Origin of the sequence: Pseudomonas fluorescens, assembly GCF_000802965.1 — a bacterium.
Lineage (GTDB): Bacteria > Pseudomonadota > Gammaproteobacteria > Pseudomonadales > Pseudomonadaceae > Aquipseudomonas > Aquipseudomonas fluorescens_A.
Genome location: NZ_JSAK01000003.1, coordinates 57,471 through 101,935 on the forward strand (window position 1 = coordinate 57,471; position 44,465 = coordinate 101,935).

A 44,465-nucleotide genomic window follows, 5' to 3' on the forward strand; every position below is an offset into this window, starting at 1 on the left:
CAGCTGCAGTTTGCCCTCGGCCACCAATTGCAGGGCGGTGACGGCGGTGAAGGTCTTGGTGCAGGAGAACAGGTTGGCGATGGTGTCGCTGTGCCAGGCCTCGGCGCCATCCTTGTCGGCGGTGCCGGACCACAGGTCGACGACGGTTTCGCCGCCGATCTGGATGCACAACGCCGCGCCGCGTTCCTGAGGATCGTCGAACAGCGCCGCGAACGCTTCACGCACTGCCTCGAACTTAAGCTCGTAATGACCCTGAATCTGCACCCGCAACTCCCCGGAAAAACGTTCTGTAAAGTGGGCCGCATTGTTCCAGCCCCTGAGAGTTTTGGGAACAGGGGCGGGCTGGGCGGTCAATTCAAGATCAGGATGAAAATCAAAAGATCGCAGCCTGCGGCAGCTCCTACAAAGTGTTCACATTTCCCCTGTAGGAGCTGCCGAAGGCTGCGATCTTGGCGGCCTCAAAAATTAGTGACCCTTGCCGGAGTGCCCACCAGCGCCCTTCCCCGGACCTTTGCCGGCTTGGGCTTCGCGTCCGCCCTCAGCGTCATGGCTCGCTTTGTCGACCTCGGCGGCGGCCTTCTCGGCCTCTTTGCCCAATTGATCGACCGTTGCCAAATTGCTCTTGCGCACGCTGTCGACAAAGCCCTGAAACGGCAGATCGGTAATACCCACCAGACCAAAGTGACCGTTTTCGCCATCCAGCAGGCGCCCGGTGACGGGCTGGTCGAGGTACTGGAACCAGTGCACGCCGACTATCGACGGTTCGCTCAGCGCCTGTTTCAGGAAGTTGGCGTAGGCCGGCCCACGGTCTTCTTCCTTCGCCAGTTGCGTCACGCCGCCCCAGAACGGGCCGCGATCGGTCGAGCCGAAATTGAATTCGGTGATCAGCACCGGTTTGTCGAGGCTGCGCAGTTTGGCGAAGTCGTAACCATCCTGCGGTTGCAGGGTATACATGTTGAAGCTCAGCACGTCGCAATACTGGGCGCAGGAATCGACCGCTTCCGGGGTGCTGATGGCAAAGCGGCCACCGAGCAACAGCTGGTTCGGCGCGTGCCACTTGAGTGAATCGGAAATGGTCTTGAAGTAGGTGTCCGCAAAGACCTTCTGGAAATATTTGAAGTCGGCCTCGATTTCCGGGTGTTCGGCGCTTGGCAGCGGCGGCACGAAACCGGGATCTTCCATCAATTCCCACGCAGGCAAATCAATACCCCATGCCTTGGAAAGCCCCGCCTGATTGCGGTACTTGTCGCGCAATTGCTTGAGGAATGCGCGTTTGGCCGGCACGTCAGTGGTCATTTTCAAGGTGCCGTAGGCCAGCGCGTAACGGGCTTTCGGATCATCGCCGGGACCGGCCCACGCCAGTTCGTTGTCGGCGAAGTAACCGATCAGCCAGGGATCATCGCGATGGTCGCGGGCGGCGATGGCCACAGCACGTTCGGTCGCCATGGCGAAACGCGGGTCAAATGGATCGGGCATGCCGCCCCACCAGTCGCTGCCGGTGCTGATGCTGGCGTAATCGCCGACGATCGACAGCGGTAAGGTATACGGCACGCGTTCAGCGTCACCCAGTGCCGACGCGCTCCAGTTGCCGAGGGTGTTGAAACCCCAGGCTTGCAGGCGATCGAGGGTGTGACGGGGCCAGCGCTGCTCATCAAACGTCGCTTTGCAGGGTTCGGCAGGTGTTGGCTCGGCAGCTTTCGCCACCGTCGCATCGGCGGCACCAGCCTTGGCGGCTTCGGCGACACCGGATTCAGGCGAAGATGGCGCGACGGGTTGCTCGGCGGCCTTCTCCGCCGTCGCCTCTACCGCATCGGCCTTGGCCGCTTCAGCAACGCCGGCCTTGGTGTCGCTGCCTAAAGAACAAGGATCGCCATACAGACGCTGCAGATTGGCGCCATAGAAGTCATACCACTTCCCGGCATTGAAGCCCCGGCCCTGATCGACGCCGTTGCCACCGCGGTTATCGCCTTCACCGAAGTGACTGGCCAGCGGTTCCTCAGCCTTGGGCAGGGATTCGAACATCCATTCGCGACCGGCGATGTAGGTCTGGTTGACGTCCGCCGTGACGGTGTTGACCCCCAGCGAATAGAACGGATGCCCTTGCGGCGTTACCAGATACCAACGACCGTCACGCTTCTCGGTGCGGAAAAAGCCGCTGGCCTTGAACGTTGGCCCCTTGGTCGAACCGCCAAACTTATCGAGGGAGGCCTTTTCGCGCTCGGCCAGCCAGGTTTTCAGTTGTTGCTGTTCCTTGGCCGCGGCGCTTTTGAGTTGTTCGTCGCTGCTGACCTTCTCCGGCCATTTCGCCCGGGACGATTGGCCATAAGCATCGACCAACCCGCCGTACACGGCCTGGGTCACGGCCTCGGCATCCTGCACGCCGAAGCGCTCCAGCAGAATACTCTGGGCCACTTTCGGTTGATCCATCGAAATGCTCACCGACACCACTTGGCCGCGATCCAGTTCACCGACACTGCTGGCCAGCAAAATGCGCTGGCCGTCCACCGTCATCGGCATTGGTGGGCCGGCCTTCATGCCCTGGCTCAGCGACGACGTCGGTTGCAATGGCACCAACAGGGTTTGCGCCGGGCCGGCCGGCAGATCGACGCGGCTGACCAATGTCTTGCCGTCGTTGCTCTGGATGGTCACGTACAAGGTCACGGCCCAGTTCATGGCGCTTTGCACCCGTAGGCTCATGGCACCCGACTGCGACCAGTTCCACGCCCCGGTCTGCGGGGTCAGGCGCAGGGTGGGCCGGGCTACCGGGTTGAACGTCACCCGGCGCAGCACTTCACCTTCGGCGGTTTGCTCGGCGTTGGATTGCGGCAGGCTGGCGTCCTGGGTCGCCACCTGAACCACGTCGGCAGGGCGCACAAAGTTGAACAGCGTCTGCTGGCCCGCGGGAGCGGCCAGCAAGGGCGTTGCGAACAACAGGGCAAAAACAGCAGGCAGCGAACGGCGAATCATGAGAACGAAATTCTCCCTAACGACCTCGGTGGGCCAATGGAAAAGCGATGACAGAGAGATAGACAACGCGGCGGGCAAAACTGCCCACCGGTGTTTCAGGAAATTTCACGACGGAAAGGAGGCAACGCATTGAGGATCGCTTTGCCATAGCGCTGGGTCACCAGACGCCGATCAAGCAGAGTGATGGTGCCGCGGTCTTCTTCGGTGCGCAGCAGACGACCGCAGGCCTGGACCAGTTTCAGCGAGGCGTCCGGCACCGAGATTTCCATGAACGGATTACCGCCACGGGCCTCGATCCATTCGGCCAGCGCCGCCTCGACCGGATCGTCCGGCACCGAGAACGGAATCTTCGCGATGACCACGTGCTCGCAATAAGCACCGGGCAAGTCGACGCCCTCGGCAAAACTCGCCAGACCGAACAGCACGCTGGAATCCCCGCCATCGACCCGTGCCTTGTGCTTGTTCAGGGTTTCCTGTTTCGACAGGTTGCCTTGAATGAACACTTGCTTGCGCCAGTCGCGATCCAGACCGTCGAACACGTCCTGCATCTGTTTACGCGAAGAGAACAGCACCAACGTGCCGCGCGAGCCTTCGACCAGGTCCGGCAGATCGCGGATGATCGCGGCGGTGTGCGCGGCTGCATCGCGGGGATCGGCGTTGAGGTTCGGCACCCGCAGCACGCCGGCGTCGGCGTGATGGAACGGGCTCGGGACCACGGCGGTCACGGCTTTCTTCGGCAGGCCGGCACGCATGCGGAAACGGTCGAAGGTGCCGAGGGCAGTCAAGGTTGCCGAGGTGACGAGCGCACCGTAGGCCACGTTCCACAGATTGCGCCGGAGCATTTCGGCCGCGAGGATCGGGCTGGCGTTGACCTCGATGTCGAACAGCGAGCCGCTTTCGGCCAGGGTCAGCCAGCGTGCCATCGGCGGGTTGTCTTCCGGGTCTTCAGCGGTGAACGCGACCCACAGCTCCCAGTTGCCCGAAGAGCGGGACAACAGGCTGCCGAACAACGGGTACCACTCTTCGGCCTGATTACTGGCGATGCCAATGTTGACCTCGCCGTCCATGCCTTCCTTGAGCAATTCAGTAAGACGCGTGAACAGGTCGGTCAGGCGGGCGAAGCCTTTTTTCAGTTCAATGCCCATCTCGCGCATGTGCTCGGGAATTACCCCGCCGACGAAACGGTGACGCGGTCGCTCGCGACCTTCAACGTCTTCGCCGGGTTTGAAATCGGCGGCCTGCTCGCAAGCGGTGAACATGAATTGTTGCTGGGTCTTGATCTCCCGCGCCAGCTCCGGCACCTGCTCGATCAACTTGCCCAGATCGCCCGGCAACGGGTGCTGGGCGAGCAATTTGGTAAGGTTCTTGGCGGTGGTTTCCAGCCAGTCGGCGGTGGAACGCAGCCGCGTGTAATGGGCGAAGTGGCCGATGGCCTTGTCCGGCAGGTGATGGCCTTCGTCGAATACATAGATGGTGTCGCGCGGATCGGGCAGCACCGCGCCGCCGCCCAACGCCAGGTCAGCCAGGACCATGTCGTGGTTGGTGACGATCACGTCGACCTTGCCCATGCCTTCACGGGCCTTGTAGAAGGCGCACTGGCCGAAGTTCGGGCAATGACGGTTGGTGCACTGGCTGTGATCGGTGGTCAGGCGCGCCCAGTCGGCGTCTTCGAGTGCGGTGGACCAGCTATCGCGGTCGCCGTCCCATTTATTGCCGGCGAGCTTTTCGATCATGCTGGTGAACAGTTTCTGGCTGGCCTCATCGACTTCGATCTTGAAGCCTTCTTCCTCGAACAACTGCGCCGTGGCGGTTTGTGCGTGACCTTCCTGGAGCAACATGTCGAGCTTGGACAGGCACATGTAGCGCCCGCGGCCCTTGGCCAGGGCGAAACTGAAATTCAGCCCGCTGTTGCGCATCAGGTCGGGCAAGTCCTTGTAGACGATCTGCTCTTGCAGGGCGACGGTGGCCGTGGCGATCACCAGGCGTTTGCCAGCGGCTTTCGCCGTCGGGATCGCCGCGAGGCTGTAGGCCACGGTCTTGCCGGTACCGGTGCCGGCTTCCACCGCGACAATCGCGGGGTCGCCACTGCGCCGGCCTTCGTCGTCGGTGTCGATGTCACCGAGGACCTTGGCAATTTCGGCGATCATCAGACGTTGGCCGTAGCGCGGCTTGAGGCTCTTGGCTTCGAGAAAACGCGAATAGGCGCCCTGGATCGTGGTTTTGAGTTCGGTGCTGATCATGGATTGTCGGGCGCAAAAAACGCTGGATAAATTTTCAGTGGTTCGGTTCGGCGGCTATCATACCCCGCTAATTAATCCCGCGCAGAACGGAGTACCCGAATGACCGCTTTTAGCCTCGTTTATAGCTTGCATGTCCTCGCCGCACTGGTGTGGGTGGGCGGCATGTTTTTCGCCTGGATGGTCTTGCGCCCCGCGGCGATAAAGGCGCTGGAAGGCCCTGCCCGGTTAAAGCTGTGGGTAGAAGTGTTTCAAGGTTTTTTTCGCTGGGTCTGGGTGGCGGTGCTGCTGTTGCCGATCAGCGGAGTCGGCATGATCCATCTGCAATACGCCGGGTTTGAAACCGCGCCGCGTTATGTGCAGGTGATGATGGGGTTGTATGTGGTGATGACTGCGTTGTTCATCCGGATCCAGGCGCTGATGTTGCCGGAGCTGCGCACGGCGGTAACGGCCGAGGATTGGCCAGCGGGAGCTGCGGTGCTGGGAAGGATTCGTCGGTTGGTGGGGATTAATTTGATTGTGGGGTTGGTGCTGGTGGCGATTGCGGCGGCACGACCAATATTTTGAAGTGACACTGCCCTTGTGGCGAGGGAGCTTGCTCCCGCTGGACTGCGCAGCAGGCCCATCTTTTGGGGCCGCTTCGCGACCCAGCGGGAGCAAGCTCCCTCGCCACAGGTTGTTGATTGTTTTTACAACCGCTGTACTGTCACAGAGCCCGCCGCTCCGGCAACTCCCGGTTGCCCGTCGACACCCGGTTTGCCGCTCTTGCCGCCGTCGGCCTTGTAGACCAGACAGCCCTTGGCTTTGCCACCCGCCCCCGGCTTGCCGCCCGGACCAGCCACGCCACCGGCACCGCCGGCTACCTGAACCTTGATTTGGTCTGCCGGGAAATCGTGTGGCACGGTCAATCGCACCAACGCGCCCGGCGCGCCTGGTTGTCCGTCACTGCCATCGCTGCCATCGGCACCGCGACCCGCCTGGCCCCAGGCGCAACCTGGTGCCTGGCCGTTGGCCCCGTCGAGGCCGACAAACCCCGGCGCACCTGCACCACCGCGAGCGTCCACCATCAATTGCGGTGCCTTCAGCGTCTTGATCTGCAAATTCAGATTTCGCCCGGCACGGGCAGCCTTCTGGTACGTGCCTGGCGCACCTCGCGCGGTGATCTGGCTGCCCTCGGACAAGTCCGCACGACTGACCTTCAGCTCCAGCGGCTGCTCGCTGGGCACAATGGCGATCCGCGCATCACGGCCCAGGTGCAGTTCGCTGACAGTGACTTCGGTCACGTTGGAGGGGATCAGCAGCGTGCCGTAATCGGCCACTTCCAGGCGTTCCAGCTGCAACGTGCTGGCGGTATTGGGCAAGCGCATCAGCGAGTTGGTTTCAACGCTGACCACTTGGGCGCAGGCCAATGGGCTGATAAGTGCAGCGAGCAGACAGAGTTTACGCATGGGAAGCCTTAGATGCGGTCGGAGCCGGAATGGTTTGCAGGTGGAAAACGCCGAAAACGAGGACTTTCAAGCGATCTAGCCAAGGGTGGGCGCGGCCCCTGAGGCTGCGGTAGCAGAACACCGCCTCCAACAGATGAAGACCAGCCAGCAGGCCGCCTGCCAGATTGACCAACAGGTGCAGCGGATGGATGAAAGGCATGAGCTGATTGACCAGCACCACCAACCAGAACACCAGGGTCAACAGCCTCCCCAGCCCCCATATCACCTTCATACGCGCCCCCGATGAGAATTATTCTTTGGGCGCACAGTAACGGCTTCCGCGCGGGATTAGCCAGAGGGCAACCGAAAATTCTTCATGAAGATCGCCGAATGGCCGCCGGATCGATGCAAATATCGACCCGACAGCTCTATTTCGCGGATCAACGATTGATGTGCAATTCCACGCGACGATTTTTCGCCCGCCCTGCATCGGTTTCGTTATCGGCAACCGGCTCACTTTCACCCTTGCCTTCGCTGGTGACTTTGCTCGGCGCAACGTGCTGGCTCAGCAAGTATTCGGCGACGCTGCTGGCACGTCGTTCCGACAGCCCCTGGTTGTAAGCATCCGATCCGACGCTGTCGGTATGACCGACCACCTTGATGCTCACGACGCTGGCGTCCAGCAGTTTGCCCATGACCGCATCCAGTTGACTCTGCATGGCGGGGGTCAACTCGGATTTATTGAAGGCAAACAGCACATCGTCGGCATCGCTCAGGGTGATGACTTCGGCTTGCACGGGTTCAGGTTCCACGCTGGCCGGATATTGCGGCAGCGGGCAACCGTGGTGTTCGACAGGGGTGTTGGCAGGTGTGTCAGGGCAGCGATCACGACGGTCGAATACGCCATCGTCATCTTCATCACCATCCTGGGCATAGCAGATCAAACCACCGGATAAAATACCGAGCGCCGCTCCACCAGCCGCCCAACCGGCACTTTCGATAGCGCCCAGGCCGCCGCCGACCAGTCCGCCGATGAGGCTGCAGATAGGCCAGGTACGTTGATTGAGGGGGGCAGTGCCATCGCTGTGAGTAGCGCAGCCGGTCAACAGGCTGCCAAGCAGCAGAACCGGCAAGACGGTCCGTGTGAGTTTGGTCATGTTGAAAACTCCTGTGTCACCGGCCCATACCGGTCACACAGGAGTAAAGACCCGCATCCGCGACTGCACAAGCCGCGGATGCGAGGGACCTAGCGGTTGATTTTGATTTCCGTGCGACGGTTTTGCGCACGACCATCAGCCGTTGAGTTGTCTGCAACCGGCTGGCTTTCACCCGCACCGGACACCGACACGAAGCTGCTGCGTGGCACACCACTTTCGATCAGATATTCCACCACCGAGTGGGCGCGTTGATCCGACAGTTTCTGGTTGTAGGCATCACTGCCGACGCTGTCGGTGTGACCGGTTACGGTCAACCGGGCACTGGCGGCTTCCTGTTTCAGGCGAGTCGCAATGGTGTTGAGCTTGTCTTTATCGGCAGCTGTCAGCTTGGCCGAGTCGAACTGGAAGTTGACATCGCGGATGACGATGACTTCTTCCTTGACCACTACGGCTTCTTCAACCACTGGAGCAGGTGGAGGGCAACCATCGGCATCGACCCTCACGCCTTTAGGTGTACCCGGGCACTTGTCGCGGCTATCCAGCACGCCATCGCCGTCTTCGTCGCCATCACCGTGAACCCAGCAATAGGCTGCTGCCGTAGCACCGACCACCAGCGCGCCATAGCCTGCCCATGAGGAACTCTCGGTCGCACCGAGACCCGCACCTACGACACCACCGACCGCCGCACAGGTCGGCCAGTCGGTTTTCTGCAAACCTGCGCAACCAGTCAACACACTGGTTAGCAGAACCAGGGGTAATGCTGTCCGAACTATGCTCATCTAGTTTTCTCCTGAAGGATCGGCTTAGAACCGATTCACGGAGTAAAGACCGGACTTTTAATCTCCGCCAGCAATAGGCCATTGCAGTTTTATCCGACGTTCACGACTGATCGTCATTTTTACGGTAAACCCGCTCTAGGCTCGAACTGGCGGGCAGGCTAGTCTTGGCAGATCTGATTGAGGATCTTCGATGATTGCAGGTATTTCTTCGCGCACGCCGCAACAGGCGCTCGCCGCTTTGCTGGACCGTTACGCCCCGTCGCGCCTGTTGCTGATCGGCGCCAGCGAATTCCCCGCGCTTGAAGCATTCAAGCTCGCGCACCCGGACAGCGAGGTGGCGCATGCGGCACCCGGGCCATTGCCCGCCGAACTGGCGGCGCGCCGGTTTGACCTGGCGCTGGTGCTCGATTGCCTCGAACATCTGCCCAAGCGCGACGGTCTGAATTTGCTGGGCGGCATTCGCAACCTCAATGCCAGCCGCATCGCGGTGCTGGCAGACCTGCCGGCCAGCGGTTGGCAGGAAACCGATTTTTTCTCCCTGGCCCTGCAAGCCAGCGAACGCTTCCAGCGCGACGAACAAGTGCTGACCCTGTTTACCTATGATCTGCTTGACTACAAACAAGTACCCGACTGGCTCAATTCACGTTTCTGGGCCAATCCGGAAAATTTCGGGAAATACTGGTGGTAACGCAATGAGTACATCCATTTGCCCTTGCGGCAGCGGCACCCTGCTCGACGCCTGCTGCGGTCATTACCATGCCGGCCATCCGGCGCCTTGTGCCGAAGCCTTGATGCGCTCGCGCTACAGCGCCTATGTGCTGGGCCTGATCGATTATCTGGTGGCCACTACCCTGCCCGCACAGCAACCAGGCCTGGATCGGCAATCGATCAGCGACTGGAGCGCGCAAAGCACCTGGCTGGGGCTTGAGGTTGAAAGCTCCGAAGTCCTCGGCGGGCAACCAGAGCACGCCTTCGTGACCTTCACCGCTCGCTGGCACGATGGCAGCGGCGAACACAGTCATCGCGAGCGCTCGTCGTTCGTGCAGAACGCCGGCCATTGGTACTTCATCGACCCGACAGTGCCACTCGACATCGGTCGCAACGACCCCTGCCCTTGCGACAGCGGGCAGAAATTCAAGAAGTGTTGTTCGGGGTATTTCGGTAGTTGAAACAAGATCAAAAGATCGCAGCCTGCGGCAGCTCCTGCATTGGATTGGCGTACACCCTGTTGGAGCTGCCGAAGGCTGCGATCTTTTAACGTCTAGACTGTGGTTCAAGGAGAACCACGACCATGACCACCAGGCGAATCGCACTCTATCTGCTCACCGCGACCCTGTTCCTGGGGCTCGGCGGCTGTGCGTCGTGGTTCAGCAGCGATGAACCTGACCCCGAGGTGCATCTGATCAGGGTGGAAGTGGTGCGGGCCAAGCTGATGGAGCAGCGGTTCGTCCTGCACTTTCGCATCGACAACCCCAACGACAGCGAGCTGACCGTGCGTGGTCTGGAGTATCGCATCCACTTGGGCGACATCCTCCTGGCCGAAGGCGAGCACGAACACTGGATTACCGTGGACCCCAAAGGCAGCCGCCACTACAAGGTGCCGATCCGCACCAACCTGTGGTCCAAGGTCAAAGGCTTGGTGAAACAGCTGAAAAACGCTGAGCAGTCCATTCCCTATCGTCTGGAAGGTGAACTGGAAACCGGTTTATTCATCGCCCACTACGTGCACCTGACGCGTAATGGCGTGATAATCCCCGCCGATCTAATTCCGGAGTAACCCCGATGACCCAGCAACCCCATGTCCATGGCCCAGACTGCAACCACGATCACGACCATCATGATCACGACCATGGCCATGTCCACGGCCCGAACTGCGGCCACGCTCACCAGGAACCGGTGCGCAACGCCCTGAAAGACGTTGGTCGCAACGATCCTTGCCCCTGCGGCAACGGCAAGAAATTCAAGAAGTGCCACGGCGCTTGATGCTTCGAGCGAAGATTTTCTTCGTCTGTTGAATCGCCATCGCGAGCAGGCTCACTCCCACACTGGATTTGTGCACGACGCCAGTCCCTGTAGGAGCGAGCCTGCTCGCGAAGAGGCCCGCAAAGTCACCATCAATTCAGAATCTGCGCGGTACTGACAACCGTCGCATACTCCCCATGCAAATTCCCCAACGACATCCCGTGCACCTCCTCGGCTGAGCGCGCATTGCCAAAAAAATCGGCCTTGTCGAAGGTAAAGCACGCATCCTCCGCAACCCACGTATCAAAACCCAGATTGCCCGCCGTTCGCGCCGTGGCCTCCACCGAGTTGTGGGTCGCCACGCCAACGATGATCAACTGCCCAATCCCCGCCTCGCGCAAACGCGCTTCAAGCCCTGTTGCACAAAACGCGTCCGGCACCTGTTTCTGAATCAGTAGCTCGCCTGCCAACGGCTGAAACCGCTCCTGAATCTCCACACCCGATTGCAGCGGCCAGAACACTGAATCTTCCGAGCGCGACAAATGCTGCACGTGGATGACCGGCCGCTCGGTGCGTCGCCAATGTGCCAACAATTCGAGCATGCGCTCCTCGGCCTGAGGGTTATTGCGCCGACCCAGCCTGGGATGAAGGATGCCTTTTTGTTGATCGATGATGATCAGTGCCGCGTTTGCCTTTAGCTCCATGCCGACGTTTCTCCGGGATGATCAGATTGAAGATCAAAAGATCGCAGCCTTCGGCAGCGCCTACAAGGCGGCAATTACCAGACAAATCCTGAAATAACCTTGCGCCCCGCTTGCGCGGCCACTGCCTGCTCACTAACGTAGCGGCTTTATTGCGTCTCTACCCCCGCAGGAGCTTTGCCATGGCCTCGCCAGCCCTTACTCATTTTCTACCCCGGTTCGGCGTTGCCGCAGCATTCGCGGGGGTTTTGAGCCTGACCGGTTGCCAGAGCTTCAATACCCAGGACACTGTTCCGCCGGCGATCGGCGTACAGCCGCTCAAGGGCTTGGCGCAAAACGTTTCGGTGCGCCGCAATGCCATGGGCATGCCGCTGATCGAAAGCAGTACCTTCCACGACGCGCTGTTCACCCTCGGCTACGTGCACGCCAGCGACCGAATCACGCAAATGGTCACCCTGCGCTTGCTGGCCCAGGGCCGTTTGGCGGAGATGCAGGGTTCAGACTTGCTGGACGCCGACCGCTACATGCGTGCGGTCAACCTGAAGAAAAGCGCAGGTGAGCTGTACAAGGCGTCTTCGCCGCGCCTCAAGCGCTTCTTCGAAGTCTATGCCCGTGGGGTCAACGCTTACCTGTTCCGCTATCGCGACAAACTGCCGGCCGACCTCGCCGCCACGGGTTACAAGCCTGAATACTGGAAGCCGGAAGATTCGGCGCTGATTTTCTGCCTGCTGAACTTCAGCCAGTCGGCCAACCTGCCCGAAGAAATTTCCTCGCTGGTGCTGGCCCAATCGGTCACCACCGACAAACTGCCATGGCTGACGCCTTCCGCCCCCGACGAAAAACTGCCGTTGGCCGAAAGCGAAAAGCTCCAGGGCATCCAGCTCAACGGGCAGATCCCGGGGCTGGCGGACATCAGCAAAGCCACCAGCCAGTTGTCTGACCTGAATCTGCTCGGCGCCACGTCATCGAACAACTGGGCCATCGCCCCGCAACGCAGCCGCAGCGGCAAAAGCCTGCTGGCCAGCGACGCCCATGGCCCGATGGGCGTGCCGTCGCTGTTCAGCTACGTGCAGATTCGCGCACCGAAGTATCAGGCGTCCGGCGTGACCATTGCCGGGTTGCCGATGGTGCTCGGCGGGTTCAACGGCAAAGTGGCGTGGAGCATGACCACGGTCATGGGCGACAACCAGGATGTGTTCCTGGAAAAAATCAAACGCCAAGGCAACGGCCTGGCGTACGAAGTCGGCGGCAAATGGCAAGCGGCAACCGTGCGCAACGAAACCTATTTCGTCAAAGGCCAACGGCCGATTCGCGAAGCGGTGTACGAAACCCGCCACGGCCCGCTGCTCAACAGCGCCCAGAGCCTGGCACAGGGCAGTGGCTACGGTTTGGCCTTGCAGACGCCGAACTTCACCGACGATAAAACCCTGGACGCGTTTTTCGACTTGTCCCGTGCGCAAAACGTCGAGCGGGCTTCGGACGCCAGCCGTGAGATCCGCGCCATCGCCCTGAACCTGGTGTTCGCCGACGCGAGCAACATCGGCTGGCAAGTCACCGGCCGTTTCCCGAACCGCCGCGAAGGTGAAGGCCTGTTGCCCTCGCCGGGTTGGGACGGTCGTTACGACTGGGACGGTTACGCCGATCCGATGCTGCACCCGTACGACCAAGACCCGGCCCAAGGCTGGCTCGGCACGGCCAACCAGCGGGTCATTCCCCATGGCTACGGCATGCAGTTGTCCAATTCCTGGTCGGCACCGGAGCGTGGCGAACGCTTGGCGGAACTGGCCAGCGTGGGCAAGCATGACACCCGCAGCGTGATCGCCATGCAGTACGACCAGACCACCACCTTCGCCGCCAAACTGAAAAAAATGTTCGAGGCACCGGGCATGGCCCAGCCGCTGAAACAGGCCATTCAGGCTTTGCCGGGGGCAGATCAAGGCAAGGCTCGCGAGGCGTTGACCCGCTTGATGGCGTTCGACGGCAAACTCAGCCCGAGCTCTGCCGACGCGGCGATCTACGAGCTGTTCCTGCAGGAAAGCACCCAGCAGATCTTCCTCGATGAACTGGGCCCGGAAAGCAGCCCGGCGTGGAAAGCCTTTATCGCCAACGGCAAGTTGTCCTACGCCGCGCAGGCCGATCACTTGCTGGGGCGTGAGGACAGTCCGTTCTGGGATGACACGCGCACCGCGCAGAAAGAAGACAAACCGGCGATCCTCGCCCGCAGCCTCGCCGCAGCGATCAGTGCTGGCGACAGTCAGTTGGGCGGCGACCACAAGGCTTGGCAGTGGGGCAAATTGCACCGCTATGAATGGAAGAACAGCAGTGGCCAGACCGTTCGCGGTCCGCTGGCGGCTGGTGGCGATCACACCACGCTCAACACCGCTGCCTTCGCTTGGGGCCAGAACTTCAACACCACGCTGGCACCGGCCATGCGCTTTATCGTCGACTTCGGCCAGGCCGAACCGTTGATGGGCCAGAACGCCACCGGCCAGTCCGGCAACCCGGCCAGTCCGAACTATCTGAACAGCATCGACGCGTGGCTGAAAGGCCAATACATGAGCCTGCCGATGCAGCCGCAGAACTACGACAAGGTGTACGGCACCAAGCGCTTGACGCTGACACCGGGGAAATAAGGGCAAGATCAAAAGATCGCAGCCTTCGGCAGCTCCTACAGGGGATCGCGTACACCCTGTAGGAGCTGCCGAAGGCTGCGATCTTTTGCCTTTTAATTTGATAGAACTTCTCGCCCTGCGCCCACCTCATAGCTAACAAGTCCCTCCATTCCGGCAACGACATGGATCTTGTTATCGCACGTCCCGAAGGCTTGTACTGCCCCGCCGGCGATTTCTACATCGATCCGTGGCGGCCGGTCGAGCGCTCGGTCATCACCCACGCCCACGGCGACCATGCCCGCACCGGCAATGAACACTATCTGGCGGCGGCTCCCGGTGAAGGGATTCTGCGTGCGCGACTGGGCCAGGACATCGATTTGCAAACCCTGGCCTATGGCGAGCGGTTGCTACATCACGGCGTCACCCTGAGTTTTCACCCTGCCGGTCACGTACTCGGCTCGGCCCAGGTGCGCCTCGAATATGGCGGTGAAGTCTGGGTCGCTTCCGGTGACTACAAAATCGAACCCGACGGCACCTGCGCCCCGTTCGAACCGGTGCGCTGCCACACCTTCATCACCGAATCGACCTTCGGCCTGCCGATCTATCGCTGGCAACCGCAAGCAGAGGTGTTTGCCGAGATCAATCAGTGGTGGCAAGCCAACGCCGCCGAGGACAAGGCCAGCGTGTTGTTCTGCTATTCCTTCGGCAAGGCCCAACGCATTCTCCACGGCATCGACGCCAGCCTCGGCCCGATTCTGGCGCATGGCGCGGTTGAGCCGCTCAATCGCGTCTATCGCGAAAGCGGCATATACCTGCCGCCAACCATCTATGCCGGGGAAGTACAAAAAAGCGACCCGATGATGCGCAAAGCCCTGGTCATCGCCCCACCTTCGGCCAGCGGCAGTACCTGGATGCGTCGCTTTGGCGACTACAGCGACGGCTTCGCCAGCGGCTGGATGCGCCTGCGCGGTACGCGGCGGCGTCGCGGTGTAGATCGCGGCTTTGTACTTTCCGACCACGCCGATTGGCCGGGCCTGCTCTGGGCCATTGAACAGACCGGCGCCGAACGGGTGATGGTTACCCACGGTTCTGTCGCCGTACTGGTGCGTCACCTGCGCGAGCAAGGCCTCGATGCCCAGGGCTTTACCACCGAATACGGAGACGATGAAGAAGAGCCCTCACCCACCGCACCCGAGAGGGTCGAGGCGCAGCCATGAAAGCCTTCGCCGAGTTGTACGCCGAGCTCGACGCCACGACCTCAAGCAACGCCAAACTGGCGGCGATGCAACACTACTTCGCTCAGGCTGCCCCCGAAGACGCGGCGTGGGCGGTGTACTTTTTGTCCGGCGGACGCCCCAGGCAACTGGTGCCGGTCCGTGTCCTGCGAGAACTGGCGGTAGCGTATTCCGGGCTGTCGACATGGCTGTTCGAAGAAAGTTATCAGGCGGTGGGCGACCTGGCGGAAACCATTTCACTGGTACTGCCGGAATCGGTGCATAGCTCCAACGATGGGCTGGCGGTGTGGATTGAAGACAAGCTACTGCCATTGCGTGGCGAATCCCCCGACGCGCTCGCCGAACGACTGCCCGAACTCTGGCAGCAACTGGACCGCTCGAGCCTGATGTTGTGCATCAAGTTGATCACCGGCAGTTTCCGCGTCGGTGTTTCCAAGTTGCTGGTGACCCGCGCCTTGGCATCGATGGCTCATCTCGACAGCAAACGCGTGGCCCAGCGGTTGGTGGGTTATACCGATTTGTCCAATCGCCCGAGCGCGGCCAGCTACCTGAAACTGATCGCCGCCGAATCTGCCGACGAGCATGACCAGCGCGGAGGTCAGCCCTATCCGTTTTTCCTCGCCCACGCGCTGTCGCAACCAGTGGAGCAGTTTGAAGCGCTACTTGGGCCCGCCAGTGATTGGCAAGTCGAGTGGAAGTGGGATGGCATCCGCGCCCAAGTGGTCAAGCGTGACGGGAGGCTGTGGATCTGGTCGCGGGGTGAAGAACTGGTCACCGAACGTTTTCCCGAATTCGAAAGCCTCGTTCATTGCCTGCCTGACGGCACAGTGATCGACGGGGAAATTGTCGTGTGGAAGACAGCACAACCCGCTACCGAAGATGCCTTCAACCCGCAATCGCCAACGTCACCCTCAGTGCAACCATTCGCCCTGCTCCAGCAGCGGATTGGCCGCAAAACCTTGAGCAAGAAAATTCTCAGCGATGTCCCCGTGGTCGTTCTCGCTTACGACTTGCTGGAATGGCAAGGCGAAGACTGGCGCGACCAGCAGCAAGCCCGGCGTCGCGCGCAACTGGAACAGGTCATCGCCCACGCCAGCAATCCGGTATTACTCGCCTCGCCATTGCTGACCGGTAAAGATTGGTTTGACCTCGCCCGGCAACGGGAAGCGTCTCGCAGCCTCGGCGTCGAAGGCATGATGCTCAAGGCGCGGGAAGCGCTATACGGCGTCGGCCGTACCAAGGACATCGGAGTGTGGTGGAAATGGAAAGTCGACCCGTTCAGCGTCGACGCGGTGCTTATTTACGCGCAACGCGGGCATGGCCGCCGGGCCAGTCTCTACAGCGACTACACCTTCGCCGTCTGGGACGGTCCACCGGATGCCAACGAACGCGCACTGGTGCCGTTCGCCAAGGCTTACTCGGGGCTGACTGATGAAGAAATGCGCCAGGTCGACAACATCGTGCGTAGAACCACCGTGGAAAAATTCGGCCCGGTGATCAGTGTGAAACCCAGCCTGGTGTTTGAGTTGGGCTTTGAGGGGATTGCCCTGTCCAAGCGGCACAAAAGCGGGATTGCGGTGCGGTTTCCGCGAATGTTGCGCTGGCGGCAGGATAAAACCGTCGAAGAGGCCGACCACCTCGGCACCTTGCAGGATTTACTCAGCTAACCACCCCCCCACCTGTGGCGAGGGAGCTTGCTCCCGCTGGGCTGTGAAGCGGCCCCAAACCCTGTCCACCCAATACTTCAGTCGAACCCGTTGAATCGCGATGACGACTGCTGCGCAGCCGAGCGGGAGCAAGCTCCCTCGCCACAATGATTCATGTCTGTTCGAACCGAAACAGTGCAGGCTTCCCACGCCGCCCATTTTCGTGCACTAATCCCCTCCGGCAATTTCCCGAGCGCCTTTTAAACGCTTGTTCGCCACTCTGGTTCGGAAATTGCTACTTTCATTAGGTCTTACGCTTACCAGTAACAATAATTCTGCGCCACAAGCGCTCATATTGGTTCTTAGGGATTGAATAATGAAAAAAGCATTGCTGACCCTTTCTGCACTGGCATTGTGCGTAGCTGCTGGCTCTGCGCTGGCAAAGGAATACAAGGAATTGCGTTTTGGTGTTGACCCTTCCTACGCACCGTTTGAGTCGAAAGCGGCCGACGGCAACCTGGTGGGCTTCGACATCGATCTGGGGAACGCAATCTGTGCCGAGCTGAAGGTCAAGTGCAAATGGGTCGAAAGCGATTTCGACGGCATGATTCCAGGCCTGAAGGCCAATAAATTCGACGGTGTGATCTCCTCGATGACCGTCACCCCGGCCCGCGAAAAAGTCATCGACTTCTCCAGCGAGCTGTTCTCCGGCCCAACCGCTTACGTATCGAAGAAAGGTTCTGGCATCACCGCTGACGTCGCTTCGCTGAAGGGCAAAACCGTCGGCTATGAGCAAGGCACCATCCAGGAAGCCTATGCCAAAGCCGTTCTCGACAAGGCTGGCGTGAAAACCCAGGCCTATCAGAACCAGGACCAGGTGTATTCCGACCTGACTTCCGGTCGTCTCGACGCCGGCATCCAGGACATGCTGCAAGCTGAGCTGGGCTTCCTGAAGTCGCCAAACGGTGCAGGTTACGAAATCAGCCAGCCAGTCGACAGCGAACTGCTGCCAGCCAAAACTGCGGTCGGTATTAAGAAAGGTAACACCGAGCTGAAAGCACTTTTGGATAAAGGTATCAAAGCGTTACACGATGATGGCACCTACGCCACCATCCAGAAGAAACACTTTGGCGATCTGAATCTGTACAGCGGCAAATAATGCCCGGCGCCCATCTTGCGATGGGCGCTTTTTTCTTCCGATCAGGTTGCTGATTTATGTTCGAAAACCTCCTGCAAAATCTGGGGCTCTCAGCCTTCAGCCTCAAGGGCTTCGGTCCTTTGCTGATGGAAGGCACCTGGATGACCATCAAATTATCGGCGATGTCGCTGCTGGTGGCCGTATTGCTCGGCCTGCTCGGCGCCAGTGCCAAACTGTCTAAAGTCAAACTGCTGCGCCTGGTTGCCCAGTGCTACACCACGCTGATTCGCGGGGTGCCGGACCTGGTGCTGATGCTGCTGATCTTCTACAGCCTGCAAACCTGGCTGACGTCGTTCACCGACTACATGGAATGGGAATACATCGAGATCAACCCGTTCAGCGCCGGGGTCCTGACCCTGGGCTTTATTTACGGCGCCTACTTCACCGAGACGTTCCGCGGCGCCATCCTTGCCGTGCCTCGCGGTCAGGTCGAAGCGGCCACCGCCTACGGCCTCAAGCGTGGCCAGCGTTTTCGTATCGTGGTGTTCCCGCAAATGATGCGCTACGCCCTGCCGGGTATCGGCAATAACTGGATGGTGATGCTCAAGGCCACCGCGCTGGTGTCCATCATCGGTCTCGCCGATCTGGTCAAGGCCGCGCAGGACGCCGGTAAAAGCAGCTATCAACTGTTCTACTTCCTGGTGCTCGCTGCGCTGATCTATCTGCTGATCACCAGCGCCTCCAACTTCATTCTGCGCTGGCTCGAACGCCGCTACGCCGCCGGTACCCGGGAGGCCGTACGATGATCGAACTCCTGCAGGAATACTGGAGAGCCTTCCTCTACACCGACGGCCAAAACATCACCGGCCTGGCCATGACCCTGTGGCTGCTCAGTGCGTCGATCTTCATCGGTTTCATCGTCTCGATCCCGCTGTCCATCGCCCGGGTTTCGCCGCACTTCTACATTCGTTGGCCGGTGCAGTTTTACACCTACCTGTTCCGCGGCACGCCGCTCTACATCCAGTTGCTGATCTGCTACACCGGGATCTACAGCCTGGCCGCCGTGCGCGAGCAACCGCTGCTCGACAGCTTCTTCCGCGATGCGATGAACTGCACCATCCTCGCTTTTGCCCTGAACACCTGCGCCTACACCACGGAGATCTTCGCCGGGGCGATTCGCAGCATGAACCACGGCGAAGTCGAAGCCGCCAAGGCTTACGGTCTGACAGGCTGGAAATTGTATGCCTACGTGATCATGCCTTCGGCCCTGCGTCGCTCGTTGCCGTATTACAGCAACGAAGTGATCCTGATGCTGCACTCGACCACCGTGGCGTTCACCGCGACCATCCCGGACATCCTGAAAGTCGCCCGGGACGCCAACTCGGCGACCTTCCTGACCTTCCAGTCGTTCGGCATCGCCGCGCTGATCTACCTGACCGTCACCTTTGCGCTGGTCGGCCTGTTCCGCCTCGCCGAACGTCGATGGCTGGCCTTCCTCGGGCCGACTCACTAAGACCCGCTTCGGGATACAAGAAAAATGCGCCACCAGATTCATGACCTGCTGGCCCCGCTGCCGGGGACCGCACGACAGATTCACAGTTTTCACTTCGGGCCGACATCGGCGCCAACCGTTACAAGCGCCCGGGGCAAGATCTACATCCAGTCGTCCCTGCATGCCGATGAAATGCCCGGCATGTTGGTGGCCTGGCACCTCAAGCAGCGTCTGGCGGAGCTTGAAGCCGCCGGCCGCCTGCGCAGCGAAATCGTGCTGGTGCCAGTCGCCAACCCGGTCGGACTGGAACAAGTGTTGATGGATGTTCCGCTAGGCCGTTACGAGCTGGAAAGCGGGCAGAACTTCAATCGCTGGTTCGTCGATTTGAGCGAAGAGGTCGGCAACGAAATCGAAGGCCAGCTCGGTGATGATCCGCAGCGCAACCTCGAACTGATCCGCAACAGCCTGCGCAACGCCCTCGCCCGGCAGACCGCCAGCACCCAGTTGCAATCCCAGCGCCTGACCCTGCAACGGCTGGCCTGCGATGCCGACATGGTGCTGGACCTGCATTGCGATTTCGAAGCCGTCGCGCACCTGTACACCACGCCTGACGCCTGGCCGCAGGTCGAGCCGCTGGCCCGTTACATCGGTGCAGAAGCCAGCCTGCTGGCCACCGATTCCGGCGGTCAGTCGTTCGACGAATGCTTCACCCTGCTCTGGTGGCAATTGAAAGAACGCTTCGGCGAGCAATTCGACATTGCGCCGGGCAGTTTTTCGGTCACCGTCGAGCTGCGCGGCCAGGGCGACGTCAATCACCCACTGGCCAGCCTCGACAGCCAGGCGCTGATTGATTACCTGATTCACTTCGGCGCCATTGCCGGCGAACCAGTGCCCCTGCCCGAACTGCCCTACCCGGCCACGCCGCTGGCGGGTGTCGAGCCGGTGGCCACGCCGGTCGGTGGTTTGCTGGTGTTCACCGCACTGCCGGGGGAATACCTGGAAGCCGGGCAGCTTGTCGCCGAAATCATCGATCCGATCTCTGACCGTGTCACGCCTGTCCACTGCACCGCCGCCGGGTTGATGTACGCCCGTTCGCTGCGCCGCATGGCCACGGCCGGCATGGTGATCGCCCACGTCGCGGGCGCCGAAGCCTATCGCAGCGGCTACCTACTTTCGCCTTGAGGATGCATGCTCCATGTACAAACTGACCATTGAAGGCCTGCATAAAAGCTATGGCGATCATGAGGTGCTCAAAGGCGTTTCGCTCAAGGCCAACACCGGCGACGTCATCAGCCTGATCGGCGCCAGCGGCTCGGGCAAAAGTACTTTTTTGCGCTGCATCAACTTTCTCGAACAACCCAACGACGGGGCGATGAGCCTCGACGGCCAGGCGATCCGCATGGTCAAGGATCACCACGGCATGCACGTCGCCGATCCCGATGAACTGCAGCGGATCCGCACCCGCCTGGCCATGGTGTTCCAGCACTTCAACCTGTGGAGCCACATGACCGTGCTGGAAAACATAACCATGGCCCCGCGTCGGGTGCTGGGTTGCAGCAAGCAGGAAGCCGAAGACCGCGCGAGACGCTACCTCGACAAGGTTGGCCTGCCGGCACGTGTCGCCGATCAGTACCCGGCGTTCCTCTCCGGCGGTCAGCAACAGCGCGTCGCCATTGCCCGCGCGTTGGCCATGGAACCGGAAGTCATGCTGTTCGACGAACCGACCTCGGCGCTGGACCCGGAACTGGTAGGCGAAGTGCTCAAAGTGATCCAGGGCCTGGCTGAAGAAGGCCGGACCATGATCATGGTGACCCACGAAATGAGCTTCGCCCGCAAGGTGTCGAGCCAGGTGTTGTTTCTGCATCAGGGCCTGGTGGAAGAAGAAGGCGCGCCGGAAGACGTGCTGGGCAATCCGAAGAGCGAGCGGTTGAAGCAGTTCCTCAGCGGCAACTTGAAGTAACTGTTCGTTGTTAAACGGGAGCCAGGCTGACTGGTTCCCGTCACTCAACGCGCTTCGTACTCCAGCCTGAAGCTACCGTTCTCCACCTCCAGACCATCGGCATCCAGTCCGCTGAAGCGTCCGGAAAACTGGGCATCTCCGCCAACGGTCAACTCGAGTCTGCCGCGATAAAGTTCCGCTTCAGAGGTGCCTGTCACATGGATAACCATAGGCGACCTTTCGCCCAGCCCCAGGCTAAAGCTGCCACTCTCGAGTTCCATCGGTAAATAGACGTAAAACTCCTTGCCCTGACCATTGTTCGCCTCGATAAAGTGGACGCCCGGCAGGTCGTAGTAGTTGAGACCCTCGGTCACACGAAACTCCAAAGTGCCCTCAGTCGTGATCACATCGGCACTCAAGTGCCCCGTTCTATTTGTACTCATCTGAATTCCTTTTCATATTCATTGATAACTGCGCGGCGATAAAAACACGCCTGACCTGCCGATGGGTTTCAACGGCAAACACAGTTATTTCCGGATATGAGAATCCTCGGCGATGAGCTTTTGTAGGAGCTGCCGAAGGCTGCGATCTTTTGATTTTGCTTCTACAAATCAAGATCAAAAGATCGCAGCCTGCGGCAGCTCCTACAGAACCGCGTTAAACCTTTGGTAGTGCGTCGTGGTCACTGAAGGAAGACTTTCAGAGCGCACACCGCCGGCATGGGAACCACCTCCGACTTCGCCAAACGCTGGTTCAGCGCTCGCGCCTGGAAGCCGTTCACCTTTCAGAAACAGGTGTGGGCCGCAGTAAAACAAGGGCAGTCCGGGTTGCTACACGCCAGCACCGGCGCCGGCAAAACCTACGCAGTCTGGTTCGGCGCGCTCAATCGCTTTGCCCGCTCTTCACCACCCATTGAAACGCCCCGCAAACGCAAACCCGTCGCCGATCCCCTGACTGTGTTGTGGATAACGCCTATGCGCGCCTTGGCCGCCGACACGGCCCGCGCACTGGAAGCGCCGTTACAGGATTTGCAGATTCCGTGGAGCATCGGTCTGCGCACCGGCGACACCAGCAGCAGCGAGCGGGCGCGTCAAAGCCGCCGGCTGCCGACCACGCTGATCACTACGCCGGAAAGCCTGACCTTGATGCTGGCCCGTGCCGACGCACAAAGCGCCCTCTCGACATTGCGCATGGTGGTGGTTGATGAATGGCATGAATTACTCGGCAACAAACGTGGTGTGCAATTGCAATTGGCGCTTGCTCGCTTGCGTCGCTGGCATCCCGAATTGATCGTTTGGGGCGTTTCCGCGACGCTGGGTAATCAGTCCCACGCCGAACAGGTCTTGATCCCACAGGGTGGCGGCGCAAGCGTTCAGGGCCAAACCAACAAGGAGCTGCGGGTCGATACGTTGCTTGCGCCTACCATCGAACGCTTTCCATGGGCTGGCCACATCGGACTGAAGATGTTGCCGCAAGTGGTTTCCGAGATTGAGTCCTGCGCCAGCAGCCTGGTTTTTACCAACACCCGTGCCCAATCGGAGATCTGGTACCAGGCCCTGCTTGACGCCCGCCCGGACTGGGCCGGCTTGATCGCGCTGCATCACAGTTCGTTGTCCCGCGACACCCGCGACTGGGTCGAACGCGCGCTCAAGGAAGGTCAACTCAAAGCAGTGGTCTGCACCTCCAGCCTGGATCTGGGCGTGGACTTTCTGCCGGTGGAACGGGTGCTGCAAATCGGCTCGGCTAAAGGCGTGGCGCGGCTGATGCAGCGCGCGGGTCGCTCCGGTCATGCACCGGGGCGAGTTTCGCGAGTCACGCTGGTGCCGACCCACAGTCTTGAATTGATCGAGGCCGCAGCGGCGCAGGATGCGGTGGCGCAACGTCGCATCGAACCCCGCGAGTCTCCCCACAAGCCACTGGACGTGCTGGTGCAACACTTGGTCAGCATGGCGTTGGGCGGCGGATTTCTGCCCGATGACTTGTACGAAGAAGTGCGCGGCGCCTGGGCGTATCGCGACCTGAGCCCGGCGGAATGGGTTTGGGCGTTGGCTTTCGTACGCCATGGCGGGCTTTCTCTGACAGCCTATCCGGATTACCGGCGTGTCGAACCCGATGAATCGGGCGTGTGGCGGGTACCGGATGCGCGCTTGGCTCGTCGGCATCGCATGAGCATCGGCACTATCGTCAGCGACGCGAGCCTCCAGTTGAAGTTCTGGAGCAAGGGCGGCGGGGGCAAGCAACTCGGCAGTGTCGAAGAAGGCTTCATCGCGCGCCTTAAGCCGGGCGATGGTTTCCTGTTCGCAGGGCGCTTGCTGGAGTTGGTGCGGGTGGAAAACATGACCGCCTACGTCAAACGCAGCACCGTGAAAAAAGCGGCGGTGCCACGCTGGAATGGCGGGCGCATGCCGCTGTCCAACGAGTTGGCCAATGCTGTGGTTGTGCGCTTCAGTGCGGCGGCGCAAGGCGAATTCATCGGTCCGGAAATGCGGGCGTTGCGCCCGCTGCTGGAGCTGCAACAAAAGTGGTCCGGCCTGCCAACCGAAAAAAGTCTGCTGGCCGAAACGCTGAAATCCCGCGAAGGCTGGCACCTTTTCCTCTATCCCTTTGCCGGGCGTCAGGTACATCTTGGGTTGGCGAGCCTGCTGGCGTGGCGAGTCAGTCAACGGCAGTCGCTGACCTTTTCTATCGCAGTCAATGATTACGGACTGGAACTGCTGAGCGCGACGCCTGTGGATTGGCACGTACAGCTCAATCCTGAACTGTTTGATTCGCAGCAGCTGTTGGTTGACGTGCTCGCCAGCCTGAATGCCGGTGAGCTGGCGCTACGCCGCTTTCGCGAGATCGCACGAATCGCCGGGCTGGTTTTCACCGGGTACCCGGGCGCGCCGAAAAGCACGCGTCAGGTTCAAGCGTCGAGCGGTTTGTTTTTTGAAGTGTTCAAACAGTACGACGCCCAGAATCTGCTGCTGGCCCAGGCCGGGGAAGAAGTCCTACGAGAGGAATTGGATATTCATCGTCTGGAGCAGACCCTGGAGCGGATCAATCGACTGCAACTCGATCTGCACACGATCAAGCGTCCTACGCCACTCGGATTTCCCTTGCTGGTGGAACGCATGCGCGAAAGCATGAGTTCGGAAAAGCTCGCGGATCGAATCAGGCGAATGGTCGACGATCTGGAGAAAACGGCCGAAACAAGGAAAGCCAGATGACCACGTCTTATCCGGTTCGACTGACAGGAGAAGAGCTTTGGTTATTGCCGGAAAAAGCCATCTACTGGCCGGCACAACAAGCGCTGCTGATCGCCGACGTGCATTTCGGCAAGGCCGCCGCTTATCGCAGTTTGGGCCAGCCAGTACCACAAGGTACGACCGCTGAAAATATTGCCGTGCTGGACGCAATACTGGGAGCCCTGCCCTGTCGCCAGCTGATATTTCTCGGTGACTTTCTCCACGGGCCCGGTTCCCATGCGGTTGCTACGCTGAAGGCTTTGGCCGAATGGCGAACGCGGCACAGCGAGTTGCCGATGACGCTGATCCGCGGCAACCACGATAAGCGCGCCGGTGATCCGCCCGCTTCACTGAACATTCGCGTAGTGCCTGAACCATTGCTACTCGGGCCCTTCGCCCTGCAACACGAACCCGATCTGCATCCGAGCCGGCATGTACTCGCCGGTCATGTGCATCCGGTCTATCGGCTGAACGGTCGAGGCCGGCAAAGTCTACGCCTGCCGTGCTTCAGACTCGGGAAAGAGATCAGTCTGTTACCCGCCTTCGGCGCATTTACCGGGGGATATCAAGTCCATCACGACGATGACTGTAGGATCTTTGTCATTGGTGACAACGAAATATGGCCAGTCAGCTGAAGTCTTCAAGGACATCAGCTGACTGACCATTCAATTTCTACGCAGGTCATCAAGCCACAGGCGCAGGTGGCGGCTCATCCGGCAGAGTGGGTTCACCGGGCTCGGTGGGTTGTTCGTTGGGGGTATCGGGATCAGGTTGACCGGGGATACCCCCAGCCATGCTGATCGGCGGATGTGCCAACAAGGACCAGGCCAGGACGCCAACCTGATTGGGCTCGAGCCTTGCCAGTTCGGCACTTATTCGCGGGTCGATCTTCATAAAGCACTCCTGAGCGATGGCCCGATCCGCCTTGCGCGAATCGGAGCAGTACACTCCATAGAGTGTACGCTCGCTCAAGAATTCCCACGGTTTGTCAGACGGCTGACTCAGGTCCGCGGCAGGGTCACGCCACGCTGGCCCTGATACTTGCCACCGCGGTCCTTGTAGGAGACTTCACACTCTTCGTCGGACTCAAGGAACAACATCTGCGCCACGCCTTCGTTGGCGTAGATCTTGGCCGGCAAATTAGTGGTGTTGGAGAATTCCAGGGTCACGTGCCCTTCCCACTCAGGCTCGAGCGGCGTCACGTTGACGATGATGCCGCAGCGCGCGTAGGTGCTTTTCCCCAGGCAAATGGTCAATACGTTACGCGGAATGCGGAAGTATTCGACGGTGCTGGCCAGGGCGAAGGAGTTCGGCGGAATGATGCAAACATCGCTGTGGATATCGACGAAGCTGCCCGCATCAAAGTTTTTCGGGTCGACGATCGCCGAGTTGATGTTGGTGAACACCTTGAAATGATTGGTGCAACGCACATCGTAGCCGTAGCTCGACACGCCGTAGGAGATCACACGGCTATCGTCGCTGCCGCGCACCTGGCGCTCGACGAAAGGCTCGATCATGCCGTGTTCCTGCGCCATGCGGCGAATCCACTTGTCCGATTTGATGCTCATGGCGGGTGTCCTGAATAGCGAGGTCGAAAAATTCTGTCCGGCATCTTACCGGGCGCGCCGCCGGGTTCAAAGTCCGCACTGCAATTCTCGCCGAACAGGCTGGAATTACACGCGATGGCGACGAACCGTCACACCGTCGATCCTTAAAATAGAGAAACCTTCGCAAGAGGCATTGGCACGTTCCGGAAAAAGGGTTAAGGTGGCGTCACTGTGCTGCTTGTGTCACTGAGAATCTCTACACGATATGTTGAATTTCGATCCAACCATCTACAAGAATTTTTCCTGCTCTTTGCACTCAGTCTCGGCCAGGGTTCTTCCTGCGTCGCAGTTATCTTTGTTCAAGGAGTTACACCATGTCTAATCGCCAAACCGGTACCGTTAAGTGGTTCAACGATGAAAAAGGCTTCGGCTTCATCACCCCACAATCCGGTGACGACCTGTTCGTTCACTTCAAAGCTATCCAATCCGACGGCTTCAAAAGCCTGAAAGAAGGCCAACAGGTTTCTTTCATCGCTACCCGCGGTCAGAAAGGCATGCAAGCTGAAGAAGTTCAAGTTATCTAACTTGTACTCGCTTTAGTAAAAAGCCCCGCCCTCAAAAGCGGGGCTTTTTTGTGCCTGCAGGTTTTTCGCAGGCGCAAAAAAGATCGCAGCCTTCGGGAGCTCCTACAGGACGTATGCCAATCCATGTAAGAGCTGCCGAAGACTGCGATCTTTCAGGCGTTACCAGGTCACGCCAAACCCAGCGGTGTACCGGGTCTTGTCCAGATCAGCATCGCTGGTCCCGTCGATAATGTCTCGCTCGGCCTTGAGGTTCAGCGACGCCCAGTCCGTCACCTTGTAACGCAATCCCATCTCGGCATCCAGCGCATATTCCGCCACGCCCGACAACGGTTTGCCCACCTCGCCATTGGTGAAGAATTCCACCTTCTTGCCGATCAGGTAGCGGTTGTAATCCCACTTCATCGCCACGGAATAGAAATTTTCCTTACTGCCATCGGCGAATTCATAATCCGTGCGGTTGACCAGTGAACCGAGCGAGAACGCACCCAGCTCATCATCCCAGAATTGATAACCCGGACCGGTACCGACCGTGCGCTGACGAGAAAGGTCTTCGACCTTGTCGCGCTTGTAGACCAGGCGACCCTGCCAGAACCATTTTTCCGTCAGGAAGCGGTCGAGGGAGTACTCGGCCCGCCAGTTGTCCGTTGTGACATCCTTGTCCTGATACTCGCGGTTGTACTCGCCTTCTGCGATGTGCCGCCAGCGACCATGACGCGCCGTGGTCTTGAAGTCGATGTCGTAGTCGTCGGTATCTTTGTCCGCCCGCTGATAATCCAGCGCCGCGTCGATGTTGCCCTTCCACACCAGATCCTCGACCACCGGTTTAGGCTTGAGGATTTGCTGGACACTCGCCAGCTCAACAGTCTTTGGCGCTTCACCGTTTTCCAGGGTTACCTTGCCGTCTTCCGCCGCATGCAAGGACTTGGCCTTCTCGCCGGTGTAGGCGTCTTGCTTGACCAGCAACTCCTGATCGCTTTCGAGGGTCTTGACCTGTTTCCAGTCGATCGGCACCGCACCGGCGTACTCGGTCTGGACCAACAGCTTGCCACCGTCGAACAGGATGATCTTGCCACTCAGCTTGTCACCGTTCTTCAACCAGACGGTGTCGGCGAGCAAAGGAGTGGAGGCACTGATGACAGCGAGGCACAGCAGGGTTCTGGACAACATAAGCAAATACAGGCTCAAGTTCGCGAAAAAAAGTCGGCATTATCCGTAGGAATAAGACCCTAGCAAGGACTGACACGACTATTTCTATTGAGTTCATTTCTCAACTGGCCATCCAGGATTTACTCTACAAGCGCAAAAGCGATTTTCATCAGGAACCCCGGACGTGACCGACCCAACCACCGAACCCGACAGCGCCGCACAAATCCGACGCACGGCGCTGTACTCGACGCTCGCGCAAGTGCCCGAGGGCAAAGTGGTGAGTTACGGTCAATTGGCCGAGCTGGCCGGGCTGGGACGTGCCGCCCGCTGGGTCGGACGCACCCTGAGTCAACTGCCTCCAGACAGCAAATTACCCTGGCACCGGGTACTCGGTGCTGGCGGACGAATAAGCTTGCCGGTGGGCAGCGCGTCCGGCGACGAACAACGCTCGCGTTTGCGCATGGAGGGCATCAGTATCCTGAATAATCGTGTTGATATTCAGCGCCATGGCTGGCGTCCGGTAGAGCACAGCGGTTAGAGTGCGCGCTTTGTTTCCGTATTTCTTGAGGCAGACTCCAGCCCATGCCCCGTAAAACCTGGCGCGCCGCGCTCGCCGCTTATGCCAGCCCTTCGACGCTTGTACTGTTGCTGCTTGGTTTCGCCGCCGGCCTGCCCTACATGCTGGTGTTCTCGACACTCTCAGTCTGGCTGCGTGAAGCCGGTGTGGCCCGCGAAACGATCGGCTACGCAAGCCTGATCGGTCTGGCCTATGCCTTCAAATGGGTCTGGTCGCCGCTACTCGACCAATGGCGCCTGCCCTTGCTCGGCAAGCTCGGTCGACGACGTTCATGGCTTGTCCTGTCCCAGGCCCTGGTGATTCTCGGCCTGATCGGCATGGGTTTCTGTGACCCGCAAAAGCATTTGTCCTGGTTGATCGCTATCGCGGTCGTCGTCGCCTTCGCCTCGGCAACGCAAGATATTGCGGTCGATGCCTATCGCCTGGAAATTGCCGAAGACAGCCGCCAGGCTGCCCTGGCCGCCAGTTACATGTCCGGCTATCGGATCGCCGCGCTGCTGGCGACGGCCGGCGCGCTGTTCTTCGCTGAAGGCTTCGGCTCCACCGGTTTCAACTACCAGCATTCCGCCTGGGCCGGCACTTACCTGCTCTTCGGCGCGCTGATGGTCCCGGCGTTGCTGACTTCCCTGTTCATGCGCGAACCGCCGGTGCCACTGCGTACGCAACTGCAGGCCGGGCGCTACAGTTTCGCGCATCAACTGGCCTCGGTCTTCGTCCTGATCGTACTGCTGGTTTCTGTGCCGGCCATGTTCACCCAGCTCTACAACACCGATTTCGCCAGCGTGCTGTTCGAAGGTGAGAGCCTGCTCGACCTGCTACTCGAAGACCGCGCGTTCCTGCGGGCGATCCTCTACACCACACTCACCGCCTTGTGCCTCTCGGCCATGGGTCGCCGTGGCCTCGCGCCGGTGCTGACACCGGTCAACGACTTCATTCTGCGTTACCGCTGGCAAGCGCTGCTTCTGCTTGGCTTGATCGCCACCTATCGGATGTCCGATACGGTCATGGGCGTGATGGCGAACGTGTTCTATATCGACATGGGCTTCACCAAGGATCAGATTGCCAGCGTCAGCAAGATCTTCGGCTTGATCATGACCCTGGTGGGCGCCGGCATGGGCGGCTTGCTGATCGTGCGCTTTGGCATCTTGCCGATCCTGTTTATTGGCGGCGCCGCATCGGCGGGCACCAATATCTTGTTCCTGATGCTCGCCGACATGGGCGCGAACCTGAACATGCTGATCGTGACCATCTCACTGGACAACTTCAGTTCCGGCTTGGCAACCTCGGCGTTTGTCGCCTACTTGTCCAGCCTGACCAACCTCAAATTCTCCGCCACCCAATACGCGCTCCTCAGCTCGATCATGCTCCTGCTGCCACGCCTGATCGGCGGCTACTCGGGTGTCATGGTGGAGAAATTCGGTTACCACAATTTCTTCCTGATCACCGCCCTGCTGGGCGTTCCGACGCTGTTATTGATCGCCCTGCATTGGTTCCAGGAGAACCGCCGCGCAGGTCCGACACCCACGCAGGAACCGGCCCCGACCCAGGTCGTGGAAGAGTCGTAGGAAGCATCTGTAGGAAACATTGCAGAGGGCGGTCAGATTCCCGCCCTCCTGCCACACCGCCGACCGCACGCCTGTACGCCAGCAGATCTCGCCCGTACAATGCTCCGTCATTTCTCGTCATCAGCAATCGATAACGGCCAACCATGCGCACCAGTCAATTTTTGCTCGCCACACAGAAAGAAACGCCTTCCGACGCGGTCGTGATCAGCCATCAGCTGATGCTGCGCGCCGGCATGATCCGCAAACTCGCCTCGGGCCTGTACACCTGGCTGCCGATGGGCTTGCGAGTGATGCGCAAGGTCGAAGCCGTCGTTCGTGAAGAAATGAACGCCGCCGGCTCTCTTGAAGTGTTGATGCCGAGCACTCAACCGGCTGAACTGTGGCAGGAATCCGGTCGCTGGGAAGAGTACGGCCCTGAACTGCTGCGCTTCAAGGATCGCCATGGTCGCGACTTCTGCGCCGGCCCGACCCACGAAGAAGTCATCACCGATCTGATGCGCAACGAGTTGAGCAGCTACAAGCAGCTGCCGATCAACCTGTACCAGATCCAGACCAAATTCCGTGACGAAATCCGCCCACGCTTCGGTTTGATGCGCGGCCGCGAATTCATCATGAAAGACGCCTATTCGTTCCACGCTGACCAGCCTTCGCTGCAGGTTACCTACGATCGGATGCACCAGGCGTACTGCAACGTGTTCACCCGTCTGGGCCTGAAATTCCGCCCTGTTGAGGCCGACAACGGCTCCATCGGTGGCGCCGGCTCCCACGAATTCCACGTATTGGCCGAATCCGGCGAAGACGACATCGTCTTCAGCAACGGCTCTGATTACGCGGCGAACATCGAGAAGGCCGAGGCCGTGCCACGGGAGACTTCCCGTCCCGCTGCGAGCGAAGAGTTGCGCCTGGTCGACACTCCAGACACCAAGACCATTGCCGCGCTGGTGGAAAAATTCAATCTGCCGATTGAGAAGACCATCAAGACCCTGATCGTGCATGCCGAGGAAGAAGGCAAGCTGATTGCCCTGATCATCCGTGGCGACCACGAACTCAACGAGATCAAGGCTGCGAACCAGCCAGGCGTGGCCAGTCCACTGGTCATGGCCAGCGATGCCGAGCTGCGTGACGCCATTGGCGCCGGCGCCGGCTCCCTCGGCCCGTTGAACCTGCCGCTGCCAATCATCATCGACCGTTCCGTCGAATTGATGAGCGACTTCGGCATCGGCGCCAACATCGACGACAAGCATTACTTCGGCGTGAACTGGGAACGCGATCTGCCGGTTCCGACCGTGGCTGACCTGCGCAACGTGGTTTCTGGCGACCCAAGCCCGGACGGCAAAGGCACCCTGGAAATCAAGCGCGGCATCGAAGTCGGGCACATCTTCCAGCTGGGCAACAAGTACAGCAAAGCGATGAAGTGCGAAGTGCTGGGCGAGAACGGCAAGCCGGTCACCCTGGAAATGGGCTGCTACGGCATCGGCGTTTCCCGCGTGGTTGCAGCGGCCATCGAACAGAACAACGACGAAAAAGGCATCATCTGGAGCGACACCCTGGCGCCATTCCAAGTCGCCCTGGTGCCGTTGCGCTACGAGACCGAGCAGGTTCGCGAAGCCACCGACAAGCTCTATGCAGAACTGACTGCGGCCGGCTTCGAAGTGCTGTTGGACGATCGCGACAAGAAAACCAGCCCAGGCATCAAGTTCGCGGACATGGAGCTGATCGGCATTCCTCACCGGATCGTGGTCAGTGACCGCGGCCTCGCCGAAGGCAACCTGGAATACAAGAGCCGTACCGAGGCCGAGCCGCAAGCGCTGCCGGTCGCTGACGTACTGTCTTTCCTGCAGGCCCGTATCCGCCGCTGAAACCAGATAGAGACGTCATGTTCAAGCGAAACACCTTAGGCCTCGGTGGTGCCGCCCTGTGCGGCGCCCTGCTGGTCAGCGGCTGTGCCAATCACATGTCACAACGCAGCGAGCACGAGGAACGTGTCGAGCGCAAATTGCTCGATCACAGCCTGCAGATCGATGTCGGCGAGCCCAAGGTGCTTGAGCTGCCGCAACGGCGGGTGAAAATTCACGAGCAGAAGACTTTCGAAGTCACCGAGTTCGAAGTCACCCGCCATTACGATCGCTACACGCCCTACCAACCCTGGCGGGAGGTCTACGAGATCCCGTTGGGCGCGGTGGCGGTGGTCGGCGGTGTCGGCGCGAACGTGGTCAACGTGTTTGCCCTCGGCAACCTTCCGGATACCGTGACCAAGGACTGGTTCAGCTACGGTTTTGCCGGGCTCAACCCGTTCATGAACGTGCAGTCCAACGGTCGTGCGCAGCAGAACCTGGCGGGTATCGACGAAGTTCAGCTCGATAAACGCACGGAGTATTCGAGCCTGCCGTGGAGCGAGCGCCCGGTCGAGGTCAAGGCCGGCAAGGAAACGTTCGAGTTGAGCACCGACAAAAACGGCGTGTTGCGCCTGAATCTGCTGGACAGCCCGTTCGCCGAACATGACCTCAATCACTTGGGCAAGCTGCAGATCAGTGTCGCCGATGCCAAGGACGATGTGCACACCGACTCTACCCTGGCGCTGAGCAACACCCTGCGTGGCAAACTGCTCGAAGCCCATGGTCTGATTTACGACGACCTTGAAGACGACGAAGTGAGCCAGTGGGTACACCGGGTCAAACGCCTGTCGGAATTGGGTCTGGAAGAAGAAGCCAGTGAATTGGAACAAAGCCTGATCGAACTGACCCGCAACGATCCTGAACTGCAGACCGAGTTTTTGAAGTCGCTGACCAAAGATGCCGGGCGGTTGGTGGCGGATCCGGGGCCGAATTAAGACCCGCTAAAAGATCGCAGCCTTCGGCAGCTCCTACAGGGAAACGCATTCCCATGCAGGAGCTGCCGCAGGCTGCGATCTTTTGAGTTTTAACGCTCGAACAACTCCATCTGCTCAAACCCACCCCGCAAATCCTCCAGTCTCACCCCCACCCCCAACAACCGCACCGGTTTGCCGCCGCGATTGAACGCCTGGGTCAGCAACAACTGATAACTGCCCAGATCCCGCCCTGCCCCGGCCTGCTCCAGTGTGGTCTGGGTGAAATCATGGAACTTCACTTTGACGAACGGCTTGCCCGGTCGATAGCTGCTGTCGATTCGTGCCATGCGGGTTTTGAGGGTTTCCAGCAGTTCCGGCAACTTGTCCAGGCAACTGCGCAAATCCGGCAAGTCGACGTCGTAGGTATTTTCGACACTGATCGACTGCCGGCGACTGTCGTTCTGCACCAGGCGATCATCGATCCCACGGGCCAGACTCCAAAGCCTTTCACCAAAACTGCCGAATTCGCGCACCAACGCCAGCTTGTCCCACTCACGCAACTGCGAACAATCGACGATGCCGAGCTTGCCCAGTTTGTCGGCAGTGACTTTGCCGACCCCGTGCAACTTGCTCACCGGCAAACCACTGACAAAGCCCTCGACCTGATCCGGGGTGATGACGAACAAACCGTTGGGCTTTTTCCAGTCGCTGGCGATCTTGGCCAGAAACTTGTTCGGCGCCACGCCCGCCGAGACGGTGATGTGCAGCTGATTGGAAACCCGACGGCGGATGTCCTGAGCTATCCGCGTGGCGCTGCCGCCGAAATGCGCGCTGTCCGATACGTCCAGGTAAGCCTCATCCAGCGAAAGCGGCTCGATGAGGTCGGTGTAATCGCGAAAGATCGTATGAATTTCCTTGGACGCTTCTCGATAGGCGTCCATGCGCGGCTTGACGATGGTCAGGTCCGGACACAGCTTCAACGCATGCCCGGAAGACATCGCCGAGCGCACGCCATAAGCCCGCGCCTCATAATTGCAGGTGGCAATCACCCCCCGGCGATCCGCCGATCCGCCCACTGCCAGAGGCTTACCGGCCAGTTGCGGGTCGTCACGCATCTCGATGGCGGCGTAAAAGCAGTCGCAGTCAACGTGGATGATTTTTCGTTGGGTCATATCAACGCGGCGTTCATGAAGAAGAAATAGCGTCAGAGCGTGTCGGACAAGCAGTATCTCACTGACACCTGTATATAGCACCAGTGCTCTGAATGTTCTTTTCCGCCTGTAGGAAAAGCCCCGGTAAATTTAATTTCTCAATCAAGATTACTTCCACAATAGAGGCGAAAGCCTTGCCACGCCTGTCTCTCCGGCCGATCACCCACCCATTTAGCGAGCTAAGCAATTGAACAGAAACAGGTTTTATCGAAATTGACGGTTGACACCCCAGCGTATCTCTATAGAATGCCGATCCACAGACGCGGGATGGAGCAGTCTGGTAGCTCGTCGGGCTCATAACCCGAAGGTCGTCGGTTCAAATCCGGCTCCCGCAACCAAACATCAAAAAAGGCTACTCGAAAGAGTGGCCTTTTTTGTGCGCGCCTGTTTTTCCACAAAAAAATTAAAAATCTTTCAGATTCCAAAACTTAACCGACACCTGCGACCGTTTGACGCTCTTTTACGTTTATTTGACCAGACTCAGGATTAACGGTTGACACCCCGGCGTATCTCTATAGAATGCCGCCACACAGACGCGGGATGGAGCAGTCTGGTAGCTCGTCGGGCTCATAACCCGAAGGTCGTCGGTTCAAATCCGGCTCCCGCAACCAAACATCAAAAAAGGCTACTCGAAAGAGTGGCCTTTTTTGTATCTGTTGAAAAAGTCCTTTCGCAACAATGATCTGTCACTGTGTAGTGAGCCGTCCGAGGTCACCCATGCACCGAGTTCAGACTATGCTCAATCGCAGACTTGGCCCTCTACGACTGATGATGTGCCGTCGCCGTGACCCGGTGATAGGCGTTAATATTTGTGATTATTTTTTTCTACAGGGATTGGTAACTTGGCTGGATACCCCCATCCTGTCGCGCACAATCCAAGAGGTGATTGATGCGCGCCAACTCGTCTGATCCACAAGACTCCGTCACAGCGACACAACCGATCAAGGCGGAGCGTCTGCGCGTGCTGGATCTCATCAGCAAATACCGCCAGCCCATCGGCCTGGCCGTCACTCTTTTGCTATTCACGATCGCATTGATTGCCTGCCGTCATTTGCTGAGCGAACTCGATCTCGATGCTCTGCACGACTCGATTCTCGAAGTGCCGAAACCGGCACTGCTCGGCGCACTGGGCGCGACGGTGGCGGGCTTCATCATCTTGCTGGGTTACGAATGGTCCGCCAGCCGCTATGCCGGTGTGAATCTGGCGCCGCGAACCCTGGCACTGGGCGGTTTTACTGCCTTCGCGATTGGCAATGCCATCGGCCTTTCGATGTTGTCCGGCGGCTCGGTACGCTACCGCTTATATGCACGTCATGGCCTGGGGGCTGCCGAGGTCGCCCGCATGACGTTGTTCGCCAGCCTCTCGCTCGGCTGCGCCCTGCCCCCGCTCGCCGCACTGGCAACCCTGAGCAACCTGCCTGCGGCGTCTACTGCATTGGGGCTCTCAGAAACATTGCTGGGCGTGATCGCTGCCGTCGTGCTGCTGATGTTTGCGGTACTGGCCGTCGGTATCTACCGCCGTCGACTGCCGGAACAACCCTTGGTAGACAATCTGCTGGTCAAGGTCGGCCGCCGTACTCTACGCCTGCCGGGGCGTCGTCTGACTTTCCTGCAACTGGTCATTACTGCGCTGGACGTGGCCGCCGCCGCGACCGTGCTCTACTTGTTGTTGCCGGAAGCGCCACCTTTCGGCGCGTTCCTGCTGGTCTATCTGCTGGCCCTGGCAGCTGGGGTTCTCAGCCATGTGCCGGGCGGTGTCGGGGTTTTCGAAGCCATTTTGCTGGCCGCCTTCTCCGACACACTCGGTGCTGCGCCACTGGCCGCTGCCCTGCTGCTCTATCGATTGATTTACGTTGTGTTGCCATTGCTGGTGGCCTGCCTGTTGTTGCTGATCAACGAAGGCCAGCGCGTATTCCAGACACGCCAGTCGCTGCGTGCCGCATCGGGCCTGGCCGCGCCGATTCTGGCCGTACTGGTGTTCCTGTCCGGTGTGGTGCTGCTGTTCTCCGGCGCGACGCCGGAAATCGACACCCGCCTGGAACACATCGGTTTTCTGATTCCCCATCGCCTGGTTGACGCCTCGCACTTCGGTGCCAGCCTGATCGGCGTGCTTTGTCTGTTGCTCGCTCAAGGCTTGCGTCGTCGACTGTCGGCGGCGTGGATGCTGACTACCATTCTGTTGCTCGTCGGTGCCCTACTCTCCTTGCTCAAAGGCTTCGACTGGGAAGAAGCCTGCCTGATGACCCTGACTGCCAGCCTGCTCGGGGTTTTCCGCCGTTCGTTCTACCGCCCCAGCCGCCTGACCGAACTGCCGTTCTCGCCGCTGTACCTGGTTGCCAGCCTGTGCGTGCTCGGCGCGTCGATGTGGCTGCTGTTGTTCGCCTATCAGGACGTGCCATACAGCCATCAACTCTGGTGGCAGTTCACCCTCGACGCCGATGCCCCGCGCGGCTTGCGCTCGCTGCTCGGTGCCGCCGTGCTGCTGGTGGTGGTGTCCCTGACCTGGCTGCTGCGTACCGCACGCCCGGTGATTCATCTGCCAACGCCCGATGAACTGGAGCGTGCGAGCAAGATCCTGATGGCTTCCTCGCAACCGGATGGCGGCCTTGCCCTGACTGGTGACAAGGCGCTGCTGTTTCATCCCAACGACGAGGCGTTCCTGATGTACGCCCGCCGTGGCCGCAGTCTGGTGGCGCTGTATGACCCGATCGGGCCGGGCCAGCAACGGGCGGAAATGATCTGGCAGTTCCGCGACCTCTGCGACATCCACCACGCCCGCCCCGTGTTCTATCAAGTGCGCGCGGAGAATCTGCCGTACTACATGGACATCGGTCTGACCGCGATCAAGCTCGGTGAAGAAGCCCGGGTCGATCTCAAGCGCTTTGATCTCGAAGCCAAGGGCAAAGAGATGAAGGACCTGCGCTACACCTGGAACCGTGGCACCCGCGATGGCCTGTCGCTGGAGATCCATGAACCGGGCCAGGCGCCGATGGATGAGCTCAAGGTGATTTCCGATGCCTGGCTGACCGGCAAGAACGTGCGCGAGAAAGGCTTCTCCCTCGGCCGGTTCAGTGATGATTACCTCAAGCACTTCCGCATTGCGGTGATCCGTTTCGAAGGACGCCCGGTGGCGTTCGCCAACCTGCTCGAGACCTACAGCCATGACCTGGCCAGCCTCGACCTGATGCGCGCGCACCCCGAAGCCCCCAAGCTGACCATGGAGTTCATGATGGTCGGCCTGATCCAACATTATAAGAGTCACGGATACGCGCGCTTCAGCCTGGGCATGGTGCCGTTGTCGGGGTTGCAACCCCGTCGCGGCGCACCGCTGACCCAGCGTCTGGGCTCGATGGTTTTCCGCCGTGGTGAGCAGCTCTACAACTTCCAAGGCTTGCGCCGCTTCAAAGACAAATTCCAGCCTGACTGGGAACCCCGTTATATGGCCGTGCCCGCCGGACTCGATCCGCTGGTTGCCCTGGCCGATACTGCTGCCCTGATCGCGGGCGGCTTGACTGGATTGGTGAAACGCTGATGATTCAACGCTCCTTGCGGTATGTACTGGGCACGCTGGTCGTGCTGGCTCTGATTGTCGGTGGCGGCTACTGGTACCTGAAACGCCCGGCACCGGAACCGACCCTCGAACAACTGACCCCGGCCGATGGCGCCGCGATGACCCGCGTCATCCCCGGCACCACGCCGAAGGCTCAGGTGTTGGTGGCGGTCAATGAAGAACAGAAGCTTAGCGACAAACAACTGATGACCCTGAGCCGCAGCGGCTCGGCGCAGATTGTCCAGGTGATCCTGCCCAAGGACTGCCTGTTGCAAAGCCGCGCCCTGCAATCGGGCTTGCGCGAGCTGAAAGGCCCGGCGACCCTGGTCAGCGGCATCGGCCCGGGCGCGGTACTGGCGTGGCGCTGGTTGTCCGAGCAGAAAGACGACAAGGCCCAAGCCGTTTCGGTGGACCTGGCCCTGGAAAAACCCGGTTGCACGCACCTGCTGCCGAAAAGCGCGGCCCACGGTCACTGGCTGGTGGCCTGGAACGACAATCCGGACGACACCAGCGCCGGTTTCGTACGCGACCAACCCAACGCCGAAACCAGCATCAGCGACTACGACATCAACCTGCCGCAAGTGCTGAACAACGAACTGCGCAAGATTCTCGTCGGTGGCGACAAAGCCGCGGGCGGCCTGCAGATTCCAGTGGTCGAAGTGCCGGCCGGCCAGGCCAAGGACACCGTCACTCTGTTCCTCTCCGGCGATGGTGGCTGGCGCGACCTCGACCGCGACGTGGCGGGCGAGATGGCCAAGATCGGCTATCCGGTGGTCGGCATCGACACCCTGCGCTACTACTGGCAGCACAAGAGCCCTGAGCAAAGCGCTCTGGACCTGGCTGAACTGATGCAGCACTACCGGCAGAAATGGGGCACCAAGCGCTTCATCCTCACCGGTTACTCGTTCGGTGCCGACGTCCTGCCGGCGATCTACAACCGCCTGGCCGAATCGGAACAGAATCGCGTCGATGCAATCATCCTGCTGGCCTTCGCCCGCACCGGCAGCTTCGAAATCGAAGTAGAAGGCTGGCTCGGCAACGCCGGCAAAGAAGCCGCCACCGGCCCGGAAATGGCCAAGCTGCCCGCCGCTAAAGTGGTGTGCATCTACGGTGAAGAAGAAGTCGATGAAAGCGGCTGTACCGACAAGAGCGCCGTGGGCGAAGTTATCAAGTTGCCCGGCGGCCACCACTTCGACGAGAACTACCCGAAACTGGCCCAGCGGCTGGTGGATGTGATCGAGAAGCGTCAAGCCAAGGAAACTGAAGCTCAGGAATGATCTGAGCAGCGCCTGCAAAAAGCCCCCGAGCCGTTAGGCTGCGGGGGCTTTTTGATGTGGGTGACTTACATCTCCACCTGCGTCCCCAACTCAATCACCCGGTTCAGCGGCAGATTGAAGAAGCGCAGGTTGCCGTTGGCGTTCTGCAACATGAAGGCGAACAGCGCCTCGCGCCAGCGGGACATGCCTTCGAGTTTGGAGGCGATGACCGTTTCGCGGCTGAGGAAGTACGTGGTGCGCATCGGGCTGAAATCCAGCTCATCGAGATGGCACAGCTTCAGCGCCTGCGGTACGTCCGGTTCGTCGGTGAAGCCGAAATGCAGGATCACCCGGAAGAACCCTTCGCCGTAGGAATCGACCTCGAAGCGCCGGCTCGGCGGCACACGCGGGATGTCTTCGTACACCACTGTCAGCAACACCACTTGTTCGTGCAGCACCTGGTTATGCAACAGGTTGTGCAACAGTGCATGTGGCACGGCGTCCGGGCGGGCAGTGAGGAACACGGCCGTACCCTGCACGCGATGCGGCGGCTGGACAGCGATACTGCTGATGAAAATCTCCAGCGGCAGTCCGCCTTCGTCGATGCGGTCGACCAGCAGTTGCTTGCCGCGCTTCCAGGTGGTCATCAGTACGAACAGCGCGAGCCCGGCAATGACCGGAAACGCACCACCCTGAATGATTTTCGGCACGTTGGCAGCGAAGTACAGACCGTCTACCAAGAGGAAACCGATCAACAGCGGCGCCGCGAGGAGCGGAGGCCATTTCCACAGCAGCAATATCACCGCCGACACCAGGATGGTGGTCATCAGCATGGTCCCGGTCACGGCCACACCGTAGGCCGACGCCAGCGCACCCGAGGATTCGAAACCCAGCACCAGCAGAATCACGCCAACCATAAGCGCCCAGTTCACCGCGCCGATGTAGATCTGGCCCTGCTCAGCGCTGGACGTGTGTCGGATGTGCATGCGCGGAATGTAACCAAGCTGGATCGCCTGACGAGTCAGGGAGAACGCGCCGGAGATCACCGCTTGCGAGGCAATGACCGTGGCCAGGGTCGACAGACCAACCAGCGGAATCAACGCCCAGCTCGGCGCCAGCAAATAGAACGGGTTACGCGCAGCTTCCGGATCACCGAGCAGCAGCGCGCCTTGGCCGAAGTAGTTCAGCACCAGCGCTGGCAGCACGAGGATGAACCACGCACGGGCAATCGGCTTGCGGCCGAAGTGACCCATGTCGGCGTACAGCGCTTCGGCACCGGTCAACGCCAGCACCACCGCGCCAAGGATCGCCACGCCCATGCCAGGGTGCACGATGAAGAAGCGCACGCCCCACACTGGGTTCATCGCTTGCAACACTTCCGGGTGCTGCAGGATGCCGTAGACACCCAGCGCCCCGAGCACCACAAACCAGGTGACCATGATCGGCCCGAACAGAATGCCGATGCGCGCGGTGCCGTGACTTTGAATCAGGAACAGCGCCACCAGCACCACCAGCGACAGCGGCACGACCCAATGGTCGATGCCGTCGAATGCCAGCCCCAGGCCTTCAATCGCCGAGAGCACGGAAATCGCCGGTGTGATCATGCTGTCGCCATAGAACAGCGCTGCACCGATCAACCCGCAGACCACCAGCAACGAGCGCAATTTCGCGTGCCCCGCCGCCGCCCGCCGCGCCAGCGCGGTCAAGGCCATGATCCCGCCCTCGCCCTGGTTGTCGGCGCGCAGGACAAACATCATGTACTTGATCGACACGACCCAGATCAGCGACCAGAAGATCAGCGCCAGAATCCCCAACACGCCGTCATGGTTGACCGGCACACCATAGCCGCCGGAAAACACTTCTTTGAGGGTGTACAGCGGGCTCGTGCCGATATCGCCGTAAACCACCCCGACCGCCGCGACCAGCATGCCGATCGGCTTCGCTGCCGAATGCTCGGCACCTGCAGCCTGACTACTTGCGTGACCCATCCACCACTCCTACTACCCAGACCCGGGCTTCTTTTGAAGAAGCACTATGCTTTGTCGTGCAGCATGCGCTGTTTTACTTCACGTTACAGACGTTTTGTTGACAGTAAAAAATCGGTAAAGCCCAACGGCGCGAAGCATAGCGCAGCACTCGTCGTATTTCCCTGCATAAAGCTGGTCAAGTGCGTCCGCCATCGCTAGAATTGCGCACTTTTTGATCAGAGGCGCGATAAAGCGTCCGTCTGTCGCCTTGCCGATCATGGCTGGAGGCGTCACAAAATACCGAGGTTAGACATGTCCACCACTCCTGCGCCGGCCAATCCAAAGGTTGGCTTCGTATCCCTGGGTTGCCCGAAAGCACTGGTCGACTCCGAGCGCATCCTTACCCAGCTGCGCATGGAAGGCTATGACGTTGTGTCCACCTATCAGGACGCCGATGTCGTGGTGGTCAACACCTGCGGTTTCATCGATTCGGCCAAGGCAGAATCCCTGGAAGTGATCGGCGAAGCCATCAAGGAAAACGGCAAGGTCATCGTGACCGGCTGCATGGGCGTCGAAGAAGGCAACATCCGCAACGTGCACCCGAGCGTGCTGGCCGTGACCGGTCCGCAGCAGTACGAGCAAGTGGTCAACGCCGTGCACGAAGTCGTGCCGCCGCGTCAGGACCACAACCCGCTGATCGACCTGGTGCCGCCACAAGGGATCAAACTGACCCCGCGCCACTACGCCTATCTGAAGATTTCCGAAGGCTGCAACCACAGCTGCAGCTTCTGCATCATCCCGTCGATGCGCGGCAAACTGGTCAGCCGTCCGGTAGGCGACGTGCTCGACGAAGCTCAGCGCCTGGTCAAGTCCGGCGTCAAAGAACTGCTGGTGATCTCTCAAGACACCAGCGCCTACGGCGTTGACGTGAAATACCGCACCGGTTTCTGGAACGGCGCGCCGGTGAAAACCCGCATGACCGAACTCTGCGAAGCCCTCAGCACCCTCGGTGTCTGGGTTCGCCTGCACTACGTTTACCCGTACCCGCACGTTGACGAGCTGATCCCGTTGATGGCCGCCGGCAAAATCCTGCCGTACCTGGACATCCCGTTCCAGCACGCCAGCCCGAAAGTATTGAAGTCGATGAAACGCCCGGCGTTCGAAGACAAGACCCTGGCGCGCATCAAGAACTGGCGCGAGATCTGCCCGGACCTGATCATCCGTTCGACCTTCATCGTCGGCTTCCCGGGCGAAACCGAAGAAGACTTCCAATACCTGCTGAACTGGCTGACCGAAGCCCAGCTCGACCGCGTCGGCTGCTTCCAGTACTCGCCGGTTGAAGGCGCTCCGGCCAATGACCTGGATCTGGAAGTGGTACCGGACGACGTCAAGCAGGACCGTTGGGATCGCTTCATGGCGCACCAGCAAGCGATCAGCTCGGCGCGCCTGCAAATGCGCATCGGCCGTGAAATCGAAGTGCTGGTCGATGAAGTCGACGAGCAAGGCGCGGTCGGCCGCTGCTTCTTCGATGCCCCGGAAATCGACGGCAACGTGTTCATCGACAACGGCAGTAACCTCAAGCCGGGCGATAAAGTCTGGTGCAAAGTGACCGACGCCGACGAATACGACCTGTGGGCTGAACAGATCTAAACGCAAAAAATACGCAAAGCCCCGCTCTCTTGACGAGATGCGGGGCTTTTTTACGGCTATCGTTTTGTGAGGAACGGATTCTCACCTTCACAGCCGGTTGTAAAAAATAAGGAGCAGGCGGGCATGCGCCAACATTCGGTCATCCACACACCGAAACAAAGCGACTACGAAGAATTGACACAGGTCTGGGAGGCCTCGGTTCGCGCGACCCATGACTTTCTGCCAGAGAGCTACATTGAATTGTTGAAGAACCTGGTGCTGACCCGCTACCTCGACGCGGTGATGCTGATTTGCACCAAGGACGCCAGCCAGCGCATTACCGGGTTCGCCGGAGTCGCGGCGGGCAAGATCGAAATGCTCTTTATCGACCCGAAACATCGCGGTCAGGGGCTGGGCAAGAAATTGCTGCGCTATGCCCTGGAAAACCTCAACGCCGATGAACTGGACGTTAACGAACAGAACCCGCAAGCGTTGGGGTTTTACTTCAAGCAAGGGTTTGAGGTGATCGGCCGCTCGGAGGTGGATGGCATGGGGCAACCGTATCCGTTGCTGCATATGCGGATGCGCCAAAATCACAAACTTTCACAGCACGGCTGACCTGACACTGAACCCTGTGGGAGCTGGCTTGCCAGCGATGCAGACGCTGCGGTCAATCCTGATGCGCCAAGGTGATGCAATCGCTGGCGAGCCAGCTCCCACAGGAAATGCAACGGCATTGAAATGGAGCCGGGATTAACCGGCGCCCAGCAGGTACAATGCCCACCCCTTTTTTGTTACGGCCCTGACATGACTGACCCGATTCGTCTCTCCAAACGCCTCATCGAACTCGTCGGCTGTTCCCGTCGGGAGGCTGAGCTGTTCATTGAGGGCGGCTGGGTCACCGTCGACGGCGAAGTCATCGACGAGCCGCAGTTCAAGGTCGGCACGCAAAAAGTCGAGCTGGACCCAGAGGCCAAGGCCACGGCGCCGGAGCCGGTGACCATCCTGTTCAACGTGCCCGCCGGCATGGACGCGGACACCGCCATGGCGACCATCAGCGCCGAGACCCTGAGCGAAGAACATCGCTACGGCAAACGTCCGCTCAAGGGCCACTTCCAGCGTCTCACCGCGAGCACTGACCTGCAGGCCAACGCCAGCGGCCTGCTGGTGTTCACCCAGGACTGGAAGATCCTGCGCAAGCTCACGGCCGACTCCAACAAGATCGAGCAGGAATACGTGGTCGAGGTCGAAGGCGACATGGTCGAACATGGCCTCAATCGCTTGCAGCACGGCCTGACCTACAAGGGCAAGGAACTACCAGCGGTCAAGGCCAGTTGGCAGAACGAAAACCGCCTGCGCTTCGCCATGAAAAATCCGCAACCGGGCGTAATCGCTCTGTTCTGCCAGGCCGTCGGCCTGAAGGTCGTGGGTATCCGTCGCATTCGCATCGGCGGCGTGTCCATCGGCAAAGTGCCCGTGGGGCAATGGCGCTACCTGTCCGGCAAAGAGAAGTTCTAAGACTTCCGACGCCGCCACACATTTTGGTGCCGCAGGTTTTATGCGGCGCCCACTGCTGAATATCAGGATTGCACACCATGATTCACAACGACGTACTGCGCAGCGTGCGCTACATGCTCGACATCAGCGATAAGAAAGTCATCGATATCATCAAGCTCGGCGGCATGGACGTCACCCTGCCAGACCTGCTGACCTACCTCGACAAAAAAGAAGAAGACGAAGAAGGCTTCGTGCGCTGCCCGGACGAAGTCATGGCGCACTTCCTCGATGGCCTGGTGATCTTCAAGCGCGGCAAGGACGAAAGCCGTCCACCGCAGCCGATCGAAGTGCCGGTGACCAATAACATCATCCTGAAAAAACTGCGCGTGGCCTTCGAACTGAAGGAAGACGACATGCACGCCATCCTCAAGGCTGCCGAGTTCCCGGTGTCCAAGCCAGAGCTGAGCGCGCTGTTCCGCAAGTTCGGCCACACCAACTACCGCCCATGTGGCGATCAGCTGCTGCGCAACTTCCTCAAGGGCCTGACCCTGCGCGTACGCCCGCAATAAGCGCTCAACTCCTTGTACGAGCCGGCTTGCTGGCGATGG

Annotated in this window: 40 protein-coding genes and 2 tRNA genes (1 of these 42 only partly in view); 28 read left to right on the forward strand and 14 right to left on the reverse strand. The window is 59.9% G+C overall.

Annotated features, from left to right (window positions below; genetic code table 11):
- The 3 genes from NL64_RS03405 to dinG form a co-directional block, all read right to left on the reverse strand.
- Nucleotides 1-264 carry the 5' end (the start) of an EstA family serine hydrolase gene (locus NL64_RS03405; RefSeq protein WP_034146763.1) on the reverse strand. The gene continues 882 nt to the left of window position 1, outside the view, so the window shows 264 of its 1,146 coding nt (coding positions 1-264); the start codon lies at nt 262-264; its stop codon lies beyond the left edge, outside the window.
- 201 nt (nt 265-465) lie between these two features.
- Nucleotides 466-2,967 (reverse strand): beta-galactosidase, encoded by a 2,502-nt coding sequence (locus NL64_RS03410; protein ID WP_034146764.1) that lies wholly within the window; start codon nt 2,965-2,967, stop codon nt 466-468.
- Nucleotides 2,968-3,062: 95 nt separating this feature from the next.
- Nucleotides 3,063-5,207 carry an ATP-dependent DNA helicase DinG gene (gene dinG / locus NL64_RS03415; protein ID WP_034146765.1) on the reverse strand — a complete coding sequence of 715 codons (2,145 nt, stop codon included), beginning with the start codon at nt 5,205-5,207 and terminating at the stop codon, nt 3,063-3,065.
- A gap of 99 nt (nt 5,208-5,306) precedes the next feature.
- Between dinG and NL64_RS03420 the strand changes: the two genes are divergently transcribed.
- On the forward strand, nt 5,307-5,771 hold the full coding sequence (locus tag NL64_RS03420) for a CopD family protein (RefSeq protein ID WP_034146766.1): 465 nt from the start codon (nt 5,307-5,309) through the stop codon (nt 5,769-5,771).
- Nucleotides 5,772-5,893: 122 nt separating this feature from the next.
- Here the strand turns inward: NL64_RS03420 and NL64_RS03425 are convergent, their stop codons facing one another.
- The 4 genes from NL64_RS03425 to NL64_RS03440 form a co-directional block, all read right to left on the reverse strand.
- Nucleotides 5,894-6,652 carry a collagen-like triple helix repeat-containing protein gene (locus NL64_RS03425; protein ID WP_034146767.1) on the reverse strand — a complete coding sequence of 253 codons (759 nt, stop codon included), beginning with the start codon at nt 6,650-6,652 and terminating at the stop codon, nt 5,894-5,896.
- Nucleotides 6,645-6,923: a DUF1145 domain-containing protein gene (locus tag NL64_RS03430; protein ID WP_034146768.1), complete on the reverse strand. Its 279-nt coding sequence runs from the start codon at nt 6,921-6,923 to the stop codon at nt 6,645-6,647. Before NL64_RS03430 ends, NL64_RS03425 begins: the two co-directional genes overlap by 8 nt.
- Nucleotides 6,924-7,071: 148 nt before the next feature.
- The gene (locus tag NL64_RS03435) at nt 7,072-7,788 is read right to left on the reverse strand and encodes an OmpA family protein (protein ID WP_034146769.1); all 717 of its coding nucleotides are present in this window, start codon (nt 7,786-7,788) and stop codon (nt 7,072-7,074) included.
- A gap of 89 nt (nt 7,789-7,877) precedes the next feature.
- Nucleotides 7,878-8,567, reverse strand: a complete 690-nt coding sequence (locus tag NL64_RS03440) for an OmpA family protein (protein WP_034146770.1) — start codon at nt 8,565-8,567, stop codon at nt 7,878-7,880.
- A 190-nt stretch (nt 8,568-8,757) separates the two neighbouring features.
- Here NL64_RS03440 and NL64_RS03445 point away from each other — a divergent pair, with 190 nt between their 5' ends.
- The 4 genes from NL64_RS03445 (at nt 8,758) to NL64_RS03460 (ending at nt 10,550) form a co-directional block, all read left to right on the forward strand.
- Nucleotides 8,758-9,255, forward strand: a complete 498-nt coding sequence (locus NL64_RS03445; protein WP_034146771.1) for a DUF6231 family protein — start codon at nt 8,758-8,760, stop codon at nt 9,253-9,255.
- Nucleotides 9,256-9,259: 4 nt separating this feature from the next.
- Nucleotides 9,260-9,736, forward strand: coding sequence for a YchJ family protein (locus NL64_RS03450; RefSeq protein ID WP_034146772.1), 477 nt, complete (start codon nt 9,260-9,262; stop codon nt 9,734-9,736).
- 122 nt (nt 9,737-9,858) lie between these two features.
- Nucleotides 9,859-10,344 (forward strand): LEA type 2 family protein, encoded by a 486-nt coding sequence (locus tag NL64_RS03455; RefSeq protein ID WP_034146773.1) that lies wholly within the window; start codon nt 9,859-9,861, stop codon nt 10,342-10,344.
- Nucleotides 10,345-10,349: 5 nt separating this feature from the next.
- Nucleotides 10,350-10,550, forward strand: a complete 201-nt coding sequence (locus tag NL64_RS03460) for an SEC-C metal-binding domain-containing protein (protein WP_034146774.1) — start codon at nt 10,350-10,352, stop codon at nt 10,548-10,550.
- 131 nt (nt 10,551-10,681) lie between these two features.
- Here the strand turns inward: NL64_RS03460 and NL64_RS03465 are convergent, their stop codons facing one another.
- Nucleotides 10,682-11,233, reverse strand: a complete 552-nt coding sequence (locus NL64_RS03465) for a cysteine hydrolase family protein (RefSeq protein WP_034146775.1) — start codon at nt 11,231-11,233, stop codon at nt 10,682-10,684.
- Nucleotides 11,234-11,412: 179 nt separating this feature from the next.
- Between NL64_RS03465 and NL64_RS03470 the strand changes: the two genes are divergently transcribed.
- The 8 genes from NL64_RS03470 (at nt 11,413) to NL64_RS03505 (ending at nt 21,313) form a co-directional block, all read left to right on the forward strand.
- Nucleotides 11,413-13,863 carry a penicillin acylase family protein gene (locus tag NL64_RS03470; protein ID WP_034146776.1) on the forward strand — a complete coding sequence of 817 codons (2,451 nt, stop codon included), beginning with the start codon at nt 11,413-11,415 and terminating at the stop codon, nt 13,861-13,863.
- A gap of 161 nt (nt 13,864-14,024) precedes the next feature.
- Nucleotides 14,025-15,059 carry a ligase-associated DNA damage response exonuclease gene (locus NL64_RS03475; protein WP_034146777.1) on the forward strand — a complete coding sequence of 345 codons (1,035 nt, stop codon included), beginning with the start codon at nt 14,025-14,027 and terminating at the stop codon, nt 15,057-15,059.
- Entirely contained in the window at nt 15,056-16,744 is a 1,689-nt protein-coding gene (locus NL64_RS03480) for an ATP-dependent DNA ligase (RefSeq protein WP_034146778.1), read from the forward strand. Before NL64_RS03475 ends, NL64_RS03480 begins: the two co-directional genes overlap by 4 nt.
- A gap of 355 nt (nt 16,745-17,099) precedes the next feature.
- Entirely contained in the window at nt 17,100-17,882 is a 783-nt protein-coding gene (locus NL64_RS03485; RefSeq protein WP_034146779.1) for a transporter substrate-binding domain-containing protein, read from the forward strand.
- A 56-nt stretch (nt 17,883-17,938) separates the two neighbouring features.
- Nucleotides 17,939-18,667, forward strand: coding sequence for an ABC transporter permease (locus tag NL64_RS03490; RefSeq protein ID WP_034146780.1), 729 nt, complete (start codon nt 17,939-17,941; stop codon nt 18,665-18,667).
- Nucleotides 18,664-19,374, forward strand: a complete 711-nt coding sequence (locus NL64_RS03495) for an ABC transporter permease (protein ID WP_034146781.1) — start codon at nt 18,664-18,666, stop codon at nt 19,372-19,374. Before NL64_RS03490 ends, NL64_RS03495 begins: the two co-directional genes overlap by 4 nt.
- Before the next feature lie 24 nt (nt 19,375-19,398).
- The gene (locus NL64_RS03500; protein WP_034146782.1) at nt 19,399-20,535 is read left to right on the forward strand and encodes a succinylglutamate desuccinylase/aspartoacylase family protein; all 1,137 of its coding nucleotides are present in this window, start codon (nt 19,399-19,401) and stop codon (nt 20,533-20,535) included.
- 13 nt (nt 20,536-20,548) lie between these two features.
- On the forward strand, nt 20,549-21,313 hold the full coding sequence (locus NL64_RS03505; RefSeq protein WP_034146783.1) for an ABC transporter ATP-binding protein: 765 nt from the start codon (nt 20,549-20,551) through the stop codon (nt 21,311-21,313).
- Between the two features lie 44 nt (nt 21,314-21,357).
- Here NL64_RS03505 and NL64_RS03510 read toward each other — a convergent pair whose 3' ends face one another.
- Nucleotides 21,358-21,735, reverse strand: a complete 378-nt coding sequence (locus NL64_RS03510) for a hypothetical protein (protein ID WP_034146784.1) — start codon at nt 21,733-21,735, stop codon at nt 21,358-21,360.
- A gap of 276 nt (nt 21,736-22,011) precedes the next feature.
- On the opposite strand from NL64_RS03510, the gene NL64_RS03515 reads away from it, so the two are divergent.
- Nucleotides 22,012-24,501: a ligase-associated DNA damage response DEXH box helicase gene (locus NL64_RS03515; protein WP_034146785.1), complete on the forward strand. Its 2,490-nt coding sequence runs from the start codon at nt 22,012-22,014 to the stop codon at nt 24,499-24,501.
- Nucleotides 24,498-25,154, forward strand: coding sequence for a ligase-associated DNA damage response endonuclease PdeM (pdeM, locus tag NL64_RS03520; protein ID WP_034146786.1), 657 nt, complete (start codon nt 24,498-24,500; stop codon nt 25,152-25,154). The genes NL64_RS03515 and pdeM overlap by 4 nt, the downstream gene beginning before the upstream one ends.
- A gap of 49 nt (nt 25,155-25,203) precedes the next feature.
- Here pdeM and NL64_RS03525 read toward each other — a convergent pair whose 3' ends face one another.
- Both NL64_RS03525 and dcd read right to left on the reverse strand, forming a co-directional pair.
- Nucleotides 25,204-25,413 carry a hypothetical protein gene (locus NL64_RS03525; protein ID WP_017336784.1) on the reverse strand — a complete coding sequence of 70 codons (210 nt, stop codon included), beginning with the start codon at nt 25,411-25,413 and terminating at the stop codon, nt 25,204-25,206.
- A gap of 107 nt (nt 25,414-25,520) precedes the next feature.
- Nucleotides 25,521-26,087: a dCTP deaminase gene (dcd, locus tag NL64_RS03530; RefSeq protein WP_007904652.1), complete on the reverse strand. Its 567-nt coding sequence runs from the start codon at nt 26,085-26,087 to the stop codon at nt 25,521-25,523.
- Nucleotides 26,088-26,440: 353 nt separating this feature from the next.
- On the opposite strand from dcd, the gene NL64_RS03535 reads away from it, so the two are divergent.
- Entirely contained in the window at nt 26,441-26,650 is a 210-nt protein-coding gene (locus tag NL64_RS03535) for a cold-shock protein (RefSeq protein WP_002554837.1), read from the forward strand.
- 159 nt (nt 26,651-26,809) lie between these two features.
- On the opposite strand, the gene NL64_RS03540 is transcribed toward NL64_RS03535, so the two are convergent.
- On the reverse strand, nt 26,810-27,817 hold the full coding sequence (locus NL64_RS03540) for a DUF481 domain-containing protein (RefSeq protein WP_034146787.1): 1,008 nt from the start codon (nt 27,815-27,817) through the stop codon (nt 26,810-26,812).
- A gap of 163 nt (nt 27,818-27,980) precedes the next feature.
- Here NL64_RS03540 and NL64_RS03545 point away from each other — a divergent pair, with 163 nt between their 5' ends.
- The 4 genes from NL64_RS03545 (at nt 27,981) to NL64_RS03560 (ending at nt 32,768) form a co-directional block, all read left to right on the forward strand.
- Nucleotides 27,981-28,334 carry an MGMT family protein gene (locus NL64_RS03545; RefSeq protein WP_034146788.1) on the forward strand — a complete coding sequence of 118 codons (354 nt, stop codon included), beginning with the start codon at nt 27,981-27,983 and terminating at the stop codon, nt 28,332-28,334.
- A gap of 44 nt (nt 28,335-28,378) precedes the next feature.
- Entirely contained in the window at nt 28,379-29,938 is a 1,560-nt protein-coding gene (locus tag NL64_RS03550; protein WP_034146789.1) for an AmpG family muropeptide MFS transporter, read from the forward strand.
- A 143-nt stretch (nt 29,939-30,081) separates the two neighbouring features.
- Nucleotides 30,082-31,797: a proline--tRNA ligase gene (locus tag NL64_RS03555; RefSeq protein ID WP_034146790.1), complete on the forward strand. Its 1,716-nt coding sequence runs from the start codon at nt 30,082-30,084 to the stop codon at nt 31,795-31,797.
- Nucleotides 31,798-31,814: 17 nt separating this feature from the next.
- Nucleotides 31,815-32,768: a hypothetical protein gene (locus NL64_RS03560; RefSeq protein WP_034146791.1), complete on the forward strand. Its 954-nt coding sequence runs from the start codon at nt 31,815-31,817 to the stop codon at nt 32,766-32,768.
- 89 nt (nt 32,769-32,857) lie between these two features.
- Here the strand turns inward: NL64_RS03560 and dinB are convergent, their stop codons facing one another.
- Nucleotides 32,858-33,919: a DNA polymerase IV gene (dinB, locus tag NL64_RS03565; RefSeq protein WP_034146792.1), complete on the reverse strand. Its 1,062-nt coding sequence runs from the start codon at nt 33,917-33,919 to the stop codon at nt 32,858-32,860.
- A 300-nt stretch (nt 33,920-34,219) separates the two neighbouring features.
- Between dinB and NL64_RS03570 the strand changes: the two genes are divergently transcribed.
- The 4 genes from NL64_RS03570 (at nt 34,220) to NL64_RS03585 (ending at nt 38,785) form a co-directional block, all read left to right on the forward strand.
- Nucleotides 34,220-34,296: transfer RNA gene (locus tag NL64_RS03570), tRNA-Met, on the forward strand.
- A gap of 196 nt (nt 34,297-34,492) precedes the next feature.
- A tRNA-Met gene (locus tag NL64_RS03575) sits at nt 34,493-34,569 on the forward strand.
- A gap of 278 nt (nt 34,570-34,847) precedes the next feature.
- Nucleotides 34,848-37,490, forward strand: a complete 2,643-nt coding sequence (gene mprF / locus NL64_RS03580) for a bifunctional lysylphosphatidylglycerol flippase/synthetase MprF (protein WP_034146793.1) — start codon at nt 34,848-34,850, stop codon at nt 37,488-37,490.
- Complete coding sequence (locus NL64_RS03585) at nt 37,490-38,785, forward strand: virulence factor family protein (RefSeq protein WP_034146794.1); 1,296 nt, start codon at nt 37,490-37,492, stop codon at nt 38,783-38,785. The genes mprF and NL64_RS03585 overlap by 1 nt, the downstream gene beginning before the upstream one ends.
- Nucleotides 38,786-38,850: 65 nt before the next feature.
- Here NL64_RS03585 and NL64_RS03590 read toward each other — a convergent pair whose 3' ends face one another.
- Nucleotides 38,851-40,752, reverse strand: a complete 1,902-nt coding sequence (locus NL64_RS03590; protein ID WP_034146795.1) for a potassium transporter Kup — start codon at nt 40,750-40,752, stop codon at nt 38,851-38,853.
- A 291-nt stretch (nt 40,753-41,043) separates the two neighbouring features.
- Between NL64_RS03590 and rimO the strand changes: the two genes are divergently transcribed.
- From rimO to NL64_RS03615, 4 genes are all read left to right on the forward strand, one after another.
- Nucleotides 41,044-42,381: a 30S ribosomal protein S12 methylthiotransferase RimO gene (rimO, locus tag NL64_RS03600; protein WP_034146797.1), complete on the forward strand. Its 1,338-nt coding sequence runs from the start codon at nt 41,044-41,046 to the stop codon at nt 42,379-42,381.
- Nucleotides 42,382-42,504: 123 nt separating this feature from the next.
- A complete protein-coding gene (locus NL64_RS03605; RefSeq protein ID WP_034146798.1) occupies nt 42,505-42,978 on the forward strand; it encodes a GNAT family N-acetyltransferase in 474 nt (157 codons plus the stop codon).
- A gap of 189 nt (nt 42,979-43,167) precedes the next feature.
- Complete coding sequence (locus tag NL64_RS03610; protein WP_034146799.1) at nt 43,168-43,878, forward strand: rRNA pseudouridine synthase; 711 nt, start codon at nt 43,168-43,170, stop codon at nt 43,876-43,878.
- 77 nt (nt 43,879-43,955) lie between these two features.
- Complete coding sequence (locus NL64_RS03615; protein ID WP_034146800.1) at nt 43,956-44,426, forward strand: DUF1456 family protein; 471 nt, start codon at nt 43,956-43,958, stop codon at nt 44,424-44,426.
- The last annotated feature ends 39 nt before the right edge of the window (nt 44,427-44,465 follow it).

Excerpts from the sequence above, each read along its gene's own strand:
- dinG (WP_034146765.1), bottom strand. The coding sequence starts at position 5,207 with ATGATCAGCACCGAACTCAAAACCACGATCCAGGGCGCCTATTCGCGT.
- NL64_RS03505 (WP_034146783.1), top strand. The coding sequence starts at position 20,549 with ATGTACAAACTGACCATTGAAGGCCTGCATAAAAGCTATGGCGATCAT.
- NL64_RS03440 (WP_034146770.1), bottom strand. The coding sequence starts at position 8,567 with ATGAGCATAGTTCGGACAGCATTACCCCTGGTTCTGCTAACCAGTGTG.
- NL64_RS03490 (WP_034146780.1), top strand. The coding sequence starts at position 17,939 with ATGTTCGAAAACCTCCTGCAAAATCTGGGGCTCTCAGCCTTCAGCCTC.
- NL64_RS03605 (WP_034146798.1), top strand. The coding sequence starts at position 42,505 with ATGCGCCAACATTCGGTCATCCACACACCGAAACAAAGCGACTACGAA.
- NL64_RS03410 (WP_034146764.1), bottom strand. The coding sequence starts at position 2,967 with ATGATTCGCCGTTCGCTGCCTGCTGTTTTTGCCCTGTTGTTCGCAACG.
- NL64_RS03550 (WP_034146789.1), top strand. The coding sequence starts at position 28,379 with ATGCCCCGTAAAACCTGGCGCGCCGCGCTCGCCGCTTATGCCAGCCCT.
- NL64_RS03615 (WP_034146800.1), top strand. The coding sequence starts at position 43,956 with ATGATTCACAACGACGTACTGCGCAGCGTGCGCTACATGCTCGACATC.
- NL64_RS03560 (WP_034146791.1), top strand. The coding sequence starts at position 31,815 with ATGTTCAAGCGAAACACCTTAGGCCTCGGTGGTGCCGCCCTGTGCGGC.
- pdeM (WP_034146786.1), top strand. The coding sequence starts at position 24,498 with ATGACCACGTCTTATCCGGTTCGACTGACAGGAGAAGAGCTTTGGTTA.
- dcd (WP_007904652.1), bottom strand. The coding sequence starts at position 26,087 with ATGAGCATCAAATCGGACAAGTGGATTCGCCGCATGGCGCAGGAACAC.
- NL64_RS03500 (WP_034146782.1), top strand. The coding sequence starts at position 19,399 with ATGCGCCACCAGATTCATGACCTGCTGGCCCCGCTGCCGGGGACCGCA.
- NL64_RS03485 (WP_034146779.1), top strand. The coding sequence starts at position 17,100 with ATGAAAAAAGCATTGCTGACCCTTTCTGCACTGGCATTGTGCGTAGCT.
- NL64_RS03585 (WP_034146794.1), top strand. The coding sequence starts at position 37,490 with ATGATTCAACGCTCCTTGCGGTATGTACTGGGCACGCTGGTCGTGCTG.
- NL64_RS03590 (WP_034146795.1), bottom strand. The coding sequence starts at position 40,752 with ATGGGTCACGCAAGTAGTCAGGCTGCAGGTGCCGAGCATTCGGCAGCG.
- NL64_RS03465 (WP_034146775.1), bottom strand. The coding sequence starts at position 11,233 with ATGGAGCTAAAGGCAAACGCGGCACTGATCATCATCGATCAACAAAAA.
- NL64_RS03470 (WP_034146776.1), top strand. The coding sequence starts at position 11,413 with ATGGCCTCGCCAGCCCTTACTCATTTTCTACCCCGGTTCGGCGTTGCC.
- NL64_RS03420 (WP_034146766.1), top strand. The coding sequence starts at position 5,307 with ATGACCGCTTTTAGCCTCGTTTATAGCTTGCATGTCCTCGCCGCACTG.
- dinB (WP_034146792.1), bottom strand. The coding sequence starts at position 33,919 with ATGACCCAACGAAAAATCATCCACGTTGACTGCGACTGCTTTTACGCC.
- NL64_RS03495 (WP_034146781.1), top strand. The coding sequence starts at position 18,664 with ATGATCGAACTCCTGCAGGAATACTGGAGAGCCTTCCTCTACACCGAC.
- NL64_RS03455 (WP_034146773.1), top strand. The coding sequence starts at position 9,859 with ATGACCACCAGGCGAATCGCACTCTATCTGCTCACCGCGACCCTGTTC.
- NL64_RS03610 (WP_034146799.1), top strand. The coding sequence starts at position 43,168 with ATGACTGACCCGATTCGTCTCTCCAAACGCCTCATCGAACTCGTCGGC.
- NL64_RS03525 (WP_017336784.1), bottom strand. The coding sequence starts at position 25,413 with ATGAAGATCGACCCGCGAATAAGTGCCGAACTGGCAAGGCTCGAGCCC.
- NL64_RS03430 (WP_034146768.1), bottom strand. The coding sequence starts at position 6,923 with ATGAAGGTGATATGGGGGCTGGGGAGGCTGTTGACCCTGGTGTTCTGG.
- NL64_RS03555 (WP_034146790.1), top strand. The coding sequence starts at position 30,082 with ATGCGCACCAGTCAATTTTTGCTCGCCACACAGAAAGAAACGCCTTCC.
- NL64_RS03510 (WP_034146784.1), bottom strand. The coding sequence starts at position 21,735 with ATGAGTACAAATAGAACGGGGCACTTGAGTGCCGATGTGATCACGACT.
- NL64_RS03460 (WP_034146774.1), top strand. The coding sequence starts at position 10,350 with ATGACCCAGCAACCCCATGTCCATGGCCCAGACTGCAACCACGATCAC.
- NL64_RS03540 (WP_034146787.1), bottom strand. The coding sequence starts at position 27,817 with ATGTTGTCCAGAACCCTGCTGTGCCTCGCTGTCATCAGTGCCTCCACT.
- NL64_RS03450 (WP_034146772.1), top strand. The coding sequence starts at position 9,260 with ATGAGTACATCCATTTGCCCTTGCGGCAGCGGCACCCTGCTCGACGCC.
- NL64_RS03425 (WP_034146767.1), bottom strand. The coding sequence starts at position 6,652 with ATGCGTAAACTCTGTCTGCTCGCTGCACTTATCAGCCCATTGGCCTGC.
- NL64_RS03480 (WP_034146778.1), top strand. The coding sequence starts at position 15,056 with ATGAAAGCCTTCGCCGAGTTGTACGCCGAGCTCGACGCCACGACCTCA.
- rimO (WP_034146797.1), top strand. The coding sequence starts at position 41,044 with ATGTCCACCACTCCTGCGCCGGCCAATCCAAAGGTTGGCTTCGTATCC.
- NL64_RS03445 (WP_034146771.1), top strand. The coding sequence starts at position 8,758 with ATGATTGCAGGTATTTCTTCGCGCACGCCGCAACAGGCGCTCGCCGCT.
- NL64_RS03435 (WP_034146769.1), bottom strand. The coding sequence starts at position 7,788 with ATGACCAAACTCACACGGACCGTCTTGCCGGTTCTGCTGCTTGGCAGC.
- NL64_RS03535 (WP_002554837.1), top strand. The coding sequence starts at position 26,441 with ATGTCTAATCGCCAAACCGGTACCGTTAAGTGGTTCAACGATGAAAAA.
- NL64_RS03515 (WP_034146785.1), top strand. The coding sequence starts at position 22,012 with ATGGGAACCACCTCCGACTTCGCCAAACGCTGGTTCAGCGCTCGCGCC.
- mprF (WP_034146793.1), top strand. The coding sequence starts at position 34,848 with ATGCGCGCCAACTCGTCTGATCCACAAGACTCCGTCACAGCGACACAA.
- NL64_RS03475 (WP_034146777.1), top strand. The coding sequence starts at position 14,025 with ATGGATCTTGTTATCGCACGTCCCGAAGGCTTGTACTGCCCCGCCGGC.